The following is a 55,951-nucleotide window of genomic DNA, read 5'->3' as shown; positions in this document are numbered from 1 at the left end:
ACGGCAGAGGTCGGCACGGTGAGCACGGCATCCGTGCTCTCGATCGCGACCGTGACCTGGGCGGAGGCCCCCGTCAGGATTGTGGCGTCCGTCGCGTCGACGGCGAGGGTGACCGCATATTTCGGCGTCGACGACGTCGAGACGTTCAGGATGCCGATGGAGCTGACGACCCCGGTCAGTTCCGTTCCCGTCGTGGCGAGTTCGATCTTCGCGGTCTGGCCGACCTCGAGGCTCGCGACGCTCGCGAGGGACACGGTCGAGTCGATGACGTAGCCGTCATTGCCGAGGATCGTGATGACGGCGGTGGTCGACGCCGCCGAGACGGTGTCGCCGGCAAGGATCGCCACCGCGGCGACGGTTCCGGCGTACGGGGTCGTGAGGGTGGCGAGGGTGGCCTGCTTCTGGGCGATGGCGAGCTGAGCCCCTGCCGCGGCGATGTCGGCCCGGTCGGCGACGATCGTCTCGGCCGAGGCGACCGTCGTCGTCGCCGTCGAGCCCGTGCCGGCTCCGGAGATGGTTCCGGTCGTCCCGGTGGTTCCGGTGGCGGTGGACGTGGTGCCCGCGGTTGCTGCTGTACCCGTTGTCGTGCCGGTCGCACCCGTTGTCGTGCCGGTGCCGGTGGCTCCCGTGGTCCCGGTTGAGCTTCCGGTCGTCGCGGTCGTCGTGGCGGCATTCGCCGCCGTGACGGCGTCGGTGAGGCCGGTGACGGCGGAGTTCAGCGCGGTCACGAGCGTCAGCACGTCCTGCTGGGCCGTGTCGACGGTCTTCTGGCCGGCGAGGACCGCGGTGATGGCGGTCTGGCAGGCGGCCAGGTCGGCCTTCGCGGCGGCGAGTCGCTCGGCGGCGGTCGCAGGGTCAGCGGTCGCCGTCGGGGTCGCCGTCGGGGTCGGGGTCGGGGTGGCGGTGGGCGAGGCATCCGTCGTGGCGGTGATCGTGTCGGTCGCGCTCGTGTCGGTCGTCGCGGCGTCGTCGAGTGCCGCGTCGATGAACGGCTTGCAGGTCTCGTCGGTCGAGGCCATGGTCGCGTCGCTCGCGGCGAGCGCCGTCTGGGCATCGGTGTATTTCGCGAGGAGCGCCGCCTGGGCTGCGGTGACCGCGGTCACGGCCGCCGTCACGGCCGCGTTCGAAACGGTCGGGGTCGAGCCGGTCGACGCTCCCGTCGTTCCCGAGCTCGTGTCCGTGGTGCCCCCGGACACTGAAGCCGCCGACGAGGACCCGGTCGCGACGGCCGTAGACGACGTCGACGACGTCGCGGTGGTCGCGGTTGTCGCGGTGGCGGTCTGGGAGTCGAGGTCGTCGGTGAGGGTCTGCTCGGCTGCGGTGACGGTCTCCTCCGCCTTCGTGACCGCGGCGGCCAGATCCGTGGCGTCGAGGGTCGCGAGGGTCTGACCGGCGGTCACGATGGCCCCGACCGCGACGTCGACCGTCGCGACGGTCCCGCCGACGGAGAAGGCGGCATCCTTCCTGGTGGTCGGTGCGACGGTCCCGGTGACGGCGAGCGACTGGCTCACCGTTCCCGTTGCGGCGACGACGGTGCGGAAGTTGCCGCTGTCCGTGCGGTTCATCGCGTAGACGACCCCGCCGCCCGAGGCGCAGAGCACGGCGGTGACCGCGCCGAGGGCAATCAGGCGCCGGCGGCGCTTCACGACGGCCTTCGCCGATCGGGCCGTCCTGACGGATTTCGCGGTCGCAGGCGAAGCCCCGGCTGCGGCCGCTGCGGCTGCGGCTGCGGCTGCCGCAGCCTCCGCGCGGGCCGCCTTGCGGGAGGCGCCGAAGGGAGTCCTACTCATTGGAGGTGCTCCCGCTCGGACGGGTTCCGCCGCCGAAGCCCGACCGCGAGACGCAGCCGTCCGCGGTGGCGGTCGAGATCTTCAGGGCGGTCGCGGCGAAGCCGCCGCTCGTGTCCGAGGCGCCGGTCGCCACGGCGCACGCGCCGACGACGAGGGCGCTCGAGTCGGAGGCGACCGTATTGAGGTACGTGGTCGTGGACGCGACGGTGACCGCGGTCGAGGTCGTGTCCGTGCCTCCCATGCCAACGGCGTCGATGGTGATCGAGTCGGCGGTGACCGCGGTCACGAGTCCGCTGACCGGGAAACCTCCTGTCATCCCGCCCGGGGCGCCGGTGGCGCCGTCGGTCGGCATGTCCGTCGGCATGTCAGTCGGCATATCGGTCGGTGCGGTCCCATCGGGGGCACCGCTCGGCATGGTGCCGTCGGCCCCGCCCGTTCCGCCCGCGCCGACACCGCGGTTGCCCGTCGTGCAGGCTCCATCCACCGCGTCGGTCACGGTCACGCTCGTCGCGGCGGTGGCCACCGTCGTACCGCTCGCCGCGGTGAAGCCGGAGACGGAGACGCAACGGCCGACGGAGACATCCGTCAGGGCGCCCGTCACGGTCGCAGTGATCGTCGTCGCGGCCGTGTACGACACGGCGGTCTGGGTGCTGGAATCCTGAACCTGCAGGATGCCGGCGGCAACGGAGGCGATGGTGCCGGTGATGCCCCCGTCTCCCTGCCCCCCAGCCGAGGCCGCCGGGGCTGACGAGGCGGCCGGGACCGCGGCCGTGCTCGCCCCCGCGGCGCAGCCGGTCAGGAGGAGCACTCCGCCGAGGGCGAGAAGAACTCCGAAGTTGGTGGCGAAACGGGTGGTCGGTCGAGTGCGGGTCATGAGGTCTCCAATGGACGTGGAACGGTGGCTGAAGCGGATGCCCGGGGCCGGTTCTGCCTGCCGGGCGAGTCGTGCGGGGCGTGGGTTCGGTTGACGCGCATGGCTACTCGCTCCTGAGCGCATCGATCGGCGCGAGCTTGGCCGCCCGGGTGGCGGGGTAGACCCCGAAGACGATGCCGATGGCGATCGCCACGCCGATGGACAGCCCGACCGCGAGCGGGGACACCACGATCGAGCTTCCGATCACCGCGGGCAGGGTCAGGGCGGCAACGACGCCGATCACGGCACCGAGGATTCCGCCGGACAGCCCGAGGATGGCGGCCTCGATCAGGAACTGGCGCCGGATCGCCCACGGTGGGGCGCCGAGCGCCTTGCGGAGGCCGATCTCCCTGGTGCGCTCGGAAACCGAGACGAGCATGATGTTCATCACGCCGATGCCGCCGACGAGGAGCGACAGCCCGGCGACGCCGGTGAGGAGGATCGTCAGGGTCTGATAGACCGCTGTCGCGGTGCTGACCAGGGCGTCCTGGCTGCTGATGGTGAAGTCGGCGTCGTCCGTCGAGGAGATCGAGTGCAGGTTGAGCAGGAGCGCGTCGGCCTCCTGGTACGCGGCGGACAGTTGCGTGTCCGAGGCGGCCTGCAGGTAGATCGTCGACACCGCATTGCTCGAGGTGCCGCCGACGAGGGCGGTGGCCGCCGTGCTGAACGGCACGATGGCCACGTCGTCGAGGTTGCTCGAGGAATCCGAGCCCGCCGTGGCGAGCACGCCGACCACCTGGAAGGTCTTGTCGCTGATCACGACGGACTGGCCGACCACGTTCTGGGTGCCGAAGAGTTCGTCGGCGGTCTCCGAGCCGAGCACGACGACCGCTGCGGAGGCATCCGCCTGGGCCTGGGTGAAGAAGGAGCCGCGGGCGAGGGTGCGCTGCCGCACCGAGGTCCACGCGGTCGTGGTTCCCGTGACCGTCGTCGTCCAGTTGGTGTCATTGGCCGTCAGCGAGAGCGAGGTGGTGCTCTCCGGGGCGACCCCGGAGATGTCGGGGGCGTTCACGGTGGAGCTGAGGGCCTCGGCGTCCTTGATCGTGAGTGTCGCGCTCGTGCCGAAGCCGCCGCGGGTTCCCGTTGTGCTCGTGCTGCTGCCGGGGGCGACGATGAGCAGGTTGCTGCCGAGGGAGCTGATCTGGGCGCTGACGTCGAGCTGGGTGCCGAGGCCGAGGCCGACGGTCAGGATGACCGCGGCGATGCCGATCAGGATCCCGAGGATCGTGAGCATCGAACGCAGGGCGTGGGAGTAGACGGCGCTCCAGCTGGTGCGGAAACTCTCCATCCAGGTCATGCCGCATTCACCTCGTCCCTGATGATGGCGCCGTCCTTGACCCAAACGATGCGGCGGGCGCGCTGGGCGACCTCGAGTTCATGGGTGATCAGGACGATCGTGCGGCCGAGGGCGTTGAGTTCGTCGAACAGGGTGAGCACGTCGCGGGTCGACACCGAGTCGAGGTTTCCGGTCGGTTCGTCGGCGAGGATCATGGTCGGTTCCCCGACGAGGGCCCTGGCGACGGCGACGCGCTGCTGCTGGCCGCCGCTCATCTCTCCAGGCTTGTTGTCGAGGCGGTCGCCGAGGCCGACGCGTTCGAGGGCGCGGCTCGCGCGCTTCCTGCGTTCCTCGCGCGGGACGTGCCCGTAGACGAGCGGAAGTTCGACGTTGCGCCAGGCCGGGAGCGAGGACAGCAGGTTGAAGCCCTGGAAGACGAAGCCGATCTGCTGGTTGCGCACGCTCGCGAGTTCGATCTCGTCGAGCTCCTCGACGTCGGTGCCGCCGAGGCGGTACTGGCCGCGGGTGAGGGTGTCGAGGCAGCCGAGGATGTTCATGATGGTGGATTTCCCGGAGCCGGACGGCCCCATGATGGCGACGTACTCGCCCTCGTGGATGGCGAGGTTGATCCCTTTCAGTGCTTCGAATTCGATGGTGCCGGACCTGTAGGTCTTTCCGGCGTCGATGAGCTCGATGACGGGGCCTGCGGCATCCGCTTCGAGCACCCACGGGTGGGCGGGCAGGGCTGCGGACGGTACCGCCGCCTGGGGCGCGGGCAGGGGGGCGAACGGGTTCGCGAGCGGCTCAACCACCGTTCGACCCGTTTCCCTGGGTCATTCCGCCGGAGGGCGGGCCGCCGGACGGGAATCCGCCGCTGCCGCCGCTCTGCCGGTCGGTCGTCGAGCCGCTGTTGCCGGAGCCAGGGGTGAATGTCACGACCACGACTTCGTCGCCCTCCGCGATCCCGGTGAGGATCTCGGTGACGTTGCCGACGGTCTCGCCGACGGTGACGGTCGTCGCAACCGCGGTGCCGGAGGCGTCGAGGGTCTTCACCGTGGAGACGCCGTCCGCGGTCGTGACCGCGGCGCTCGGGACGGTGAGCACGTTGGTGCGACGCTCGTAGACGATTTTGGCCGTGACGGCGACGCCGTCGTAGAGGCCGTCGGGGTCGCCGGTGACGGCGACGACGACGGGGTAGGTGACCGCTCCGGAGGTCGTCGACGGCAGGATGCCGACGGACTGCACGGTTCCGAAGAACGCGGTGCCGTCGTCGAGGGAGAGTTCGACCTGGTCGTTGACCGCGACGTTCGCGATGTCCGACTCGCCGATGGCGAGGGAGAGCGACCACGAGTCTGTTCCGACGATACTGAAGTCGGCCGTGCTCGTCGAGGTCGAGGCAGTCGAGGCGGTCGTGGCTCCCCCTGCCCCAGAACTGCCCGAGCTGCCCGAGGAGATCACGTCGCCGACGGCGACGTTGACCGCGGTGACGAGGCCGGCGGCGGGGGCGGTGAGGGTCGCACCGGCGACTGCGGCCTGCGCGGTCACGACGGCGGCCTCGTCGACGGCGACGGATGCCGTCTGGGCCGCGATCTGAGCGACGGCAGCGGCGGTTCCGTCGCTGTCGCTCACGCTCGTGGCGAGTTTCGCCTTCGCGGTCGCGAGCGTCGCCTGCGCTTCGAGCACGGCGGCGTCGAGGCTGAGCGTGTCGACGGTTGCGAGCACCTGGCCAGCGGTCACGGTGGTCCCCGCGACGACCGGCACGGCCGTGACGGTACCGGACACGGCGAAGCTGACCGAGTCGTTCACGGTCGGGGTCGCGGTGCCGTCGCTGTCGACGGTCTTCTGCATGGTCGTCAGGCTCGCTGCGGTGGTGATGGGAGCGGCGACCGTGGACTTGGTGTTCGCCGGAACGGCGAATCCGAACCAGTAGATGCTGCCGCCCGCGAGGGCGAGCACGATGACGCCGGCAACCACCCAGGTTCGTGGGCGGATGTGCGTGAGAAACTGTGGCCGTTTCATGGTCTCCTCGATAGCTCGTGCGCGGCTTCTGACTGCCGCGTCGGCAACGGTACGCAGCAGGGCTATGGCCGCGGCCTCCAGCGGCTATCAGTTCCCGATGAGCCCGGCATGCCCGGTGCGTGAGCCGGTGTGCGGATGCCGGGCGAAGCATCCGCCGATAACATTGCTGTCATGGCAGACTCAACGTTCGACATCGTCAGCAAGGTCGACCCGATGGAGGTCGACAACGCCCTCAACCAGGCCCACAAGGAAGTCGCGCAGCGCTACGACTTCAAGAACGTCGGCGCCTCGATCGAGATGAGCGGCGAGAAGGTGCTCATGAAGGCGAACTCGGAGGAGCGTGTCAAGGCGATCCTCGAAGTCTTCGAGTCCAAGCTCATCAAGCGCGGCATCTCGCTGCGCAGCCTCGACGCGGGCGACCCGTACGCCTCCGGCAAGGAATTCCGGATCGAGGCCTCGATGAAGGCCGGCATCGACCAGGAGAACGCGAAGAAGATCGGCAAGATCATTCGCGACGAGGGCCCCAAGGGCGTCAAGAGCCAGATCCAGGGCGATGAGCTGCGCGTGAGCTCGAAGAGCCGCGACGACCTGCAGGCCACGATGGCGCTGCTCAAGGGCAAGGACCTCGACGTCGCCCTGCAGTTCGTCAACTTCCGGTAGGCATCGGGGCATCCTTGTGACGCCGTTCCACAATATGGCGCTGATGAGCCCGGACACCACCGCAGCGGACGTCGACGCCCACCTCGCCGTGTTCGGCGAGGTGGGCAGCGAACTGCTCGGATTCTAGGCCGAGGCGGTCACTGCTGCTGGCGCGACGGCGCGGGAGATGGCGACCATCTCGTCGCGCGGCACGACCTTGATCCGCACCCGACCCTCGGCCGCGCCGAGCGCCTGCTCGTGCTGGTCGAGGCGGTGCCAGCCGTCGAGGTTCGTGTAGTCGACACCGCGTTCCTCGAGGAGCGCGACGACGCTCTCCTCCGACGGGGATTCGGGCCGCCACCAGTTGCCGAGATCGTTGATCAGGTGCCGCACGGTCTCCATCGCGTCGGACTTGGTGTGCCCGATCAGGCCGACAGGCCCGCGCTTGATCCACCCGGTCGCGTACACGCCGTAGAGCTGCTGGTTGGCGCTCCCCGCACCGGACGACGGGTCGCCCTTGGAGAGCACCTGCCCCTCGCGGTTCGGGATCACGCCGTGCTTCTTGTCGAACGGCACCCCGGGCAGCGGCGAGCCGAAGTACCCGACCGCGCGGTACACGGCCTGCACCGGCAGCTCGCGGATCTCCCCCGTGCCCACGACGCCGCCCTGGCCGTCCGGCGCTGTGCGTTCGTAGCGGATGCCGCCGACCCGGCCTGTGCCGTCGTCGATGAGTTCTAGGGGCTTGGCGAAGAAGTGCAGGTGCAGCCGGCGGCTCGCGCCCGCCTGCGGGTCCTCGGCGAGCTTGTGGGCGCGTTCGCGCCATTTGCCGAGCACCTTGTCGATCACGAACACCTGCTTGTTGCTCGCAACGGCGGCGCGCGCGGCGTCGTCGTAGTCGAAGTCCTCGTCGTAGACGACGATGTCGACGTCGGGCAGTTCGCCGAGCTCACGCAGTTCGAGGGGCGTGAACTTCACGGATGTCGGTCCGCGACGCCCGAAGATGTGCACGTCGGTCACGGGTGAGGCCTTGAGCCCGTCGTAGACGTTCGCCGGGATCTCGGTGGGCAGCAGGTCGTCCGCGTGCTTCGCGAGGATCCGAGCCACGTCGAGGGCCACGTTTCCGTTGCCGATCACGGCGACCTGCTTCGCTTCGAGCGGCCAGGTGCGCGGGTAGTCGGGGTGGCCGTCGAACCAGCTCACGAACTTGGCGGCGCCGTAGGAGCCGACGAGGTCGATGCCGGGGATCCTGAGGTCGGCGTCGCGCACGGCGCCGGTCGCGAAGATGACCGCGTTGTAGTGCTTCCTGAGGTCGTCGAGCGTGATGTCGACCCCGAAGCGCACGTTTCCGAAGATGCGGATGTCGCCGCGGTCGAGCACGTCGCGCAGGGCGGTGATGATGCCCTTGATGCGGGGGTGGTCCGGCGCGACCCCGTAGCGTACGAGCCCGTACGGCGCGGGGAGGTGGTCGAACAGGTCGATCGAGACCTCGAAGTTGCGTTCCGCCTTGAGCAGGATATCCGCGGCGTAGATGCCGGCCGGCCCTGCCCCGACGATCGCCAGGCGCAGCTTCGCGGGTTGCTGGTCGGTGGGGCGCTTCTCGGTCATGACGACCTTTCTAACTTGAACGCTCGACGATCGTGTCGGCGAATCGGGTCAGCGCCTTCTTGACGGACCCGTCGGGCAGGGGAGCGAGGGAAGCAACGGCGTCGTGTGCCCAGCCGTGGGCCTCTGAGAGGGTCTGCGCGGTCACCTCGTGGTCGCGCAGCGCGGCAATCGCGGAGTCGGCCGCCTCTGAGCGGGTGCCCTGGCTGCTCATGACGTCCCGCTCGAGCCGCTCGAGCAGGGCCGCGGATGCCGGCTCGTCGGCGGCGCGCTCGCGGAGCCTGAGCAGGGGCAGGGTGGCGACCCCGGCACGCAGGTCGGTGCCTGGCACCTTCCCGGTCGCCTCGGGCTGCGGGGACAGGTCGAGCACGTCGTCGATGAGCTGGAACGCGACGCCGATCTTCTCGCCGAAGCTCACGAGGGGCTGTTCGAATTCGTCGGGCGCATCCGAGAAGATGATGCCGGCCTGGGCCGCTGCCGCGATGAGCGAACCGGTCTTGTCCGCGAGTACCGAGATGTAGTGCTCGATCGGGTCGTCGCCCGCGTGCGGGCCGACGGTCTCGTGCAGCTGCCCCATGACGAGGCGTTCGAAGGTGTCGGCCTGCAGGCGGATGGCCCGCTCGCCGAGCTTGGCCATCAGCTGGCTCGCCCTGGCGAACAGCAGGTCGCCGGTGAGGATCGCGACCGAGTTTCCCCAGACCGTCTGGGCGCTCGGGACGCCGCGGCGCTGGACGGAGTCGTCCATGACGTCGTCGTGGTAGAGCGAGGCGAGGTGGGTGATCTCGATCGCCGTCGACGCGGTCACGACGTCGGTGATCCCACCGCTGCCGAGGTGGGCGGTGAGGAGGGCAAGCATCGGGCGAACCCGCTTGCCGCCGGCTTCGAGGAGGTACCGGGTGGTGACGCTTGCGATCTCGTCTGCGAAGACGATCTCGGCGAAGAGGCTCGCCTCGACCCGCTCGAGACCGGCGTCGATTCCGGCGGCAAGGCCCCGGTCATCCGCTGTCGAGAAGATTCGATCGCTGAGGCCGATCTGGCTCGTCACGGAGGAGCCGCGCCGGAACAGGGGAAGACTCGGTTTCACTCTGACAGCCTATCCATTGGGTGGGGAGTTTCAGTCGGCGGGGACTGCCGCGGGGGCGGCCTTGACGCCGCGGTGCAGCGCCACGATTCCGAGGGTGAGGTTCTTGTAGGCGACGGACTCGTACCCGGCTTCGCGGAGCCATCCGCTCAGCACGGGCTGGGTCGGCCAGGCGGCGATCGATTCGCCGAGATAGTCGTACGCCTCGGCGTTCGAGGAGGCGAGCTTGACGACCCGGGGCATCACCTGGTTGAGGTAGGCGAAATAGGCGCTGCGGATGACCGGGTTCGGCGGGGTGGAGAACTCGCAGATGACGACCCTGCCGCCGGGCTTGGTGACGCGGAAGAACTCGGCGAGCGCCTTGCGCGGTTCCACGACGTTGCGGAGGCCGAAGGAGATCGTGACGGCGTCGAATTCGTTGTCGGCGAAGGGAAGCGCCGTGGCGTCGGCCTGGACGAACTCGACGAGCGGGTTGCCCGCTTGGCGTTCGCGGCCGACCGCGATCATGCCGGCGGAGAAATCGGCGGCGACGACGTGGGCGCCGGTGTGGGTCAGCGCGACGCTCGAGGTGCCGGTGCCCGCGGCGATGTCGAGGATGCGCTCGCCGGCCTGGGGGTTGACGGCGCGGGTCGCCTGGAGCCGCCACAGGGCGGCGTTTCCGACCGAGAGCACCGCGTTCGTGCGGTCGTAATGCGTCGACACCTGATCGAACATGGCAGCGACCTGCTCCGGCTGCTTACTGAGGTCTGCTCTGTTCACTCCAACAGTCTAGGTTGCCGTTCCCCGGTGATCCTGCGAAGCCGGTGATAGGGGCAGTCTGGAGTCCGGGAAGCCGGTCGTCGTGGCGGCTGGCATAGGCTGGGCAAGTGAATGTGCAGGCCCTAACGGTTGAAACCACTCCCATTGCCGACATTCGACAACTGGTCCTTCTCCTCGACGCCCAGAAGCCGCTGCTCTGGATGCGCCGCAACCAGGGCCTCGCCGGCCTCGGCTCAGCGCTGCGGCTCGAATTCTCGGGCCCGACCCGCATGACGGATGCCGCGAGTGCGTGGCGGGACGTCGTCGCCGCTGCGACGGTGACCGATCCCCTCGCGCGAACGGGCACCGGCCTGCTGGCGTTCGGAACGTTCGCCTTCGACGACGAATCCGCCGAGACGAGCGTGCTGCTCGTTCCGGAGGTCATCGTCGGACGTGAGGACGGTCTCTGCTGGGTCACCCGGATCTGGCCGACCGGAGGCACCCCTCCGGAAATTCCGGTGGCGCTGCATCCGCTGGGCACGGAGTACCGGATCTCGCTGCTCTCGGGCACGCTGCGGCCCGAGGCATACAAGGCAGCCGTCGATGAGGCGGTCGTGCGTCTCTCGGCCGGCGAGGTGAACAAGGTCGTGCTCGCCCGCGACCTCCGCGGCCACCTTCCGGCGAAGTCGGACCTCCGCCGCACGATCAGCGAACTCGCCCTCGGCTACCCGGACTGCTGGACCTACGCCGTCGACGGACTCGTCGGGTCGAGCCCCGAAACCCTGATCCGCGCCGACCACGGCGAGGTCAACGCCCGGGTGCTCGCCGGGACCGTCTCGCGCGGCGCCGACGCCGCGGCGGACCTCGAGGCCGCCGCCGCGCTCGCGACGAGCGCGAAGGACGGCGACGAACACGCCTTCGCGGTGCAGAGCGTGCTCGCCTCGCTGCGCCCGCATACCTCGCACCTGCTCACGAGCGAGCTGCCGTTCACGGTCAAGCTCCCGAACCTCTGGCACCTCGCGACGGATGTCGAGGGAACCCTCTCCGACGGATCGACCTCCCTCGACCTCATCGCCGCCATGCACCCGACGGCCGCGGTCGCGGGAACGCCGACGCAGGCAGCGCTTGCGCTCATCCGCGAACTCGAGCCCTTCGACCGCGGCCGGTATGCCGGGCCGGTCGGCTGGGTCGGAGCCGACGGCGACGGCGAATGGGCGATCGCGCTGCGCTGCGCCCAGGTCACTCCCGGCGGCGACGTCACGGCATACGCCGGCTGCGGCATCGTGCTCGGTTCAGAGCCCGACCGCGAGCTCGCCGAGACCCGGATGAAGTTCCGCCCCATCGTCGAGGCCTTCGGCTAACTCCCCCTCCTCCTCCGCTGCGCTCTGCGCTCAGCGCTCAGCGCCGTGAACCGCGAGAGCACACTTATGGCCCTAAAGACGGACCCATAAGGGCCGATTTCGTACTCTCGCGGGATGAACGGGAGGAGTGGGCGGATGGGGCGGGTCAGGTGGCTGCGAGGCGCGCCTTTTCGGCGTCGACGTCGAAGGCGGCGGGCGGCCAGTCGAGGTCCAGACGCTCGAGGGCATCGATCAGCAGGTGCTGCACGGCGAGGCGCGCGTACCACTTCTTGCCCGCGGGAACGACGAACCACGGCGCGTCGGGGGTCGAGGTGCGTTCGAGGGCGAGCTGGTATGCCGTCTGGTAGTCGGCCCAGCGCATCCGCTCGTCGACGTCGCCCGGGTTGTACTTCCAGTGCTTGTCCGGGCGTTCGAGGCGCTCGAGCAGCCGCTCTTTCTGGTCTGCCGAGCTGATCTGCAGCATGACCTTGACGATCGTGGTTCCGTCGTCGACGAGATCCTGCTCGAACTGGCGGATCTGCCCGTACCTGGCCTCGATCTCTTCGGCGGGGGCGAGCTCGTGGACGCGGGCGATCAGCACATCCTCGTAGTGCGAGCGGTCGAAGACCCCGATCAGGCCGGGCCCAGGCACGCGGCTCCGCACCCGCCAGAGGAAGTCGTGCGCGCGTTCTTCCGCTGTCGGTGCCTTGAACGCGGTGAGGCGCACACCCTGCGGGTCGACGGACCCGACGACGTGCCGCACGATGCCGCCCTTCCCTGCGGTGTCCATGGCCTGCAGCACGAGGAGCACCTTGCGGCCACCGCCGTCGTCTGCGGAAGCCCGGCTATTGGCGTAGAGCTTCTCCTGAAGCGAATCGAGCAGACCCACGCCCGAGGCGAGCGCCTTGTCGGCGTTCTTCTTCACGACCCCGTCGAAGCCGGGCGTCGCGTCGGGGTCGACGGAGGCGAGCCGGAATCCGGGGCCGACGCGGAGCGTCTCGATCGGGTCTGAATCCCAAAACTTTTGGTTGAGTCCGCTCATGATGATGCACCCTTCGTCGAAAACCGCAGGAAGACTGAGACTGTGCAGCCGGGCCCGCGTAAGGCTATGGAGAAAACCTAGCGCGTAAGCGGCACCTCGAGCAGGCTCGGTCCGAGCGGCGGCGCGGTGAGCGCCCGCTCGAGCTCGCTGCGGGTCGCCGCCCGGTCGTATTCCCAGCCGTATGCTGCGGCGAGCGCGGAGAGGTCGACGCCCTGCGGCGTGTAGAGCACCCTGCTGATCAAGTCGTCGGGGGCGGATGCCGCGACCTCGAGCCCGTCGAAAATGGTTCCGCCACCGTCGTTGCCGACGATGACCTGCAGCCGCGCCCGCGCCTCGCCCGGGACCAGGAGCATCGATCCCGCGTCGTGCAACAGGGCGAGGTCGCCGAGGAGCAGCCGGGTCGTGCCGGTCGAGCGCGGTTCGCTGCCGTGCTGGAACGCCTGGCTCGCGAGCGCGATACCCGTCGCGGTCGAGATGGTGCCGTCGATGCCCGCGAGGCCCCGGTTCGAGTGCACGGAGATCTTCTTGCCCGGCACCCGCCGGTCCGCCTCGCGGATCAACCGGGACGCGCCGAGCACCAGCCGGTCGTGCGGCCAGGAGGCCCGCCAGACGGCGTCGACGAGCATGCTCCGGGTGACGGGAGCGCGGAGGGCTGCGAATTCGGCGCGCGTCATCCCGTGGGCGCCGAAGGGGACATCCGCGTCTTCGGTCGCCGCGTCGAGAACGCGCCGGCTCGACATCACCCAGCTGCCGAGCCAGGCCCGGCCGTCGCGGGTTTCCGCCTCGGACGAAGCGGATGCGCCGACACGCGCCGTGCGGGCGAACGTGCGCACCCGGTGCCCAGGGTTGTACCACTCGGCGCCGGTCGGGGCCACGACGATCGTCTCGACGTCGTCCCGCTGGATGAGGGCCGGGACTTCCCGGCTCAGCGACGGATGTCCGAACACGATCACGCGCTCGACCCTGCCGCCGAAGTCCTCGGCCTGCAGCAGCTCACGGTATGCGGCCACGAGATTCGGCCCGAAGCGGGCGTTGCTCGACACCTCCGCGAGCAGTGGCCAGCCTCCGGCCCGGGCGAACTCCTCTGCAGCACTCCCCGCGCCTGTGCCGGCGACCACGACGGTGCGCAGCCCCCCGTCGACGACGAGAGCGGCCTGGTCACCCGTCACCATGTCACCGCTCACCGCGAAAGCGGGTGAGCCGTCGGTCTGGCCGTGGCTCAGCGGCGGCTCAGTCGTCGTCGCGGCCGGGTCGGCGGAGCGCTCGAGGGTCACGGGGGCGGAGAGGGGCTCCCGGAAGGCGAGGTTGAGCTGCACGGGACCGGGGTCGAGCGAGCGGCCTCCGGTGGCGGCATCCATCGACCGGGCGGCGAGTTCGGCAGCGCGGACAGCGTCGGAGGAACGGCCACCGGCGGCACGGGACTCGGTGGCATCGGCGGCATGGCCGGCCGGGGCACCGGCAGCAGCAATCGCAGCAGCACCGGGGGCCGGTACGTCGAGGCAGAGCCGGGTCGCGACGCCGAAGAGCCCGGTCTGCACGGTCGTCTGGTTCGAGCGGATGCCGCGGAGTTCGACGGGGCGATCGGCCGTCAGCACGATGAGGGGCACCCCGGAGTGATGGGCCTCGAGCACCGCAGGGTGCAGGTTGGCGACGGCGGTGCCGGACGTGCAGATCACGAGGGCGGGCACGCCGGTCTCGACCGCGAGGCCGAGCGCGAGGAAACCGGCGCCGCGTTCGTCGATGCGCACGTGCAGGCGGACCAGGCCGAGGCGCTCGAGTTCCGCGGCGACCAGGGCGAGCGCCTGCGAGCGGGAACCGGGGCTCACGACGATGTCGCGGATGCCGAGGCTCACGAACGCGCCGAGGAGGGCGACGCTGAAATCGGTCGCGGGGCTGCCGGAGGCCGCCGGACTGGTGAAGGGCAGGCCTCCACCCACGGCCGCGGTGTCGGTCAGGATCGGGTCAGGCATCCCGGCGGCCAGGCAGTTCGCCCTCGCCAGGGTCGGTCGTCTTCTTGGGTTCGGCTGCGGCGGGACCCTTCGCCGGGCCGGTGGACTGGCCCGTCGATGGCCCGGCATTGCCGGCGGCCTGCCCCTTGCCGGGGCCGGAGTTCTGGCCCTTGCCCGGTCGGTCGGGCTTGTCGGTCGCGTCCGGCTTGTCGAGGTCGGCGAGCTCCTGCTCCATCTGGCGGATGCGCTCCTCCTGGAGCCGGTCACGGCCGAGGCTCTTCAGGAAATCGGGATCGTCATCGGGGGCCAGCTGCCGCGATGGGCCGCGACCGGGCGCGGAACTCTGGTTGCTGCCACGGCCGATGAACAGCCAGAGGAGGGCGCCGACGACGGGGACCAGGACGATCACAAAGACCCAGACCCAGCGCGGCAATCCGCGGATCCGACCGCGGTCGAAGGTGACACACTCGACGAGCGCATAGACGGTCACGAGAATGACCGCAATTCCTACGACAAGCCACACCTTTACCATCCGCTCATTCTACGTATATCACCCGAGAGATCGGTGAGTACGCAGAGGTCCGCAAATCTAACGATCGGAACCACAATCTATGCTGAAAGCATGAAAGCTGTCCCGTCCTGGCTGAGCTACTCGGTCTACCGCATCCTCATGTTCGCAGTACCCCTCGCGGTACTGCTGATGCTCTCGATCGTCTGGTGGGTCTCCGCCATCGTCGCGGCCCTGATCGGGCTCTGCCTGTCGTACATCTTCCTGCGGAAGCCCAGGGAGCAGGTCGCCCTCGACCTGTACACGGCCCGGCACCCCACCGCTGAGGTCGTACATCCCGACGCGGAGTCGGAGGACGCGGCGATCGACCGTGCCGCCGACGCCGCTGCTTCTGCCGCGGTCGCCTCTGCCGAGGCAGCGGATGCCGCCGGCCGGGCGACGACGCGGGCCGCGGCATCCGCTGCGCCCGTCACGACCGCTGGGTCAGCGGCGTCAGAACGCGAAGGCAGCGCCCAGTAGCAGGCCGTACAGGAGCGCGCTGAAGCTCGTGAGCTTGAGCGCCAGGATGAGCTCGGCCGCGGTCTTCGCTGTGACGGTGATCAGGCACGCCGGAAGGGCGAGCAGGAGCACGAAGAGCACGAACCAGGCGAGCGGGTAGAAGAGCGCGAAGAAGGCCGCGATCGCGAACGGCACGAGCAGCAGCACGCAGAAGACGATGCGGCCGGGCAGGTTGCCGATCAGCACCGCGAGGGTGCGCTTGCCGGACGCCTTGTCCGGGACGATGTCACGCAGGTTGTTGACCATCAGCACGGCGCAGGCGATGAGCCCGATCGCGACCCCGCCGAGCCAGCTCTCAAGGTTCACCGTTCCGACCTGCACGAAGGTCGTGCCCGCGGTTGCGACGAGTCCGAAGAACACGAACACGAACAGCTCGCCGAGGCCGAAGTAGCCGTAGGGACGCTTGCCGCCGGTGTAGAACCAGGCTGCGACGATCGCGGCGGCGCCGACGAGCAGCAGCCACCACTGGCCGCTCAGGATCACGAGCACGAGACCCGCGAACGCGGCGAGCCCGAAGAACGCGAGCGCGACGGTGAGCACGGACCGCGGCCTCGCCGCTCCTCCGCCGGTCAGCCTGGCCGGGCCGACGCGGTAGGCGTCGGTGCCGCGGATGCCGTCGGAGTAATCGTTCGCGTAGTTCACGCCGATCTGCAGGCAGAGTGCCACGATGAGCGCGAGCAGGGCGCGGACCGGGTGGAAGACGCCCGGGTCGCTCGCGACGATGGCCGCGCCGGTGCCGAGGGCGACCGGGGCGATCGCGAGGGGAAGGGTGCGAAGGCGCGCGCCGGAGATCCAGTCGCCGGCCGTCGCCGGGCCGGAGCGGCCGTGCGCCTCTGCGCCGTTCCGCTTCGCCGGGTTTCCGGATCGACCGGAGTTGGCGGGCTTGCCCGCTGCCTTCCCGGCTGGCTTACCCGCCTGCTTTCCGGACGGCTGTCCGGCGGACGCCGGTGCCCCGAGGGTCTCCGAAGGATTCAATCGCTGCATTTTGGGCCTGACCGGCCGCGCTCCCTGTGCCACGTTTTCATGTTACCGGGCACTTGATAAGAGGATGCCGCGAGTCGGCACCCTCGCGCGACGCGCGCAGATCAACGCCCGTGGCCAGCGCATGCGCCCGCGGCTCAGCCCACGGCCAGTGACCGCGGCTAGGCCCGCACGGGGCCGGCGTCGGCGATGCGCTGCAGGGCGAGCCGGTCGGGCTTGCCTGAGACGAGCAGGGGGATCTCGGCGACCACAAGCAGGCGATCGGGCCGGGCCGCCTTGCCCAGGGCGGATGCGACGGCGTCCTTCACGACTGCGAGTCGGGCCGTCGCCGTGTCTGCCTCCGTCTCCGGCGAGCTGAACGGCGTTGCGGTCGGCGACGTGCGCGAGGCCTCGCCCCGCGACCGGGCCGGCACCGCGGAGTGCGACCCCGGGACCGCGACGACGGGCACCTGGCCCCACCGGGCATCCGCCACCCCCACGATCACCGCGTCGGCGAAACCGGGCAGCGCGCGCACCACGCGTTCGACGGCGTCGAGGGAGACCTTCTCTCCGCCCGAGATGATCACGTTGTCCGCGCGGCCGAGCACGCGCACGAGGCCGGTCACGGCGTCGACCTCGCCGAGGTCGCCGGTGCGGTACCAGCGCACGCCGTGGTCTTCGGTGAAGCGGTCGTGGGTGCGGAGCGGGTCGTCGAGGTACCCGTCGGCGAGCACGGAGCCGGACATCTCGAGCTCGCCGTCGACGACGCGCACAACCGTGTCGCCGATCGGGCGACCGTTGTAACAGCATCCGCCGGCCGTTTCAGAGGAGCCGTATGTGCGCACGACCGCGATGCCGAGCGAGGCGGCGCGCTCGATCAGGGCAGGGGGCATGGCCTGGCCGCCGACCAGGATCGCCGTGAAGCGGCGCAGGAGTGCGAGCATTTCCGCGGCCCCGCCCTGGTCGTCAGCGTCGACCGCGTCGAGGAGGCGGGCGAGCTGCACCGGCACAAGGGAGGTGTAGCGCAGCGGCGCGGTCAGCCGGGTCGCCGCTTCGAAGAAGGCGGCCGGGTCGAAGTGACCGGGTGCCAGCGCGATCGGCGTGGTCCCCGCCTCGAGCGAGCGGACGAGCACCTGGACGCCCGCGACGTAGTGGGCGGGCAGGGCGAGCAGCCACTGGCCGGGCCCGCCGAGCGCCGCACTCGACGCCGCGGCGCTCGCCAGGAGGGCTGGCGCGCCGAGCAGCACCCGCTTGGGCACGCCTGTCGAACCGCTCGTCTCGATGACGACGGCCGTGCCGTCCGGAACGGTCACGGTCACGGGCACGGGCACGGGCACGGGCACGGGCACGGGCACGGGCACGGGCAGCAGGGCGTCCCCGCGCCCGGAGAGGGCCTCGCGGAGCAGGTCGAGGAGGTCGAGCGGCCGGTCGACGGAGACGACCCGGAGCATCCGTGTCACGGCGGGACTAGAACTGCCAGTCGTACGGACCCCAGTCGGGGTCGCGTTTCTCGAGGAACGCGTCGCGGCCCTCGACGGCCTCGTCCGTGCCGTAGGCGAGCCGCGTCGCTTCGCCCGCGAAGACCTGCTGGCCGACGAGTCCGTCATCGACGGCGTTGAAGGCGAACTTGAGCATGCGGATGGCGGTGGGCGACTTGGTCAGGATCGTGCGAGCCCAGTCGATGGCTTCGTTTTCGAGATCGGCGTGCGGGACGACCGCGTTGATCGCGCCCATCTCGAGGGCGCGCTGGGCGGAGTACTCGCGGGCGAGGAAGAAGACCTCGCGCGCGGCTTTCTGCCCGACCTGGCGGGCGAAGTATGCGCTGCCGTAACCGGCGTCGAAGGAGCCGACGTTGGCATCCGTCTGCTTGAACTTGGCGTGCTCTGCGCTCGCGATGCTGAGGTCGCAGACCACGTGCAGGGAGTGCCCGCCCCCGGCCGCCCAGCCGGGGATGACGGCGATGACGACCTTCGGCATGAAGCGGATCAGGCGCTGGATCTCGAGGATGTGCAGTCGGCCGCTGCGGGCCTTGTCGATGCCGCTGGCAGTCTCGCCTTCCGCGTACTTGTAGCCGTCGCGGCCACGGATGCGCTGGTCCCCGCCCGAGCAGAACGCCCAGCCGCCGTCCCTCGGGCTCGGGCCGTTTCCGGTGAGGAGGACGACGCCGATGCGCGGGTTCATCCGGGCGTCTTCGAGGGTGGCCTGCAGCTCGTCGACGGTGTGCGGCCGGAACGCGTTGCGCACCTCCGGGCGGTTGAACGCGACGCGCGCGATCTGCCCGGTGAGGTCGTGGTGGTACGTCACGTCGGTGAGGGACTCGAAGCCCGGGACGACTTTCCACTGGCTCGGGTCGAAGATTTCAGACACCTGTTCGATCATGCTGCAAGCCTACGCGGCGGACCCCGCGCGCGGACCCGAGGGGTGCCGGCTGGACAGCGCGCGGATGGGCGCGCTCTCACACATACTCAGGCCTGAAAAACCAAACGACACGCCGGTGAAAATGAGAAATACCCCTTTTGTGGTGGCAAAGTCAACCCCCTTGAGCGCCTCATTTTCACCATGTGTACTTGTGGTCTCAGTGAGACCCGGAGGTAGTCATGAACGACCTAGACACACAGTCAAAAGCCCCGATCGACCTGCCACTCCACAACGACGTGGCAACCCGAACCCACAGCACCATCAGCGCCGTCAGCATCCGCATGACCCCGGCAGAAAACACCAGAAAACACCAGAACGCCATCGGAACGGCGGTGCGACCGTGACCGTCACGATGAACACGTCGGCACCGGCCCACGACCACTTCGATTCTCCCGACTCCTACCGCGCCCCGCTCCCCTCGATCAACCCGGCCGGCTCATCCCAGCGTTCGGCCGGCAGTACGGCAGCGTCCCGCTACAGCAGGGCATCCACGGATGCCTTCGGCGACTACCTGCGCCGCATCGGCAAGGGCCCCCTCCTGAGCGCCGAGGACGAGGTCAACCTCGCCCGGCGGATCGAGGTCGGCCTGTTCGCCGCAGAGAAGCTCGCGCACGGGGTCGACGACCACGAGCTTTCCCGGGAACTCGCCTGGCTCGCCCACGACGGCGGCCGGGCGAAGAACCACTTCATCGAAGCCAACCTCCGCCTCGTCGTCAGCATCGCCAAGCACTACTCCGGCCGCGGGGTGCCGATCATGGACCTCGTCCAGGACGGCAACATCGGCCTCGTCCGAGCGGTCGAGAAGTACGACTTCATGACCGGATACAAGTTCTCCACCTACGCGACCTGGTGGATCCGCCAGGCGATTCACCGCGGAATGGCCGACAAGTCCCGGATGATCCGCATCCCCGTGCACACCGCGGAGAAGCTCAACAAGATCAAGCGCATCCGCCGCGACCTCACGAGCACCCTCGACCGCGACCCCTCGCTCAAGGAGCTCTCCGAGGCGGCGCAGATCCCCATCCGCGACGTCTCGCGGCTGCTGCAGTACGACAATGAGCCGATTTCCCTGCATTCCCCGGTCGGTGACGGCGTCGGAGACATCTCGGAGCTCATCATCGACGACGACCTGCCGCAGCCGGACGAGTATGCGACGGTCACGTTGCGTGCCGCGGACATCTGCTTCTACCTCGACGCGCTGCCGCCGCGGGAGCGGTCGATCCTGAAGGCCCGATTCGGGCTCGACGGCGACGAACCGCGCACCCTCGACCAGATCGCCGTCATCCAGGGCGTCACCCGGGAGCGGGTCCGCCAGATCGAGAAGCGCGCGCTGGCCCTCCTGCACGTGCCCCGGCTCGAACGGTACCTGCGCGACTAGATGCCCGCAGGCCTGGTCCGTCGATGACCGGTTGTGCGGGTGCGTGAGCACCCGCACAACCCGGTTCCGGCGTGACCGAACTTTTCCACGGCACTGAACTTTTCCACGGCTCTCCGGGGGACCCCCCGAACTGAGCATTGGCAACGTCTCGATTTTGTAGCAATAATTCCTTATGACGCGCCAACGAGGGAATCATGGGAAAGCTCACCTATAACTCGACGGTGACGGCCGACTTTGATGATCGCATCCTGGCGCACATCCAGGTGGTCATCGGAGCCAAGCTGCGCCGGGGAGAGTGCTTCTACTTCACGTGGAGGGACGACCCGTCCGGAGGCGACGGTCGCAGCACGATCTGGCTGCATCCGGCCATCCCGCTCGCCTTCAAATACTTCGGCGGTCGCTCGCCGAGCCTCAATCGCGACTGGGTGGAGGCGCTCATGCTGACCGCCAACTCCTCTGGCGGTTTGCAGCTCGTCCCCGAACCGCACCGGCCGGCATCCGTGCTCGCGACGAAGGATGAACCATGATTCGCATCGACATCGTCTATGGCGGTCAGCAGTACTCCCTGGGCGGCCGGTCCGCAGAGTCGCTCCGGAATGAGATCAACGCGGCCGTCACGTCCGGCCAGCCGTACTGGCTTCCGGTCAACAGCGGCGGCGGCCGCTTCGAGGACGCCTATCTCCTGATCGCGCCCGGCATCGCGTTCGCGGTTATCGACGTCAAACCCACCAACGGGGACGACCTCGACCTCGAGGTCGACGGCGCCTTCAACCACGACTCCCTCTAGCCTCCCGCACGGTCCGCTCCGCCGCGCGCCCACTGCGCCGTTCCGCGCCCGGCAGGCCTGGCGCGGAACGGCGCTTCTGGCGCGCACGCCCCGACGCGTGCGGCGGCACGGTCGCCCGCACCCGCGCCCGGCTGGCAGACTGGAAGCATGCTTCCCCCACTCGCAGAGTTGCTCGGAACGGCCCGCATTGTCGCGTTGCCGCTCATCACCCGATTCCGCGGAATCGACACCCGCGAGGCACTCCTCCTCGAAGGACCGGAGGGCTGGACGGAGTTCGCGCCGTTCGCCGAGTACGACGACGCAGAGTCCGTCGCCTGGCTGCGCGCCGCGATCGACTTCGGCTGGACCCCGACGCCCGCCCTCCTGCGCGAGAGCATCCCGGTCAATGCGACCGTCCCTGCAATCGACGCGGAACTCGTGGCGGATGTCCTCGCCCGCTTTCCGGGGTGCCGCACGGCCAAGGTGAAGGTGGCCGCCCCCGGGCAGACCCTCGCAGAAGACGTCGCCCGCGTGCGCGCCGTGCGCCGGGTGCTGGGACCGGAGGGGCGCATCCGTGTGGACGCGAACGGCCTCTGGAACCTCGACGAAGCCGAACACGCCCTGAACGCCCTCGGCGAGTTCGACCTCGAGTACGTCGAACAGCCGTGCGCGAGCATCGAGGAACTCGCCGAGATCCGCCGTCGCTCCGCCGACTACCTCGGCATCCCCGTCGCCGCCGACGAGAGCGTGCGCCGCGCCGAGGACCCGCTGCTCGTGGCGACCACGGGCTCTGCCGACATCCTCGTGATCAAGGCGGCACCGCTCGGCGGGATTCACGTCGCACTCGACCTCGTTGCGCTGGCCGGCCTGCCCGTCGTGGTCTCGAGTGCCCTCGACACCTCGGTCGGCATCGCGATGGGCGCGCACCTCGCCGCCGCGATCCCCGGCCTCGAGTTCGACTGCGGCCTCGGCACCGCCTCGCTGCTCGCCGCCGATGTCACCCACGACCCGCTGCTGCCGGTCGACGGCCGGATCCCGGTTCGCCGCGTCGTGCCCGACGCCGACCTGCTCGACCGCTACGCGGCATCCGCCGAGCGCAGCGCCTGGTGGCTCGCCCGCCTCAGCCGCTGCTACGCCCTGCTCGCCGCCGAACCCGCCATCACGGACGCCATCACGGACTGACCCGCCCTGGCGGATGCCGGGTTAGAGGCCCGAGTATGCGTGCAGTCCCTTGAAGAAGACGTTCACGACGCCGAAGTTGAACATCACGGCGCTGAAACCGACGATCGCGAGCCACGCGGAGCGGGAACCGCGCCAGCCCCTGGTTGCACGGGCGTGGATGTAGCCGGCGTAGATGGTCCAGATGATGAAGGTCCAGACCTCCTTGGTGTCCCAGCCCCAATAACGGCCCCAGGCCTTCTCCGCCCAGATCGAACCGGCCATCAGGGTGAACGTCCAGAGGATGAAGCCGATGATGTGAACCCGGTACGCCAGGTTCTCGAGCGTCGCTGCCGAGGGCAGCGTCGCGAGGAAGCGGAGGCGCACCCGGCCGGCGGTCGTGACGAGCGCCTCCCGCCGGAACTGCAGCAGTTGCACCACGGAGAGCGCGAAGCCGAGCGCGAAGAACCCGGTTCCGAGCGAGGCGACGAAGACGTGGATCACGAGCCATGCCGACTGGAGCGCCGGCGGCAGCGGGGCGACCTCGACATAGAAGCGCAGCGCCGCGATGCCGAGCAGCACGAGCACCATGCCGGTCACGAAGGTGCCGAGGAAGCGCAGGTCCGCGCGGGTGAGCACGATCAGGAACACGGTCACGATGAGCAGGGTGCCCGTCATCGCGAACTCGTACATGTTGGCCCACGGCACCCGCCCGGCGGCGAAGCCGCGCAGCACGTCGGCCATCAAGTGGATCGCCCAGGCCAGCACGGTGAGCGAGACGCCGATCCGCAGGCTCTTCGAGCGGCCGTACGGGGTGGCGGCGTCGTTGGCGATGCGGGCGCTGATCCGGTTGACGATCGTTCCGGCGGATGCCGCGGCACCGGCCTTGCCCGCAGGCTTCCCCGGATCGAGGGTCGCGTCCCTGACCGCCGGTTGCGCCCCATTGGCCGCGCCGACGCCGACCGGTACGGCGGCGAGCGCCGCGAGGCCCGTCGCCTCGTCCGCCGTCTTGACGGCCGCGGAGCGCTTGGCGAGGTCGAAGGCGAAGGAAATGAAGGCGAGCGCATAGACGGCCATCGCCGAGTACAGGCTCAGGATCGAGAGCTCGTTGAGATTCACGTGGTCAGCCTAATTCTGTTCGGTTGCCGGGACGGCTGATGTGGAGGATACCAGCAGTCGCCCGTGGCGGTCTGCGATGTCGGTCACGGCCGCTTCGAGGGCCGGGTCCTCGCCGCGGGCGAGTCCCGCGTACTCGAGGGTCAGCGATCCGTCTTCGCTCTCGATCGCCTTGACCCAGACTCGCCGCCGCGGCACGAACAGGCTCGTGAGCAGCCCGAGCAGGGCGAGGATCGCGAAGGACAGCACCCAGACCTGCGTCGGGTCGTGGTGGATGTCGAAGGACGCGAACCGCAGCACCGAGCCGGAGAAATCGTTCGCGGCGGCGCCGGGGTGCGCGTCGTTGAACGTGACGGAGCCGAGTCCGTTCGGCAGCTGCTGGGTCTCCCCCGGCTTGAGTTCGAGCGACTTCACGCCGGTCTTGCCACCGGTGAGCCGCGTCATCTTGTCGGTGTTGAGCGAGTAGACGGATGTCGGCACTCCCGCGTTCAACCCGAGGTCGCCAGAGTAGATGTTCAGGGTGAGCATCGGGTATTCGAGGTCCGGGTACGACGAGTAGAAGGCGCCCGTCGAACTGGCGGCCTGCGTCGGGTAGAAGAAGCCGATCATGCCGAGCTGTTCGCTGAGGCCGTCCGGCACCTTGATCACGCCGAGCGAGGTGAGGTTCGCGTCCTGCGGCAGGAACGGCACCGCGTCGGTGAAGACGACGACCCCGTTGGGGTCCTTGACGGTGATCGAGGGCGCGTAGCCGTTGCCGAGCAGGTACACATCGGTGCCGCCGGTGCGCATCGGGGCGTTCACCTTGACGACGCCGGTCTGGAGGGCCTCGCCGCGGCGGGTGACGCTGACGGCAGCGGAGTAGTCGATCGCCTGGCCGTACGCCTTGAGGTTCTGGGTCTCGTAGGTGACGCTGAAGTCGTCGAGGGTGAGCTTGTACGGCTCGAGGCTCGAGTCGCTGAAGAACCGCCCCGGGCTGAACGAGTCGTAGGCGAGCAGGGTGTTCACGAAGGTCTGGCCCTCGACGAGCACCCGTTGGCCGCTGAACCCGAAGCCGCTGCCGAAGCCGACCGTGATCAGGATGCCGACGAGCGCGAAGTGGAACACGAGGTTTCCGGTCTCGCGCAGGTAGCCGCGCTCGGCCGACGCCGAGAATTCCCGCCCGCCGCGTGCCGGCGCGCTGTCGAACAGGGCGACGCGGTAGCCGCTCTTCTTCAGGAGCGAGCGGGCGGAGTCGACCGCCGCCGCGGCATCCGTGCCGGCAGGAGCCGTGCGTTCGGTGAAGCCGGCGAGCCGCATGAGCCGCGCTGGCGTGCGCGGCGGCTGGGCCCGGAGCGCCTGGAAGTGGTGCTTCGTGCGCGGGATCACGCAGCCGATCAGCGAGATGAACAGGAGGAGGTAGATCGCCGAGAACCAGGCGGAGGAGTAGACGTCGAAGGCCTGGATCTTGTCGAGCACGGGAGCCAGGTCGGGGTTGTCCGCGAAGTACTGGGTGACACCGTTCGGGTCTGAGCTGCGCTGCGGAACGAGCGAACCGGGCACGGCGGCGATCGCCAGCAGGAGCAGCAGGAACAGGGCGGTGCGCATGTTGGTGAGCTGGCGCCAGAACCAGCGCAGCCAGCCGACGAGGCCGAGCCTGGGCTGGATGACATCGTCGGACGCCGGGGCCGGCGCTGGGGAATCGTAGTGGTCAGATGGCCGGGACATAACTGCCGATCACTCCTTGCAGGTCGAGGAGCCAGGCATTCCAGACGCCGGTCACCATGAGGACGCCGATGACGACGAGGAGCACGCCCCCGAACAGATTGATCGCGCGGACGTGCCGTTTCAGGAACGACACTGCCCCTGTCGCCCAGTTGAGGCCGAGCGCGATGAGAAGGAACGGGATGCCGAGTCCGAGCGCATAGAACAGCGCGAGCAGGCCGCCCTGCCACGGGGAGCCCGTGGTGAGGCTGAGCGAGTTGATCGCCGTGAGCGTCGGACCGGTGCACGGGGTCCAGCCGACGGCGAAGACCGCGCCGAGCACGGGGGCGCCCGCAAGTCCCGCGCGCGGGCGCCAGCTCGTCTTGACCGTGCGCTGCAGGGCCGCGAACTGGCCGACGAAGACGAGCCCCAGCAGGATCACGACAACGCCGGCGATCCGGGTGACGAGGTCACGGTACTGGTTGAGCCAGAAGCCTGCCGCGCCGAAGACGACCCCGGTCAGCACGAAGACGAGGGTGAAGCCGAGCACGAAGAGCCCGACGCCGGCCAGGAGCCGGTTCCGGCCCCGCCGGTCGCCGCGACCGGCGGTCGACCGGCCGTCGGTGAATCCGCCGATGTATGCGAGGTAGCCGGGCACGAGCGGCAGGATGCACGGGGACGCGAACGAGACGAGCCCCGCGAGCACCGCGATGGGAATCGCAAACAGGAGCTGGCCGCTGAAGACGATTTCGCCGAAGGGATTGTTCACGCCGCGGGGACCTCGGCGATCGCGTCGCGCACAATGGTCTCGAGGATCGAGGGCGTCGACAGGGCGCCGAGGATGCGCGCGGCGACCCGGCCGCTCTTGTCGAGCACGAGGGTGGTCGGCACCGCGTTCGGCGGGATGCTGCCGCTGAAGGCGAGCTGCATGGCCCCGCCGTCGACATCCATGATCGAGGGATAGGTGATGCCGTAGCTCTGGTTGAACGCGATCGCGTTCGCGGCCTGGTCGCGCACGTTCACGCCGAGCCACTCGGCTCCCTTGCCGGAGAACTCGGCGTTGAGCTTCTGGAGGGCGGGGGCCTCGACCCGGCACGGCGCACAACTCGCGTACCAGAAGTTGACCACGAGCACTTTTCCGGCGAAGTCGGTGTTCGACACGGTGGCGCCGGTCTCGTCGACGCCGCTCCAGGCCACGGCGGCCCCGCGGTCGGCGACCGGGATCTCCGTGACGCTGCCGTCGCCGGCGATGAAACCCTTGTTGCTTCCGGCGCGGTACTGGTCGGCGAGGGGGTCTGTCGAACAGCCGGTGAGGACGAGCGCGAGCGCGAGCAGCCCCGTCAGGCCGGCCAGGCCGGCGGCACGGCGCCGACGCGGGTGCGTTCCGTTCGCGGGACCGGCCTTCACACCGCTCCTACATCCGTGGCCCCGGCCTGCAGCGCGGCCGCCGGGTTCGCGTAGCTGATCTCCACGAGTCCCTCGCCCCGCCACGACAGCGTGGTGATGCTCGACAGGGCGCAGCGTCGGCCGCGCGGGTCGTGCGGGAGCCGCTCGCCGGCGAGGGCGCGGTGCACCATCCAGATCGGCAGCTGGTGGCTGACAAGCACGACGTCGCCGTCGGTCACGGAGTTGTATGCCTCGTCGATGGCCGCGAGCATCCGTGCCGAGATCACCCGGTACGGTTCGCCCCAGCTCGGTCGCAGCGGGTTGAGCATGGCCGGCCAGTTGCGCGGGTCGCGCAGGGCGCCGTGCTCGCCCGACATCCGCTTGCCCTCGAATCTGTTGGTCGGCTCGATGATGCGCTCGTCGATCTCGACGGGCAGGCCGAAGGCCGCGGCGATGGGCGCCGCGGACTCGCGGGTGCGCTGCAGGGGGGAGGCGATGACGCGGCGCACCGGCCGGCCGCGTTCGACGAGGTCGACGGCAGCGGCGGTCGCCATGGCGGCGCCGAGGTCGGAAAGCCGGAATTCGGGCAGCCTGCCGTACAGCACGCGCTCAGGATTGAACACTTCACCGTGACGGACGAGATGGATCTGGCTGGCTACCACCCGCTCATTCTACGGAGGAGGTGCCCATGAATTAGCCGAGAGCCGGTGCCGCTAAACTTATCCGGTGACTTCGCGCGTATTGATCAAGAACCTGGCCGCCCTCTCTAACGGAACCGTGACGGTCTCGGGGTGGGTCGACACGGTCCGCGACCAGAAGAAGGTGCAGTTCGTCGTGCTGCGCGACGAGTCGGGTGCCGTGCAGCTCGTGAACCCCCGCACGACGGATGCCGACGGTGCCGTCGTCGCCGACGAGCCGGCCTCCACGATCTCCACGCTCGCCCAGGGCAGCTTCATCACCGTGACCGGTGAGCTCAAGCACGACGAACGGGTCAAGCTCGGCGGGATCGAGATCAAGCTCGCGACGCTTACGGTCGTCACCGCCGCCATCCCCGAGACGCCGATCGCCGCAGACTCAAGCCTGGACAAGCGCCTCGACTGGCGCTTCCTCGACCTGCGCCAGCCGAAGCAGAACCTGATCTTCCGCATCCAGACCACGTTCGAGCACGCACTCCGCACGTACTGGATCGAACACGACTTCATCGAGTTGCACACCCCGAAGCTGATGGCGAGCGCGAGCGAGTCCCGCGCCGAACTCTTCGAGGTCGAGTACTTCGACACCAAGGCCTACCTCGCGCAGAGCCCGCAGTTCTTCAAGCAGATGGCCCAGTCGGCCGGCTTCGGCAAGGTCTTCGAGGTCGGACCGGCGTTCCGCGCCGACCCGTCGTTCACGAGCCGTCACGCGACGGAGTTCACGAGCGTCGACGCGGAGATCAGCTGGATCGACAGCCACGAAGACGTCATGCAGCTGCACGAGGAGCTCCTCGTCGCCGGCTTCACGGCCGTCAAGGCCAAGCACGGCGAAGAAGTCCTGGCTTTGTTCGGCGTCGAGGTGACGGTTCCCACCCAGCCCTTCCCGCGCATCCCCCTCGCCGAGGCCAAGGAGATCGTCAAGGGTCGCGGCTACGAGGTGCCGCGCGACGACGACGACATGGACCCGGAGGGCGAGCGCCAGATCGCCGCGTACGTGCTGGAGACCTACGGCCACGAGTTCGTGTTCCTGACCGACTACGCCGCGAGCATCCGCCCGTTCTACCACATGCGTCCGGAGAACGACCAGACCATCACCAACAGCTACGACCTGATCTTCAACGGCACCGAGATCTCGACCGGCGCGCAGCGTGAGCACCGCATCGACGTGCTCACCGCCCAGGCGATCGAGAAGGGCCTCGACCCGGAAGAGCTCGGCGGTTACCTCGACTTCTTCCGTTACGGCGTTCCCAGCCACGGCGGCTTCGGCATGGGCCTCGCCCGGGTGCTGATGCTGATGCTGCACCAGGCCAGCATCCGCGAGGTCACCTACCTGTTCCGCGGCCCGACCCGTCTCGAGCCGTAGGCCGCCGGGGTCCAAGCGGCACAACGAAACGCAGGAGCTCCGGCGCCCTGAGGCTCACACCGCCTCAGCAGCCCGGAGCTCCTGCGTTTCGGCGTTTCCGGCCGGCTCAGAACCGCACGGGTCAGAACTGGACGTCGACGGCTGCCTTCTCGGCGGCGACGGAGCGGATGAACGCCGCGGCGGCCTCGTGGGCCGGGTGCACCTGGTAGCGGGCGAGCGCGTCGAGGTCCTCGTAGTCCGCGATCAGCACGACGTCCCAGTTGGGGTTCCCGACGACATCCGTGCCGACCTGCAGGGTGCGGATCTCTGGGACGACGCCGACGAGGGCCTCGAGGCGCTCGACGATGGCGGCCGCATCGGCCGCACGTGCGGCGGGCTCGGTCGCGGCGAGCCGCCACGACACCACGTGCCGGATCATTTCACGGCCAGAAGGGCGGTGCGGAGGCGGTCGGGATCGATCCGCCAGTAGTTGTGCACCGTGCCGTTGATCATCAGCACGGGGATGTCCTCCAGATACAGGTCGCTCAGGGCCGCGTCGTCGAGGATCGAACGCTCTTCGATGGCCATCTCGGGCGCTCCCGGCGTGCCGTCCAGGGTCCTGACGACACCCGTGACGAGCTCACGCGCATCGTCGCACAGGTGACATCCGGGTTTCCCGATCAGGGTGAGCAGTGCAGTAGCCATGCACCCAGCCTAAGCCGGGGACGGCATGGTGACCCAACTAGACTCCAAGGGAGATGTTCCAAGCCACTCCCCCGCGCGCCATCGCGTTCTTCGATGTCGACAACACCCTGATGCGAGGGGCCAGCCTCTATCATCTGGGCGTCGCCGCGTGGCGGGGCGGGATCATCACCCGCAGGGACATCACCTCCTTCGGCTGGAAGCAGGCCCGGTTCCTCGCGGTCGGCGAGAACCGCGATCACCTCTCCACGGTGCTGCTGCGTGCCCTCGAGGTCGCCGTGGGATTCGAACAGGCCGAGCTCATCCGCTTGAGCGAGGAGATCTTCGACACGAAGCTCACCCGCCGGCTCTGGCCGGAGACGGTCGCGGTGGCCAGACGGCACCTCGAGAACAGCCACGAGGTCTGGCTGCTCACCGCGAGCGTTCAGGAGGTCGCCGACGTCATCGCCGAGCGCCTCGGCTTCACGGGCGCGCTCGGAACCGTGCTCGAGGCGGACGACGGCATCTTTACGGGTCGGCTGACCGCCGGGGTCTGTCACGGCGCCCTGAAGTCCGAGGCGGCACGGGCACGCGCCGCGGCGAGCGGCGTCGACCTCGCCGACTGCTGGGCGTACTCGGACTCCCACAACGACATTCCGCTGCTCGACCTCGTCGGCCACCCGGTGGTGGTCAACCCGGACGCTGCGCTCGCGCGGTATGCGGCGGCGCGCGACTGGCCCGTGATGCGGATGAAGCGCGCGAGCATCCGCCGGGCGGCGCGCGCGAACCGGGTCCGCACAAGCAAAAAGCGCTAGGCCCGGAAGGACCTAACGCTCACGCTTGGGGACGGGCTAAGCCGTCCTACTTCTTATTGCGACGCTGATGGCGGGTCTTACGAAGCAGCTTGCGGTGCTTCTTCTTCGCCATACGCTTGCGTCGCTTCTTAATTACAGAACCCACACGGACCTCACAAGATTTGATTTCGCCGCGAGATTCGCGACAGACACGAAAGTGCCAGTCTAGCGGATAAGCGCGACGCTCGACGCTCGGTCGGCGGTTGCCGGTCGAGTACTGCTGGTTGTTCTATTCGTTCTTCCGCCATTTGCGCGGTTTAACGTCTTTGACCGCATGCGCGACCTGGAATGAGGTATCGGCGAAGACCTTGCCGATCGCGGTCGCGAACGCCCGCTGCTCTTCCTTGAGGCCCTCGGCCTCTTCGGCTTCCCCCTCCGTTGCGGCATCGAAATCGACGCTCAGGAATGGGATCAGCCAGTCTTCGATCTCCTCCAGGGGGGCATAGTCGAGATGGTAATAACGGTGCTGCCCTGCTTCACGTACGCCGACGAGTCCCGCCTCGCGCAACACCTTGAGGTGCTTGGAGACCGTCGGCTGGCTGAGGCCGAGTTGCACGACGATGTCAGACACGCTGAGCTCGCCGCCGACCGCCCCGGACTGGTTGTATCGCTCGAGGAGAATGCGTAATATTTCGCGTCGAGTCGAGTCCGCCACCACGCCGAAGATGTCTGCCATACCTTTAGGCTAGTCATTCCCACGAAGGGATACTACGGAAGGGCCCGCAACGGCTGTCCGGGACAGGGTCAGTCGGTGGGGGCGGCGAGTTCGCGCGCCCGGGCGAGTGCGGCATCCGTCGCCCGGTCGAAGAGCTCCTTGAGGCCGCCCTTCTCGAGTTCCCAGACCGCGCGCTCGGTGGTGCCGTGCGGGCTCGTGACCTGGCGGCGCAGTTCGCCCGGCGACAGCGGGCTTGCTGCGAGGAGGGTGCTCGCACCGAGGAAGGTGCCGTTGACGAGGATCGCGGCCTCCTCCGCCGTGAACCCCTTGTCGATGGCGGTGCGGGTGAACTCCTCGATCAGGTAGAACACGTATGCCGGGCCGGAGCCGCTGATCGTGCTCAGGGCGTCGAGCTTGTCCTCCGGGACGACGAGCACCGAACCGACGGTGCCGAACAGGGCCCTGGCCAGGTCGAGGTCGGCCGCCGTGGAACGGCTGCCTGCGCTCAGGCCGGTCACGGCCTTGCCGACGAGGGCAGGGGTGTTGGGCATTGATCGGATCACGGCGACGGATGCCGGCAGCAGCGCCTCGAACGTGGCGATCGTCACGCCGGCCGCGACGCTCACCACGAGGGTGCCCGGCGCGAGGGAGGACGCGATCTCGCGGAGCAGGTCTGGCACCATCGCCGGCTTCACGGCGACGACGACGATGCGCGCCCCGGTGACCGCTGTGCGGTTGGCGTCCGGATCGAGCGCGGTCGCCCAGGCGGTGACCCCGGGCAGGTCGTGCAGCTCTGCCGCCTTCTCCGCGGTGCGGTTGGTGGCCCGGATGCCGCCCTCGACCGTCACGGCGGGGGTCAGCAGTCCGGTCAGGACGGCGCGCGCCATCGATCCGGCTCCGAGGAATGCGATGGCGGGCAGGACGGTGGGGGGCACCGCGGTGGCGGCAGTCTCGGTCATGCAGCCAGTCTACTTTTCGGGGCGTTTCGCAGCCTCGGGGGCCTCCTAGAATTGCTGCATGAGCGCATCTTCGGGGAACAAGGCCATCATCGCTGCACTCGGTGCGAACCTGGGCATCGCCGCGACAAAACTCATCGCCTGGGCGTTCTCCGGTTCGTCGTCGATGCTCGCGGAGGGCGTGCACTCCCTCGCCGACTCCGGCAACCAGCTCCTGTTGTTGCTCGGAGCCCGCAAGTCGCGGAAGGACGCCGACACGGAGCATCCGTTCGGCTACGGGCGCGAACGCTACGTCTACGCCTTCGTCGTCTCGATCATCCTGTTCTCCATCGGCGGCGTCTTCTCGCTCTATGAAGGGGTGCAGAAGCTGCAGGACCCGCACCACCTCGACGTGCCGTGGCTGCCGATCCTCGTGCTGCTCGTGGCGATGGGCCTCGAGTCGTTCTCCCTGCGCACCGCGATCAAGGAGTCGAACCACACCAGGGGCGGGGAGACCTGGGTGCAGTTCATCCGCCACGCCAAGGCCCCCGAGCTGCCCGTCGTACTGCTCGAAGACGTCGCGGCGCTCAGCGGCCTCGTGCTCGCATTCCTCGGCGTCGGCCTGACCATCGTCACCGGCGACCCGATCTGGGATGCGATCGGGACCATCTGCATCGGTGTGCTCCTCGTGCTCGTCGCGATCGTGCTCGGCATCGAGACGAAGAGCCTCCTCGTCGGCGAGGGCGCCCGACCCACCGACACGGCGACGATCCAGCGCGCGATCCTGAACGGCCCGGAGACACAGCGCATCATCCACATGAAGACGCTCTACCTCGGGCCGGACGAACTGCTCGTGGCCGCGAAGCTCGCGTTCGACGCCGAGCTGCGCTTCTCGGATGTCGCGGCGTCGATCGACGTGATCGAGGAACGCGTGCGGGCGGCGATGCCGAGCGCCCGCGCGATCTATCTCGAGCCCGACGTGTTCCACGACCCGAACCAGCACGGCCCGCTCACCGACACCATCATCATCCGGGGCCGGGAATGAGCGCAGTGCCTGCCGCGCCGGCGACGGATGCCGCACCGGTCGCTGGGACGCGGACGGCACTCGTGCTGCGCCACGACGCCACCATCCATCTCGGCAACCTCGAGCCCGTGCTCCACGAGCACGGCTATTCCGTGACCTACGTCGAGATCCTCAGCGACGACCTCAGCACGATCGACCCCACCTCCGCCGACCTCGTCGTCGTGCTCGGCGGGGAGATGGGCGCGTATGAGATCGACCGGTTCCCGGCGCTCGCCCGGGAGATCACGATCCTGCAGGACCGGCTCGCCGCCGAGCGCCCGGTGTTCGGCGTGTGCCTCGGCGCGCAGCTGATGGCCAACGCGCTCGGCGCCAGGGTCTACCCCGGGCCGACCAACGAAATCGGCTTCCGCACGGTCGAACCGACGAGCCTCGGCGCCACAGGGCCGCTCCGCCACGTGGCCGGCGTCCCGGTGTTGCAGTGGCACAGCGACACCTTCGACCTTCCGGAGGGCGTGACACGCCTGGCCGGTTCGCCGCAGTACGGCAACGAGGCGTTCGGTATCGGCGACTGGGCGCTCGCGGTGCAGTTCCACCCCGAAGTGACACCGGCCATGCACGAGGTCTGGCTGCGCGCTTCCGCCGCGGAGGTCACCGCGGCCGGCCTCGACCCGGAAACGCTGCGCGCCGAGCGCGACCTCTACGCCGGGACGATGCAGGATGCGTCCCGCGCGCTGTTCAGCGAATGGCTCGACGGGCTGGATCGCTGAAGAACTCCCGGAGGAGGGCGCCGCACTCCTCGGCGTCGACCTCCGCGTAGACCTCGGCACGATGGTTGAGCCTGCGGTCGCGCAGCACGTCGTACACGGAGCCCGCTGCTCCCGCCTTCTCGTCCCAGGCGCCGAAGACGACGACCGGGATCCGCGCGGCCAGGATCGCGCCGGCGCACATCACGCAGGGCTCGAGCGTGACCACCAGAGTGCAGCCGGTGAGGTGCCAGTCGCCGAGAGCGGCGGCCGCGGCCCGGATGGCGACGATCTCGGCGTGACCGGTCGGGTCCTGCCGTGCCTCCCTGTCATTGCGGCCGTGGCCGACGACGACACCGGAGGCATCGATCACGACCGCGCCGACCGGGACGTCACCCGTCTCGAGGGCCGCGCGGGCCTCCCGGAGGGCAAGCCGCATCCATTCGCGGTGCTCGCGAGCCTGCTCGCCCATCCGGATACCTCCCCCAGCTAGTAGATTGAGCCTATGCGAGTCCATGTAGCCGACCATCCGCTCATCACCCATAAACTGACGGTTCTGCGGGACAAACGCACCTCCTCACCGCTCTTCCGCTCCCTCGTGGAGGAGCTGATGACGCTCCTCGCCTACGAGGGAACCCGCGGGGTGCGGGTCGAAGACATTACCGTCGAAACCCCGGTCGGGCTGGCCCACGGGGTGCAGATCAGCGACCCGAAGCCGCTCGTCGTGCCGATCCTGCGCGCCGGCCTCGGCATGCTCGAGGGCATGGTCAAGCTGCTGCCGACCGCAGAGGTCGGCTTCCTCGGAATGGCCCGCAACGAGGAAACCCTCCAGCCGACCACGTACGCCGAGCGCCTGCCCGACGACCTCTCCGACCGCCAGTGCTTCGTGCTCGACCCGATGCTCGCCACCGGAGGCTCGCTGATCGCGGCCATCAAGTTCCTCTTCGACCGCGGCGCCGTCGACGTCACCGCCATCTGCATCCTGGCGGCGCCAGAGGGTCTCGCCGCCGTCGAGGCGGCGTTCCCCGGTCGTGAGGTGTCGATCATTCTCGGCGCCGTCGACGAACGCCTCAACGAGCTCGGCTACATCGTTCCCGGACTCGGCGACGCCGGCGACCGTCTGTACGGACTCGTCTAGGGCACAGTCCACCCGTTCCGCCGGTTGCGACCACGCCGGCGGAACACGCAGGTCCTGCGACACACGGGCGTCGCAGCGCAGTACTTTCACGAATCTTTGATGAAGTGCCTTTCCATCGAGGAACATGTGATGAAGTGCCCATCGAGCACGGATCCTCCCGTTCGACCCGACCGGGGCGAACGTGATGCAGCAGGTTTCCTGGCTTCCTGCGTCACAAAGTTGACACACGCCGTAACAGTGGGCTTTACTCACAGTTATGACAACCCCTCACCGCCCCCTGACCTCCCTCGAGGCCCTTGGGAATGCCGGCATGATGATGCCCGGCATGCGCGCCGAGTGTTGCCGAATGTGCCGCTGAATCGCGACGTCATCGCCGAGTTCCCCTCTCGCCTCCGAACCCCGCGCAGTAGCACCCCGTGCCTCTGCACTGAGCGGTTCTGAGTCAGTCGGTTGAACTCCCGGAGCCTTTCGTACGCTCCGCACCCGGTCGCAACGGCCATTGTCGAACCCACAACCGCGCAGAGCGCCGGGTTCACCCCAGCATCATCATTCCCAAGGACTCCTGCCATGTCGCTCGCACACATTGACACCGCCCGCTCCATCCACAACGCCCGCCCGGCACTCGCCCTGGCGCCTGCCCCCGCTGCTCCCCGCATCCGCGCCGTGCCGGAGGGCACAGAGGCCCGCGGCTTCGTCCTCTACGTCGGCATCGACGAGGCCAAGGCCGCCGCGGCCGGCACCTCGCTGCACCGCATCGTCGAGGCGCTCAAGGCCCTCACCGAGGAACTCGCCCCGAACGCGGAAACCCACGCCGCCGTGGCGCTCGCGCCGGCAGGTGCCGGCGGTCGCGACGTGGACGTCGTGCGCCTCGCCCTCCAGGACCCCGCCGCCCTGGCCCGCCACCGCACGGTGGCCGACCCGGACCGCGCCGCCGGCGGCGTCGTCGTGGACATCTCCCGCAAGCGCGTGGTGCTCGACAACGAGACCGCGGCGCTGACCTACAAGGAATTCGAACTCCTGCAGTACCTCGTGCTGCGTGAGGGCCGCACCATCGAGCGTGCCGAACTCATCGAAAAGCTCTGGGACGCCGCGGATGAGGACGACGCACCCAACGAGCGCACCATCGACGTGCACGTCCGCCGCCTGCGCGCCAAGCTCGGCCGTTACGAAGACATCGTGCGCACGGTGCGTGGCGTCGGCTACCGCTTCGACCGTCACGCGGATGTCTCCATCCGCCAGTCGACGACGCCGAGCCCCGACATCTTCTAGGCCTTCTCCCCGGCCGTGCGCGATGCGCGACGAGCGGCGGGTTCATGACGCGGACGGGCCGTTAACGTGATTGAGGGCCGGTCGTAGAGGCTTAACGACCGACCCTCTTCCCTTGCACCAAGAGTGTCCTGCAATCACATTTCGCGTCTTCCGCCACAGCAAACGGTTGACGCACAACGAATATATAACGAACCGGTAACGGAAAGCTAGCTGTGCGGCTGTATTCTTTCTGCGAATTCGCCAAGAGGCGTGCAGCGAGGGTTGGCGTAGATTCTCTAGTCTGGGAAGACACGACTGAGGAGGACCGGTGACGGATCGAGCGGCCGCAGTATCCGCCTGGGAGTCGCTCTTCCGCGCGCAGGTGGCGATCATGCGCAGCCTCGCGAGCGATTTCCCGTCCCGCGAGATCTCCTTCAACGAGTACGACGTGCTCTTCAACCTCTCGAGGGAGCCGGACCGGCGCATCCGCTTGCGTGACCTGAACCAGCACGTGCTGCTCACCCAGCCGAGCGTGAGTCGCCTGATCGATCGCCTGGCCTCGCGCGGGTATATCCGCAAACTCACCGACCCGAACGACGGGCGCGGCGCGATCGTCGAGCTGACGGATGCCGGGTACGCGTTGTTCCGCAGTGTCGCAGTCGACCACATGGGGTCGATCTCGGCCCGCTTCGGCGATGCCCTCTCCAACGAAGAGCTCGAGCAGCTCACATCCCTGTGCGACCGGCTCCGGATCGGGCCGGCGGGTTGCCCGCCGCCGGAGGACCTGCCCTGTTGAGAACCGCCGCCCCGGCGTAGCGTGAGCCGCAGGAGGTTCGTGACCATGCACGCAATCATCGGCGACAGGATCATCATTCGCGGCCGGACGGTCGAGACACCGGACAAGCACGGGGAGATCATCGAGGTCCGCGGGCCAGACGGCGAACCGCCGTACCTCGTCCGCTTCGGCGAGGGCCACCAGAGCGTCGTCTACCCGGGCACGGACTTCGTCGTCGAGCGCTCCGACACGGACTGAGACCGCTGAGAACCGTCGGCCGGCGCGCCTGCACCCATGCGGCATACGTTTCGTTTCGGTTTGGATACATACTTCGTCACATCCGTCTAGGGGGTACCACGGCCGGTTTCGAGAGCTACCGTTGAAGTACACGTTACAAACCGTGGCGGGTAAGAGGATTAGGGGACCCAACCATGCTGATCACGTGTCCGTTCTGTCATTCGCCGGCACAGCTCACGCCGAACGCCGCGCACGCGAAGCAGGTCACCCTGCCGCTCTACGTGCTCAAGTGCTCGGGCTGCGAACGCACGAGCATGCGGATCGAGCCGATTCGCAAGCAGCACCTCACGGTCGGGGCGCACTGACCCGGCACCCGGTGTTCGAAGGTTCAGGGTCCGGGGTTCGGAGCGCACCCGAAGCGCAGTGAGCCTCCGGGAACGCGCCTGTGTCGTACGCAGTCCCTAGGCTGTCAGGGTGGGCACAGCGACGGGACCTGACAACGCACCGGGGGCGGCGGACTGCTCGAGCCGGTGGAAGCCCGCCCATCCGACGGATGTCGGGCTCACTCTCTCCCGCTTGCGCCGGGGCCGGACAGACCCCACCTTCCAGGTGAGCCTGGACGGTGCCGTGTGGCGCACGACGCTCACCCGATCGGGACCCGCGACCCTGCGCCTGACCCAGTCCGGCCTGACCGAGCTTCGCTGCGAGGCGTGGGGCGAGGGCGCGAGGGAGGCCGTCGAGGACGCACCGGAACTTCTCGGGGAGCGCGACGATCCCTCGGGGTTCGAGGCGCAGCATCCGCTCGTGCGGGATGCGCACCGGCGCTGGCCCGGCCTGCGGATCCCCCGCACCGGGCGGGTCATCGAATCGCTCATTCCCGCGATCCTCGAACAGAAGGTCATCAGCCTGCAGGCGACGGCCTCGTTCCGCACCCTCGTCCGCGCGCACGGGACACCTGCTCCCGGCCCGGCACCTGCCGGAATGCGCGTGCCGCCTTCGGCACGGGCCTGGCAGCTCATTCCCTCGTGGGAGTGGCATCGGGCCGGTGTCGACCCGATGCGGTCCCGCACGGTGATGGTCTGCCTCGCCGTGACGCGGCAGCTGGAAGCGGCGAGCGACCTGTCGGCGGCCGAGGCGAGCGCGCGGCTGCGGGCGGTGCCGGGGATCGGCGAGTGGACGGCGGCGGAAGTCGCCCAGCGGGCGTTCGGCGACGCCGATGCGCTCTCGGTCGGGGACTACCACCTCGCCGGGGCGATCGGCCATACCCTGTTCGACGCGGACTTCGACGACGCGCTCATGGTCTCCGCGATGCGCATCTGGCAGCCGCATCGCTACCGGGTCGTCCGCCTGCTGGAGGCCTCGGGGAGCCTAGGCAAGCCCCGGCACGGGCCCCGGCTCGCCTTCGTCGACCACAGGCGTCACTGAGGCGGACCCGGGTTCTGCGGTCACTGCGGATGCTGGATTCGCTGCGGGCACTGGCGTCACTTCGGGCTCCGCGGGCGCCGTGGGCGTGGTCAGCGCGACCGCCTTCGCGCCTGCCGAGGGTGCTTTCCGCCTGCCGCAGACGAAGTAGGCGATCGGCCCGATGAAGTTCAGTCCGATGATGGCGGCCCACAGGAGCTTGGGTCCGTTGACGAGTGCGGCGGGCCGCTTCACAAGGTCTGCCCATGCTGTCGCGGCGAGTGCCAGCTGCACCGACCCGGCGACGAGGACCCCGGTCTGCTCCCGGGGGCTGAGGTCGCTCCAGGCCCGTTTCCGTGCCGATCGCTTCGCGATGTTCTTCCTGGCCTGTGTCATGAGATTCTCCCCGTTGGCACCCTCTGCGGCAGCCGACGAGCACAGCGTACGCCCGGTCCACCGGCCCCGCCCTCACGCGCTACCACGCCGTCTTTCCCCTGATCCGAAGGTTGCCTAGAAGCTCGCTTAATTGGTTGTAGTGACGAATTCTCACGCGTATAACTGGGCAATATGCTTCGAGGCGACATCGATGGCGCTGGGCCTCAGGCCGATCCGGAATGGCGCGCCATGGGATACCTGATGTACAAGGGGATGATCGTCGATTTCGACGATCGGATTCTCGCTCACCTGCAGATCGTGATCGTGCAGAAGCTCCGCAGGGGCGAGAGCTTCCTGCTCTCCTGGCCCGATGTCGGGAAATCCGGCGGTCACAGTTCGGCGTGGTTGAACCCGTCGATTCCGCTCTACTTCCGGTTCTCCGGCGGCCACGCCCCGAGCATCAACGAGAGATGGCTGCACTGCCTGAGCGAATCGGCGAACAGTTCTGCCGGTCTGGTCGTGACCGGGGAGGAGGACTCCCTTGTCGCCGCAGATCCGCGGCAGGCTTCCCTTCCCCGCCGACGCGGGGAGGGATACCTCGTGCACGCGGCCCCGCTGGTGCAGGAGACCACCGCCCGCGGAGACTGAGCGCGGACGCCCCGGCCGGTGGGCGCCGGCATCCGCCGCCCGGGCCGAAGCGTAGCCTTGGTCCATGAGCTTGCCGCAGCTCCACCCTGCCGATTCTGCTGACCCCGCCGCGTCGATCTATCGGGAAACGGCTGATGAGGTGCTCAGCGCATTCGGGAGCTCCCGCTCCGGCCTCACGACCGGCGCCGCGGACGAGCGGCGGATCCGCGCAGGCAGCAATGCGATCGTCACCCTCAAGAAGGAATCCACGCTGAGGCGCTACCTGCGCCAGTTCGCCGACTGGATGATCGTGTTGCTCCTCGCGAGCGCCGCCATCACGGGGTTCCTCGGCGACCTGGGCACCGCCGGCGTCCTCGTCGCACTCGTCGGATTCAACACCCTGATCGGTTTCGTGCAGGAGAACCGCGCGGAGAAGACCATGGAGGCGCTCGAAAGGCTCGTCGACCCGACCACCCAGGTCTATCGGGACGGCGCCCTGACCGAGATCGAATCCCGGGCGCTCGTGCCCGGGGACGTGGTGCGCCTGACCGAAGGCGCCTCAGTACCCGCCGACGTGAGACTGGTCGACACCACCGCCTTCTCCACCAACGACTTCGCCCTGACCGGGGAGAGCGACCCGACCCGGAAGTACGCGCGGCCGATCCCGCACGAGGTGCCGCTCGCGGACCGGCACAACCTGGCTTTCGCGGGCACGAGCGTCGCCACCGGTGAGGCGCTCGGACTCGTCACCGCGACCGGGATGCACACCGAGCTCGGCCGAATCGCCCGGCTCAGCCAGTCGGCCCCGCAGACCCGCAGCCCACTTCAGGTGGAGACGGGCAAGATCGCGAAGTACGTCAGCTATGGCGTCGCCGTGGTGTCTCTCGTCGTGCTGGTCATCGCCGTGCAGTCCGAGCTTCCGCTCCGCGAGGCGATGCTCTTCGCCGTCGGATTCGCCTGCGCCCTCATCCCGCAGGGGCTGCCCGCCGAAGTCAACACTGCGCTCGCCGCCGCGGCCGGTACCCTCGCCCGGCAGAACGCCCTGGTCAAGAAGCTCAGCTCCGTCGAGACGCTCGGGGCGACGCACGTGATCTGCACCGACAAGACCGGCACGCTCACCAAGAACGAGATGACGGTCAGCGAACTCGTCGTCGGCGGCGCCGACTACCGGGTCACCGGGATCGGCTACGCGCCCGTCGGCGTCTTCGAGCCGGAATCCCGGAGCGACACGGCAACGGCCCGGCTGCGCGCGTTCCTCACCGTCGGGGTGTTCGCGAACAACGCCCGCCTGGTCGCCCCTGCCGGGGACGACGACTGGCGCATCCTCGGCGACCCGACGGAAGGCGCGCTCCTCGTCGTGGCCGGCAAGGCCGGAGTCGACCTCGAGGCCCTGCGCGCCCGCTGCCCCGAGATCGACGAACTGCCGTTCGATTCCACCCGGAAACTGATGACCAGCATCCGCCGGGACCCGGACGGAGTGCTCACCGCATACTCGAAGGGCGCCCCGGAAAGCCTGCTCGCCCGGGCCACCCTGATCGACGACGGCACCGCCGTGCGTTCGCTCACGGACGCCGACCGGGCGGCCCTGCTCGCCCGGCACACCGAGAAGGCGGGCCGCGCACTCCGCAACCTCGTCTTCGCGACGCGGGTGCTCACCGAAGCGGATGCCGCCAGCAGGGACATCCATGTCATCGAACGCGACCTGACCATCCTGGGACTCGTCTCGATGCAGGACCCGATCCGCGCTGCCGTCCCCGCCGCCATGACGACCGTGCTCGCAGCCGGGGTGAAGGTCAACATCGTGACAGGCGACTTCTCCCTCACGGCCGAGGCCATCGCACACCAGGCCGGGCTCTCTGGCGACGACGGGCTGAGCATCGTCACCGGCGCGGAGCTTGCGGCGATGTCCGACGCCGAGGTTCTCCGTCACGCACTCGGCGGCGGCACGGTGTTCAGCAGGGTCGCGCCGGAGGACAAGGTGCGTATCGTCGACCTCGTCAAGGCCTCCGGGCACATCGTCGCCGTCACCGGCGACGGCATCAACGATGCGCCAGCATTGCGGCATGCGAACATCGGGGTCGCGATGGGCGCCTCCGGGACGGATGTGGCCAAGCAGGCCGCCGAGATCGTGCTGCTCGACGACAGCTTCGCAACCCTCGTGAACGCGATCGCCGAGGGACGGACGATCTACCGCAACATCACCAAGGGCGTTCTCAGCTGCCTGACCTCGAACATCGCCGAGTTCGTGGTCAACACCGCGAGCCTGGCCCTGGCCTCCCTGTTCGGCGTACCCCTCGCCCTGAACGTGTTGCAGATCCTCGCGATCGACCTGCTCGGGGAGATCTTCCCGATCGCGGCGCTCGGCAAGGACCCCGCCGAAGGCGAGACGATGAAGGACCCGCCCCGGGATTCCCGCGCCCGGATCCTGAACGGACGGTCGATCGTCGACGTGCTCTGGTGCGGTGCCCTGATGGGCATCTTCGCCATCACGAACTACCTGCTGTTCTACGACCGGAACGGCATCGACCCGTTCAGCCAGACCGTGCCCGCTCTGCCGCTCGCCCAGGCGATGTCGATCACCTACGTCACGATCATGGTCTGCCAGCTCGTCAGCATCATCCAGCGCCGCAGCGTGCACGGGTTCTTCACGAGGTACCAGTTCAGCAACCCCTCGTTCTGGTATGCAGTCGCCCTCGCTATCACGATCATGCTCGTCATCGTCTACGTGCCGGTGGTCGCGGGCTTCTTCGGCACGAGCGGGCTCGGCGTCCTGGACTGGGCGTTCGTGCTCGGTGCCGCGATCGTGTTCCTCGGGATCCGGGAGGGGGCTGCTGCCCTTCGGCGCCGCGGTGCGAGCGCGGACGCCGGCCGCGCCTGAGACATCCGCTTCTCACCGCGACCGGCACCGCGCCCGCGCCGGTTTCGGCACACCGCGCCCGCCGTTTCGGGCGCGGACGGAAGAAACCGGCGGGGTGTTCGGCGCGACCGCAATCTGGCACGCTGGAGGGGTACACCGCTACACCAGCACCAGGAGCCCCATGCCCTTCGCCGACCAACTCATCGGAGTGCCGACCGCGGTCGCCCTCACCGCGGCGATCCAGGCCGTCACACCGCACGCGCCGCTCACCGCGCTGCGCGCAGCCACGGAAGCGCTCGACCCGCTCTCACTGCGGGAGCGGAGCGACCTGTTGCGTGACGCCCTGCTGGCAGACCTGCCGGGCGGCTACGACTCATTCGCCGCGACCATCCGCGCAGCCGCGTCGGGAACCGCGCCGTTCACCGGCTGGCTGATCTGGCCGGTGTCGACCGCGATCGCGGTCAAGGGCATCGAGGCGGGCACGGATGCCGCCTTCGACGACGCCCTGGGCATGCTCGCCGAGCTCACCGGCCGGCTCAGTTCCGAGTTCGCGATCCGGCTACTCCTCGACCACGACCTCGAGCGGGCGCTCCCGGTCGTGCTGGGCTGGACCGCCTCGACCGACGTCGACGTGCGCAGGCTCGCGACCGAGGGCACCCGGCCGTTCCTGCCCTGGGCTCGGCGGGTCCCGGGGATCCTCGCCGAGCCGACCGCGACCCTGCCGATCCTGCACGCGCTCTACCGCGACGATGACGAGGCCGTGCGCCGGTCGGTCGCCAACCATCTCAACGACCTGAGCAGGCAGCAGCCGGAGCTCGCGGTCGCCACGACGGCCGAGTGGCTCGCCGAGCCGGACGGGCACACCGCCCGGCTCGTGCGGCACGCGCTGCGCACCCTCGTGAAGCGAGGCAATCCTGCCGCCCTCGCCCAGCTCGGCTTCCATGCGGCCGATGTGACGGTGGCCGGCCCGGTGCTGGCCGAGACGAAGGTGGCGTTCGGCGGAACGGTCGACTTCACCGCAAGCATCCGCAACAACGCCCGTGTGGCCACCCGGCTGGCCGTCGACTATGTCCTGCACCACCAGAAGGCGAACGGCACCCTCACCGGCAAGACGTTCAAGCTCACGACCCTGACCCTGGAGCCAGGCGAGGTCGTGCTGCTGACCAAGGGGCACTCGCTCCGCGCGATCACCACCCGTCGCTACTACCCCGGAGAGCACGCCGTCGAGTTGCAGGTGAACGGTGTGACCCACGGCCGGACGCCGTTCATCCTGCTGCCGGAGGCCTGACCGGCCGGGTCGCCCTGACCACCACGTCGCGCACGGGGGTCGCGCCGTCGCGGGCGGCGGGCGCCTCCCGCTCACGCGATTCGGCGACCTCGACCTCGAGTTCCGCGCCGTCGATCGCGGCGAGCACGTCGTCGACCCCGAACATCAGCTCGCGGAAGTGCGCCCGGTGCTCGCCTGCATCAGCGTCGGAGACGTCGTGACCGACGATGAGCAGCGTGCCGCCCGGCGCGACGGCCGCCGCGAGGGCCCGGAAGAGCACGCTTCGGGCGCTCTCGGGCAGGTGCATGAACTGCGAAGTGACGAGGTCGAATGAGCGGGGCTCTGGCGACCAGGACGTCAGGTCGTGCTGCTCCCAGCGGATGCGCGCCGCGGCGGGTCCGTCGACGGACTCCGCCCGGGCACGTGCCTTGTCGAGCGCGTTCGTGGAGATGTCGACACCGGTGACGTGCCACCCGCTCATCGCCAGCCAGAGTGCGTCGCCGCCTTCCCCGCTGCCGATGTCGAGGGCGCGGCCCGGCGCGAGCGGTGTCACTTCGGCGACGAGCACGGGGTTCGGGTCGCCGCTCCACGCCAGCCCTGGGGCGGCGTAACGCTCCTCCCAGTAGTCGCGGCCGAACGGGTGTTCCTCGTGTGTCATGGCAGACCTCCTGCTTCGATGCTCGGACAGGATCGACGGAATCGCCAAGCCCGTTTGCCGAAGTGGCAAGATCGACCCATGGACGACACTTCCGCCACGACGGAGACGATGCTCGCCGCCGTCGGCCCGCTCCTTCGGGCGCGGCGCAGCGAGCACGGTATGACACTCGCCGAACTGTCGCGCGCCACGGGCATCTCGGTCAGCACGCTGTCCCGGCTCGAATCCGGGCAACGGCGTCCCGCACTCGAGCTGCTGCTGCCACTGGCGCGGGCCTATGGCGTTCCGCTGGACGAACTGGTCGGGGCGCCGGAGACGGGTGACCCGCGCATCCACCTCCGGCCGACGCGGCACCGCGACCAGACGATCGTGCCGCTGTCCCGCGGCGCGAGCGGCGGGCCGCAGGCGTTCAAACACCTGATCCCCGCAACGGTAGCGGAGCGTGAGCCGGATCCGAGGGTGCACGAGGGATACGAGTGGATCTACGTGCTCCGGGGCCGCCTCCGGCTCGTGCTCGGCACGCACGACCTGGTGCTCCCGGCCGGGGAGGCCGCCGAGTTCGACACCCGCACGCCGCACTGGTTCGGCCGGGTCGGTCCGGGCGACGTCGAGTTCCTCACCCTCTTCGGCCGCCAGGGCGAGCGGATGCACGTGCGCGCAGCTCCACCCGGGCGCCTGGGCGAGTGAGACGCGGCTGGGGGGCTCGGCCGCGGATCCCGCGGACAGCCACAAAAAAGCCCCGCATCTCAGTGAGTGCGGGGCTTTTGTCCTGTGCGCCCGAAGGGATTCGAACCCCCAACCTTCTGATCCGTAGTCAGATGCTCTATCCGTTGAGCTACGAGCGCATGTGTCAGGCGAAATCCTTCGCGAAGACAACTTAGAAACTATAACAGATTTCCCGGCCCCTCCCGTTCGAGGGCAGGTGGGAGAGGCGCGGATGCCGCGCTCAGGCGGGTTCCCCTGCCGCTGGCGCTGCGGAATCCGCCCCGCTCTTCGGGGTGCGGATGCCGAGCCACGACACGAGTGCGCCGGCGAACATGAGCGTGGCGGTGACCAGCAGGACCCGCTGGAACCCGGCGACGCCGAGCTGTTCGCCGGCGATCGTGCCGGCGAAGGCGATCATGATGAGTCCGGCGACCCGGGAGACGGCGTTGTTGATCGCCGAGCCGATTCCGGCCTGCTCAGGATGGATGGAGCCGAGCACGGCGCCCGTCAGGGGTGCCACCGTGATCGAGAGCCCGAGGCCCACGACGGCGATGCCGGGGATCACGGTGCGCCAGACATCCACCGGGGGAACGGCCAGGGTCAGGATCAGGAAGCCGATGCCCGCCACGATCGGGCCCAGGGTCATGAAGAGTCGCGGGCCGAACCGGCCGGCGAGCCCGCCGAACAATGTCGAGAAGAACAGCATCATCAGGGTCGCCGGGATGCCCGCGAGCCCCGCGCTCGTCGCCGAGAGGCCGCCGACCTGTTGCAGGTAGACGGCGAAGATGAAGAAGCCGAGGCTCAGCGCGCCGTAGATGCCGACGGTCGCGAGGTTGCCTGCCCAGAAATTGCGCACCCGGAAGAGGCCGAGGGGCATCATCGGGTGCGGAGCGCGCGCCTCCCACCAGAGAAACGCGGCGAGGGAGAGCAGCCCGATGACGAGCGGCAGGTACACGATGGGGCTGCCCCAGCCGAGCCGACCCTGCTCGATGAGCGCGAAAACGGGACCGCCGAGGCCGACGACGGCGAGGCAGGCCCCGGCGACGTCGATCCGGGCGGCCGGTGCGGTGCGCGCCGGTTCCCGGACTCCGGCGAGCACGATGAGGGTCGCCACGATCGGGAGCACGTTGATCGCGAACACGAGCCGCCAGCTGCTCGTGTCGACCAGGACGCCGCCGAGGATGGGCCCGGCGATGCCCGCGATGCCGGTCCAGCCTGTCCAGACGCCGATCGCCCGGCCCTGGGCAGGACCGGTGAACGTCGAGGTGATGAGCGCGAGGGAGCTCGGGACGAGAAGGGCGGCAGCAGCGCCCTGCAGGATCCGCGCGACGACGAGGGCGGCGCCCCACGGTGCGACGGCGCACGCGAGAGAAGTGATCCCGAACCAGATCAGGCCGACCCGCAGAACGCGCACCCGGCCGAAGGTATCCGAGAGCGAGCCGGCCACGAGGATGAGGGCGCCGAGGGAGAGCAGGTAGCCGTCGACGACCCACTGCTGCAGGGTGAGGCCGCCGCCGAGCTCGCGGGAGATCGCGGGGAGTGCGACGTTGACGATCGAACCGTCGAGGAACGCGACGAAGGAGGAGAGGACGGCGACGATCAGGATGCGGCGTTCGCGAGGAGTCACCCGGCAATCTAACCCCGGATCCCGGACGAAGTGAACCCGCGCCCCGGGGTAGCCGGTGCGCGGAGCGGGTGCAACACTGGCGCCATGACCCCGAGCCGTAATACCCAGGCCTCCTACGACTATTCCGGGCTGCGTGCCCTGTTCATCAATTGCACGCTCAAGCGGAGCCCCGAAGCCAGCAATACCCAGGCGATCATCGCCCTGAGCATGAACCTGATGCACGAGCAGGGCGTCTACGCCGAAACGATCCGGGCGATCGACCACGACATCGCGACCGGCGTCTATCCCGACATGACGGAGCACGGCTGGAAGACGGATGCCTGGCCGGCGCTCTTCGACAAGGTGCAGACGGCGGACATCCTCGTGATCGGCGGCCCGATCTGGCTCGGCGACAACAGTTCGGTGACGAAACGCGTGATCGAGCGGCTCTACGCGATGAGTGGAGAGTTCAACGACAAGGGCCAGTACGTCTATTACGGCAAGGTCGGCGGCGCCATCATCACCGGCAACGAGGATGGCGTGAAGCACTGCTCGTCGAACATCCTCTACAGCCTGCAGCACATCGGCTACACGATCCCGCCGGCCGCGGACGCCGGTTGGATCGGCGAGATCGGGCCGGGTCCGAGCTACCTGGACGCCGGGTCCGGCGGCCCCCTGAACGACTTCACCAACCGCAACACGACCTTCATGACCTGGAACCTGATGCACCTCGCGGCGATCCTGAAGGCCAACGGCGGCTTCCCCGCCTACGGGAACCTCCGCAAGGACTGGGACTCCGGCGAGCGCTTCGGCTTCGAGCCCAACCCCGAGTACCGCTGAACCGAACCCGGTACCCACCAGAACCCACCAGAACCCCGACCCAGACCCAGACCCAGACCCACCACCCACACGAAGGACCAAGACAACTCCAGAAGATTCCCACGAGGAGGAGCGCATGTCCACAGCAGTGACCCTCGACGATGAACCGCATCCAGGCCCCGGCCCCGGTTTGGGAGCCCCCCTTCGCTCCGTCTCGCTCCCCCGGGGCCGGCTCGACGTCCGCGTCAGCGGCGGGATCGTGCGCGGAGTGCACGAGGACGGGATACTGGCCTGGCGCGGCATCCCGTATGCGGCGCCACCGGTCGGCGACGGGCGTTTCCGGGCGCCGCGTCCTGTGGAATCGTGGGCAGGCATCCGTGACGCCTCGAGGTTCGGGAAGATCGCCTCACAACCGCACCGCGGGCAGTTTCGGGCGCACGGGCCGCGCAGCGCCTCAGGGGAAGATTGCCTGACGATCAATGTCATGCGCCCGGCCGCGGGGCACCCGCGCCGGCTCGGCCTGCCGGTGATGGTGTTCATCCACGGCGGAGGGTACAGCGTGGGGTCCTCCCAGGACTTCACCGGCCGCGGCGAGCGCTTCGTGCGCAGCGGCCGCGTCGTCTACGTGAGCTTCAACTACCGCCTGGGGGCGCTCGGCTACATCGACTTCACCCGATACTCGACGCCGGACCACCCCATTGAGAGCAACCTCGGGTTGCGCGACCAGGTCGCCGCCCTGCGCTGGGTGCGGGACAACATCCGCGCCTTCGGCGGGAACCCGAACAACGTCACCGTGTTCGGGGAATCGGCGGGAGGGAACGCCGTCATCACACTGATGGCGACACCGGCGGCCGAGGGGCTCTTCGCGCGCGCGATCGCCCAGAGCTCGCCGTCCAACGCCGCGTTCTCGCGGGAACTCACGGATGCCTGGGCCGCGGAGGTCGTCGAGGAGTTGCGGACGCTCACGGAAGCCGACGCCGGAGCGGTCGGCCTGGCCCCGGACGAGCTGCTCGCCATGGCACCCGCCGACGTGATCTCCCAGGCTGTCATCGCGGTGCAGACCCGGACCCCGGACTCGAACCCGGGCACCTTCTGCCTCGTGCCCGTCGTCGACGGCGACTTCCTGCCGGAACGCCCGGTCGATGCCTTCCGCGCCGGCCGCGAACACCGGGTCCCGCTCATCATCGGCTCCAACGAGCGGGAAGGCACCCTCTTCCGCGGCAGGGTCGACATCCTGCCGCATTCGGCTCCCCGGATCAGCGCCATCTTCGACCAGGCACCGGAGAGCTCACACGAGGCGATGCGCGCGGTGTACGCGGGGTTGTCACCGCTGCGCGGCTCGGTCGATTTCGGCAGCGACTTCGTGTTCTGGTACCCGAGCCTGCAGCTCGGGGAGCTGCACTCCAGGGTCGCGCCGGTGTACGTCTACCGCTTCGACCTCGCGCCGCGCCTGATGCACATGCTCGGATTCGGCGCGACCCACGGAATCGAGCTTTTCGCCCTGTTCGACCAGACCGACCTGCCGGTCGCCCGGATCATGAGCGTGCTCGGCGGTCGCGAGCTCTTCATCAACGCGGGCGAGCGGATGCGCCGGAACTGGCTGCACTTCGCGCTCACCGGCCGTCCCGACGCCGACTGGCCCCGCTTCACCGAGGAGGACCGCCTGACCCTGATCATCGATGCGGAGGACCGCGTCGAGTCGGATCCCCGCGGGGACCGTCGGGCGGTGTGGCAGGAATTCCTGCCCGACTGGTGATCGCGGGTCCCTCCCTCGGCCCAGAAACATGCGAAACCGGAACATTGGGCAGGTGCGGGCCGCGGGAAACAGGGGTAGAACGGTGTCAATCACGATCGCTCACCGCTGAGGGACCGCGTTCGTCCTGTTCCGCCCTGTTGCCGACCCCGGTCGGCCCTCACGTGGGGAGTACCGATGACCGATAGCGCTTCGTCCCAAGCCGGCGAGAAACGTTCCGACCAGGTCGACAGCAAGGGGCTGAAAGGCGGGGCGCTCGGCCTGCTGTCGAGCGTCGTCGTCGGAATGGCGTCAACGGCCCCCGCGTACAGCCTCGCCGCGAGCCTCGGCTTCATCGTCGCGAGCGGCGGAGCCCTTCTCGCCGGCGTCAAGGCGCCGGGTATCGTGCTGCTCGCCTTCATCCCGATGTACCTCATCGCGGTCGCATACCAGGAACTCAACAAGGCGGAGCCGGACTGCGGAACGACCTTCACCTGGGCCACCCGTGCGTTCGGCCCGATCACCGGCTGGCTCGGTGGCTGGGGCATCATCGCCGCAGACGTCATCGTGATGGCCAACCTCGCACAGGTGGCCGGTTCCTACTCATTCACCTTCATGGGCGACCTCGGACTGACGGGTGTCGCCGACCTCGCGAACGACCAGTTCTGGTCGACGGTCGCCGGTGTGCTCTGGATCGTGATCATGACCTGGATCTGCTACCGCGGTATCGAACTCTCCGCCCGCATCCAGTACGTGCTCCTGGGCATCGAGGTTGTCGTGCTGATCATGTTCGCCGTCTTCGCGCTCATCCGCGTGTACACGGGGAGCGCGGAAAGCTACTCGCTGACCCCGACGCTCGACTGGTTCAACCCGTTCACGCTCGACTTCGGCAGCGTGATCGCCCCGGCCGTGCTGACCGCCGTGTTCATCTACTGGGGCTGGGACACAGCCGTCTCCGTCAACGAGGAGACGGCCGACCCGAGCAAGACCCCTGGCCGGGCCGCCATCATCAGTACCCTGCTCCTGCTCGGCACCTATGCCCTCGTGACCGTCGCGGCGGTCGCCTTCGCGGGCGTCGGCACCGACGGTGTGGGACTCGGCAACGACGCGAACTCGGCGGACGTCTTCGCCGCGATCGGGCCGGCGCTGTTCGGTGACAGCACCCTCGGCAACCTCGCGATGCTCCTCCTCTCGGCCTCGATCCTCACCTCGGCCTCCGCGTCGACGCAGACCACGATCCTGCCCACCGCCCGCACGGCCCTGTCGATGGGTGTCTATCGCGCCCTGCCCGCACGCTTCGCAAAGATCCACCCGCGGTACCTCACCCCGACCTGGGCCACCCTCGCCATGGGCGGCATTTCGATCGGGTTCTACCTGCTCTTCACCCTGATCAGTGTCCAGCTGCTCGGGGCGCTGATCGGTTCCGTCGGCCTGATGATCGCCTTCTACTACGGGCTCACCGGTTTCGCGTGCGTCTGGTATTACCGCAGGTCGATGTGGTCGTCGTTCCGGAACGTGATCATGCGGGGCCTCTTCCCACTGCTCGGCGGCCTGATGCTGACCGCGGCCTTCGTCTACGGGCTGCAGCAGTACGCCACGGTCGACTGGCTCACCGACGATAACGGGGACAACGTCACGATCTTCGGCATCGGCGCCGTCGCCGTCGTCGGGATCGGCGCACTGGTGCTCGGTGTGGTCGTGATGCTGGTCTGGTGGGCGGTCAACCCGAATTTCTTCCGCGGCCGCACCCTGCCGCGCCAGTCCGACGACCTCGTGCTCGCCACAACCGAAGCGGAGTCGATTCCTCGATTCGGACTGCCGGACTCCAAGCTGATGCCGACGATGATCGCGCCGGACCTGTCGAACCTTCCGCCCGGCCAGACCGCCGTCAACGCCGAGACCGGCGAGGAAGTCAGCACGCCCGGCGACCTCCCCCCTGCCGACGCGAAACGGCATCCGCGCGCCGAGGCCGACGACGAGTAGCCGGCGGGTGATCGAGCGACCCTGTCCTCACCAGATACCTGATCAGAGTTAGTTTCCACAGACCTGAGCCATGCTCAGAGAGTGTCGGTGGTTGGTCGTAGCGTGGGGGCATGATCAACCTTCCCGAGTCACCCGCTTCACCCGATCAGCCGCATGGCGAACGGGTGCAGGGCGGTGTTCTCGGCGGGTTGCGGTCGATGGCGGATGTCGTCACCGGGCTGGGTGGTTCGTCCGCCGCTGTCGACACTCTCAGCGACGAGGCGGTGCTCGAGGGGCACGTGTTGATCGCGGGAGCCCGGCGGGCCTTGGACACCCAGGCGGCGTGGTTCGCGGCGACCCTGGCCCGGCGGTCCCGTCCGGAACTCGGCGGGAAGGGCCTCGCGGCCCGGCAAGGCTTCCGGACTCCGGAAGACCTGCTGCAGAGCATCTCCGGATCGAGCAGAGGGGACGCTGCCAAGCTCTTCGCGGTCGGCCGGTTGCTCTCTGAGACCGACGCCGCCGAGAAAGCCGCCCGCGAAGCCGCCGACGCGAAGAAGCTGCTCGACGAGACTCCGCCCCTCGATGGGGCCGCTCTGGACCTGCCGCCGGTCGACCCGCCAGTACCTGCGGCCGCAGTGCCGCCGTGGCACGCGCCGATCGGCCGGGCCCTGCGCGAGGGCTGGCTGAGCGTCGAGAAGGCGGACTCGCTCCGGAAGGGCCTGGGCGACCTGGACCGGGCGATCACCCCGGAGAAACTCGCCACGGCCCTGGCCCGGCTCCTCACCGAAGCGCGCACGGTGAACGCGGACCAGCTGTTCAAGCGCGCCCGGCGGGTGCGGGACGTGCTCGATGAAGCCGGCATCGCCGCCCGCGAGAAAGCCGTCTACGACGACCGGTCCCTGCGGTTCTGGCGACTCCACACGGGGCAGGTGCGTATGGTCGGCCTGTTCGCCCCGGAAGACGGCGAGTACCTGATGAGTACCTACGACGCCATCACCAGTCCCCGCCGGGGCGGGGTGCGCTTCGTGGACAAGGAGCAGGCCGCGTGGGCGAAGCGGGTGCAGGACGACCCGCGCACCACCGAANGTCACCCACAGCCGACGCTGCGGCGAACCCCGAAACCGCGGCACCCGCGCTCCAACCCGGCGTCATCGAGGGGACTGCGGTGACGGTCGCGGCCGAGACCTTGGAACGGAACCGGTGCGACAGCGGACTCCTCGACGTCACCTTCGACGACCACGGCCACGGCGTCGACCTCGGCCGCGAACAACGCACCTTCAGCCCCTCCCAAAGGGTGGCCCTCTCCCTCCGCGACGGCGGCTGCCGGTGGCCCGGCTGCGACCGGCCACCCTCCTGGACCGAAACCCACCACATCCACCACTGGAAAGACGACACCGGACAGACCAACCTCGACCACGGCATCCTGCTCTGCCGGGCCGACCACCTCAGGCTCCACAACGAACACTGGCACATCACCCGCGACGACACCGGCCAGTACTGGCTCACCCCACCACCCGGACTCGACCCCGACCAGAAACCCGTACTGCTCACCAGCAAAAACACGATCCTCCGCGACGATGGCCGGGTCTGATCCCAATGGGGCTCGCGTGAGGTCGCGATGCTCGCACCAGGAATGGTGCAGCGCGGGTGCTTCATGACGGGGAACGGGCCGGCCCGCGACTCATCGGGTCATTCGTTGACGAGGACCGGGACCCCGATCGACACGGCCACGGCCCGGCCGGACACATCCCCGGGTACCGCGATTGTGAACTCCTGACGTTCTATCGGCGGCTCGGTGTGGATGGTGTCCTCGCTCAGGTGGTGGACGAAACGACCACTGCCGACCAGGACACCATCGGCGTCATAGAACCCGGCCAGCACCTCGAGGTCGAGCACGTCGCTCACGTCGCTCGTCACACGTACGGCACCCGATACCGCACCCCCGTCGAAGGTGAGGTCCTCGAGCACGAACCGGTCGTCGAAGGGACCGGCCGCCGCAACGATCGTCCCCGGGCTCGGGTGCACCAGATTCAAGCTCTCAAGCTCAGGATTCCCGGTCGACGGTGTCAGTCCTGCAAAGGTCGCCTGAGGAGTGAACTGCGTCGCGGCGGCCGTTTGCGCGTCACTGTGGGCGCCGGTCGCCGCCGCATACACGGCAACGCCGACGACCGCACAGATGGCGACGACACTCAGCGCCGCGGCAATTCCGGATCTGGTCTTCATGCGAGGTCCGACTACACCACTCGGAGCGCGCGCCCGACTATCCCGAAGAGCGCCGTGTTATCGATCGTGCCCTGGAGCTGATCCGACCCAGGCCCCGTGGCGAACACCGGGACATCCGCCCCGGTGTGATTGCCGGAGAGATAGGTCAACCAGAGTCCGGCGTCCGGGGAGCCGTCGACGACACCCGCCGCATCCGTCGGGGTCCGGAAGGTCGCCGGCCCGAAGTTCTTCGGGTCTGCGGCGCCGGCACCGTTCACGATGCCCGTTGAGCGGGCGGCATCCTTGGAATTGGAGGGCCGGGTCGGGGTGGAGTTGTTCGCGGAGTTCCCGCTGTCGACGTTGGCCGGCGGAGTCCCGGCCTCGGCGTTCGTGAAGGTGCCCTTCTCGATGATGTTGAATCCGGCGCACTCGTGGTCCGCGGTCACGATGACGAGGGTGTTTCCGTCTCGCTTGGCAAAGTCCTTGACGATGGCGACCGCGTCATCAAATGCCTTCATTTCGCCGAGGGTCTGCGCGGCGTCGTTGGCGTGTGAGCGCTTGTCGATCAGGGCGCCTTCAATCTGAAGGTAGAACCCCTGGCCTCCCTTTCCGCTCCGGTCGTTCTTGTCCGCATTGTTCTTGCCCTTCTGCAGCAAGTCAATCGCCTTGCTCGTCATCTCCGACAGGGTCGGTTCCTGCGCCTGGACCGAAGACGGGTTGTCCTGCTTGGTCTTCTCAACGGTCAGGTTGCCCTTGTTGAAGAGTCCGAAGACCTTGGCACCGGAGGCGGCGGCCAGGTCGGCTTTCGTGGCGATCGACTGGCCGGTGATGGAGCCGAGGACCGAGTAGCCCTGCCCCTTGAGCGCCGTCTCGTCAGCGGCATCGAAACGGCTGAGCCCGCCACCCAGGATGACGTCGGCCGTGCCGTTGCGGGCGATCTGGTCGGCGATGGGGGTGACCCGTACGTCGCTCGTCGGGAGGGCTGCCCCCGTGATGGACAGGTCCTGGCAGGCCGCATCGGAGTACACCGGACCCTGGCATCCCCTGGCGAGGGCGTGGCTCATCTGGCCGGCGGGAGTGGCATCCGTGATCTCAGCGGTCGAGACGTTTCCGGTGCGGTAGCCGGCCTTCTTGGCCAGTTCCATCATCGTGGGAACGACCGTACCCTTGGCATCGACGCCGAGGGCCGCGTTGTAAGTCTTGACACCGGACGACCATGCCGTCGCCGCAGAGGCCGAATCGGTCACCGGATTGGGCTTGAAGTCGGTGGCACCCGGCTGGCCGGAGAGCTTCTCGACGGCGTACGTACTGACAAAGCCCTGGGCAGGCAGCGTTTCCATGGCGAGCTTGCCTGCGGCGCCGTAGTAGCGTTCGCGGGCGGCGGTGACGTGGGTGCGACCCATGCCATCGCCCAGGAGGTAGATGACGTTGGTGGCGCGGGCCCTGTCGTTTCCGTCATCGGCTGAGGCCGCTAGAGCGGCACCGCCGAATCCAGTGAGGATGACGCTCGCGACCAGTGCGGTCACAAGGGTGGTCGAGGTGAAAACGGAGGTCTGTCTCTTCATGAGGATTCTCCCAAAACTGTGCGATGGAGCACTCGGAGCGGCAGCTCATGTTGCCACTGCTCACACGGTATGGCGTGCCGGTAACAGTGACGGGTACCCCCGGTGAACAGACTCTGACCGTTGCCCGGTCGACGGTTGATGCTGCCCGGCGAGCAGGGTCACCTCGCGTCGAGCGTGGCCGCGAGGTGGGGAGTGAGCACCGCCGTCACCTCGGCGATGACTGCCTCCAGCCTGGCCAGGTGATCCTCCGTGACCGGTCCACCATGGTTGGCGGATGCTTCGATCTCCCCGCATACGGCGGCGAGCCCGCTTGCCCCGATCGTGGCGCTGCTCCCGCGCAACCGGTGGGCGATGAACGCGGCCTGCACCAGGTTGCCGCGGTCGAGCTCCGCCCGAAGGGCCGCCAGGTGGCCGCCGCTTTCGTCGAGGACGTGTTGCAGCAGAACTGCCTTGGTCTCGGCGCCCATCTCGTCGAGGTAGCCGAACAACTCGGGATCGAGCACCGGTGCTTTCTCGGCCACCGGCGTCGTGGAGAGGCCTGCCGCGAGGTCCGGCTCCGGACTCGGCACCGGAGTCGGCACTGGCACTGGCACTGGCACTGGCACCGGCACTGGCACCCTACTGGTGAGGGCAAGGGCCTCCGCGAGTTCCTCGACCCGGATCGGTTTGCTGAGGTACTGGTCCATGCCCGCGTCGGCACAGGCCCGGCGCGCTTCCGCCGTGACACTCGCCGTCAGCGCGATGATCATGGGCTGGCGGATACTGTCGCCCAGTACCCGGATCAACCGCGTGGCCTCGAGCCCGTCCACGATCGGCATGTGCACGTCCATCAGGACGACGTCGAAGTCGCCGAGTTGGACCGCCTGAACGGCTTCCAGACCGTTACTGACGGTGTCGACGCGGTGACCGCCCTTGGCGAGCATCAATTGCGCGACCTTCTGGTTGACGAGGTTGTCCTCCGCGAGGAGGATTCGCAATCCGGAAGCTGCGTCAGCACGCGCGGGCACCTCGGAGCCCGCGGCGACCTGGCCGGAAAGCACTTCGATGACGACGCGTTGCAGTTGGGCGCTGCGCACCGGCTTCGTCAGGACCGCCGCGAAAGGCGCCTTGCGCGCTTTGCTCAGTGTCGCGCTCATGCTCGTGAGCAGGATCATCGGGGTGTCCTGCCATCCCGGCAGGTCCTGCAGCACCCGGGCGACTGCAGCGCCGTCCATCCCCGGCAGTTGCATGTCGAGGATCGCGATATCGGGAACAGGGCTGTTCCTGGCGTCCGCGATCATCTCATCGGACGTCGCGGTCACGGTACATTTCATCCCCCACCGGGAGAGCTGACCGGACAGGATCCGACGGTTGGCCTCGTTGTCGTCCACCATCAGCGCGCGGAGTCCCGCAAGTGAGATCGTTTCGGTCACGCGGCGCTCCGGCGACGGGCTTTCCCGCCAGGCGATGGTGAATGCGAAGGTGGAGCCGACCCCGACGGTACTCGTCACCTCGATCCGGCCCCCCATGATCTCGACCAGGGCCTGACTGATCGCCA

Annotated in this window: 56 protein-coding genes and 1 tRNA gene (1 of these 57 cut by a window edge); 25 read left to right on the top strand and 32 right to left on the bottom strand. The window is 68.8% G+C overall.

Annotated elements, in window-relative coordinates; translation table 11 throughout:
- The 5 genes from E3O39_RS15240 to E3O39_RS15220 all read right to left on the bottom strand — a co-directional run.
- A protein-coding gene (locus E3O39_RS15240) for an HlyD family efflux transporter periplasmic adaptor subunit (RefSeq protein WP_134448798.1) crosses the window boundary here: on the bottom strand, positions 1-1,790 show its 5' portion. The gene continues 298 nt to the left of window position 1, outside the view; 1,790 of the gene's 2,088 nt are visible here — the first part of the coding sequence; the start codon lies at positions 1,788-1,790; its stop codon lies beyond the left edge, outside the window.
- Positions 1,783-2,664: a hypothetical protein gene (locus E3O39_RS15235; protein WP_134448797.1), complete on the bottom strand. Its 882-nt coding sequence runs from the start codon at positions 2,662-2,664 to the stop codon at positions 1,783-1,785. Before E3O39_RS15235 ends, E3O39_RS15240 begins: the two co-directional genes overlap by 8 nt.
- A 103-nt stretch (positions 2,665-2,767) precedes the next feature.
- Positions 2,768-4,000 (bottom strand): ABC transporter permease, encoded by a 1,233-nt coding sequence (locus E3O39_RS15230; RefSeq protein WP_134448796.1) that lies wholly within the window; start codon positions 3,998-4,000, stop codon positions 2,768-2,770.
- Complete coding sequence (locus E3O39_RS15225; protein WP_304989794.1) at positions 3,997-4,791, bottom strand: ABC transporter ATP-binding protein; 795 nt, start codon at positions 4,789-4,791, stop codon at positions 3,997-3,999. The genes E3O39_RS15230 and E3O39_RS15225 overlap by 4 nt, the downstream gene beginning before the upstream one ends.
- Positions 4,784-5,998, bottom strand: a complete 1,215-nt coding sequence (locus tag E3O39_RS15220; protein ID WP_134448795.1) for an efflux RND transporter periplasmic adaptor subunit — start codon at positions 5,996-5,998, stop codon at positions 4,784-4,786. Before E3O39_RS15220 ends, E3O39_RS15225 begins: the two co-directional genes overlap by 8 nt.
- Before the next feature lie 171 nt (positions 5,999-6,169).
- Here E3O39_RS15220 and E3O39_RS15215 point away from each other — a divergent pair, with 171 nt between their 5' ends.
- Positions 6,170-6,658, top strand: a complete 489-nt coding sequence (locus E3O39_RS15215) for a YajQ family cyclic di-GMP-binding protein (protein WP_134448794.1) — start codon at positions 6,170-6,172, stop codon at positions 6,656-6,658.
- A 123-nt stretch (positions 6,659-6,781) separates the two neighbouring features.
- Here E3O39_RS15215 and E3O39_RS15210 read toward each other — a convergent pair whose 3' ends face one another.
- The 3 genes from E3O39_RS15210 to ubiE are packed head-to-tail and all read right to left on the bottom strand — an operon-like array spanning position 6,782 to position 10,079.
- Positions 6,782-8,242, bottom strand: a complete 1,461-nt coding sequence (locus tag E3O39_RS15210) for an FAD-dependent oxidoreductase (RefSeq protein ID WP_134448793.1) — start codon at positions 8,240-8,242, stop codon at positions 6,782-6,784.
- Positions 8,243-8,252: 10 nt separating this feature from the next.
- Positions 8,253-9,323: a polyprenyl synthetase family protein gene (locus E3O39_RS15205; RefSeq protein ID WP_134448792.1), complete on the bottom strand. Its 1,071-nt coding sequence runs from the start codon at positions 9,321-9,323 to the stop codon at positions 8,253-8,255.
- 30 nt (positions 9,324-9,353) lie between these two features.
- The gene (ubiE, locus tag E3O39_RS15200) at positions 9,354-10,079 is read right to left on the bottom strand and encodes a bifunctional demethylmenaquinone methyltransferase/2-methoxy-6-polyprenyl-1,4-benzoquinol methylase UbiE (protein WP_166787350.1); all 726 of its coding nucleotides are present in this window, start codon (positions 10,077-10,079) and stop codon (positions 9,354-9,356) included.
- A gap of 113 nt (positions 10,080-10,192) precedes the next feature.
- On the opposite strand from ubiE, the gene E3O39_RS15195 reads away from it, so the two are divergent.
- On the top strand, positions 10,193-11,419 hold the full coding sequence (locus tag E3O39_RS15195; protein WP_322136988.1) for an isochorismate synthase: 1,227 nt from the start codon (positions 10,193-10,195) through the stop codon (positions 11,417-11,419).
- A gap of 145 nt (positions 11,420-11,564) precedes the next feature.
- On the opposite strand, the gene E3O39_RS15190 is transcribed toward E3O39_RS15195, so the two are convergent.
- The 3 genes from E3O39_RS15190 to E3O39_RS19235 form a co-directional block, all read right to left on the bottom strand.
- Complete coding sequence (locus tag E3O39_RS15190) at positions 11,565-12,440, bottom strand: polyphosphate kinase 2 family protein (protein WP_134448791.1); 876 nt, start codon at positions 12,438-12,440, stop codon at positions 11,565-11,567.
- A 77-nt stretch (positions 12,441-12,517) separates the two neighbouring features.
- Positions 12,518-14,410 carry a thiamine pyrophosphate-binding protein gene (locus tag E3O39_RS15185; protein ID WP_134448790.1) on the bottom strand — a complete coding sequence of 631 codons (1,893 nt, stop codon included), beginning with the start codon at positions 14,408-14,410 and terminating at the stop codon, positions 12,518-12,520.
- Entirely contained in the window at positions 14,403-14,921 is a 519-nt protein-coding gene (locus E3O39_RS19235) for a PLDc N-terminal domain-containing protein (protein ID WP_134448789.1), read from the bottom strand. Before E3O39_RS19235 ends, E3O39_RS15185 begins: the two co-directional genes overlap by 8 nt.
- 90 nt (positions 14,922-15,011) lie before the next feature.
- Here E3O39_RS19235 and E3O39_RS15175 point away from each other — a divergent pair, with 90 nt between their 5' ends.
- On the top strand, positions 15,012-15,416 hold the full coding sequence (locus tag E3O39_RS15175) for a DUF4229 domain-containing protein (RefSeq protein ID WP_134448788.1): 405 nt from the start codon (positions 15,012-15,014) through the stop codon (positions 15,414-15,416).
- On the opposite strand, the gene E3O39_RS15170 is transcribed toward E3O39_RS15175, so the two are convergent.
- The 3 genes from E3O39_RS15170 to E3O39_RS15160 all read right to left on the bottom strand — a co-directional run bounded on the left by E3O39_RS15170 (position 15,390) and on the right by E3O39_RS15160 (position 18,794).
- The gene (locus E3O39_RS15170) at positions 15,390-16,439 is read right to left on the bottom strand and encodes a 1,4-dihydroxy-2-naphthoate polyprenyltransferase (protein ID WP_134448821.1); all 1,050 of its coding nucleotides are present in this window, start codon (positions 16,437-16,439) and stop codon (positions 15,390-15,392) included. The genes E3O39_RS15175 and E3O39_RS15170 overlap by 27 nt on opposite strands.
- Positions 16,440-16,597: 158 nt before the next feature.
- The gene (locus E3O39_RS15165; RefSeq protein WP_134448820.1) at positions 16,598-17,866 is read right to left on the bottom strand and encodes an AMP-binding protein; all 1,269 of its coding nucleotides are present in this window, start codon (positions 17,864-17,866) and stop codon (positions 16,598-16,600) included.
- A gap of 16 nt (positions 17,867-17,882) precedes the next feature.
- Positions 17,883-18,794, bottom strand: a complete 912-nt coding sequence (locus E3O39_RS15160) for a 1,4-dihydroxy-2-naphthoyl-CoA synthase (protein WP_134448787.1) — start codon at positions 18,792-18,794, stop codon at positions 17,883-17,885.
- A gap of 379 nt (positions 18,795-19,173) precedes the next feature.
- Between E3O39_RS15160 and E3O39_RS15155 the strand changes: the two genes are divergently transcribed.
- The 4 genes from E3O39_RS15155 (at position 19,174) to E3O39_RS15140 (ending at position 22,159) form a co-directional block, all read left to right on the top strand.
- A complete protein-coding gene (locus E3O39_RS15155) occupies positions 19,174-20,211 on the top strand; it encodes an RNA polymerase sigma factor RpoD/SigA (RefSeq protein ID WP_241975296.1) in 1,038 nt (345 codons plus the stop codon).
- Between the two features lie 194 nt (positions 20,212-20,405).
- A complete protein-coding gene (locus tag E3O39_RS15150) occupies positions 20,406-20,738 on the top strand; it encodes an ATP-dependent DNA ligase (protein WP_134448786.1) in 333 nt (110 codons plus the stop codon).
- Positions 20,735-20,998: a hypothetical protein gene (locus E3O39_RS15145; protein WP_134448785.1), complete on the top strand. Its 264-nt coding sequence runs from the start codon at positions 20,735-20,737 to the stop codon at positions 20,996-20,998. The genes E3O39_RS15150 and E3O39_RS15145 overlap by 4 nt, the downstream gene beginning before the upstream one ends.
- 147 nt (positions 20,999-21,145) lie before the next feature.
- The gene (locus E3O39_RS15140) at positions 21,146-22,159 is read left to right on the top strand and encodes an o-succinylbenzoate synthase (protein ID WP_134448784.1); all 1,014 of its coding nucleotides are present in this window, start codon (positions 21,146-21,148) and stop codon (positions 22,157-22,159) included.
- A 21-nt stretch (positions 22,160-22,180) separates the two neighbouring features.
- On the opposite strand, the gene ccsB is transcribed toward E3O39_RS15140, so the two are convergent.
- The 5 genes from ccsB to E3O39_RS15115 are packed head-to-tail and all read right to left on the bottom strand — an operon-like array spanning position 22,181 to position 26,979.
- Complete coding sequence (gene ccsB, locus E3O39_RS15135) at positions 22,181-23,212, bottom strand: c-type cytochrome biogenesis protein CcsB (protein WP_134448818.1); 1,032 nt, start codon at positions 23,210-23,212, stop codon at positions 22,181-22,183.
- A 51-nt stretch (positions 23,213-23,263) separates the two neighbouring features.
- The gene (locus tag E3O39_RS15130; RefSeq protein WP_134448783.1) at positions 23,264-24,955 is read right to left on the bottom strand and encodes a cytochrome c biogenesis protein ResB; all 1,692 of its coding nucleotides are present in this window, start codon (positions 24,953-24,955) and stop codon (positions 23,264-23,266) included.
- Complete coding sequence (locus E3O39_RS15125) at positions 24,939-25,700, bottom strand: cytochrome c biogenesis CcdA family protein (protein ID WP_134448782.1); 762 nt, start codon at positions 25,698-25,700, stop codon at positions 24,939-24,941. The genes E3O39_RS15130 and E3O39_RS15125 overlap by 17 nt, the downstream gene beginning before the upstream one ends.
- Entirely contained in the window at positions 25,697-26,338 is a 642-nt protein-coding gene (locus tag E3O39_RS15120; protein WP_241985105.1) for a TlpA disulfide reductase family protein, read from the bottom strand. Before E3O39_RS15120 ends, E3O39_RS15125 begins: the two co-directional genes overlap by 4 nt.
- Positions 26,335-26,979: a histidine phosphatase family protein gene (locus E3O39_RS15115; RefSeq protein WP_134448781.1), complete on the bottom strand. Its 645-nt coding sequence runs from the start codon at positions 26,977-26,979 to the stop codon at positions 26,335-26,337. The genes E3O39_RS15120 and E3O39_RS15115 overlap by 4 nt, the downstream gene beginning before the upstream one ends.
- A 64-nt stretch (positions 26,980-27,043) precedes the next feature.
- Between E3O39_RS15115 and aspS the strand changes: the two genes are divergently transcribed.
- Positions 27,044-28,372 carry an aspartate--tRNA(Asn) ligase gene (gene aspS / locus E3O39_RS15110; protein ID WP_198413453.1) on the top strand — a complete coding sequence of 443 codons (1,329 nt, stop codon included), beginning with the start codon at positions 27,044-27,046 and terminating at the stop codon, positions 28,370-28,372.
- 121 nt (positions 28,373-28,493) lie between these two features.
- On the opposite strand, the gene E3O39_RS15105 is transcribed toward aspS, so the two are convergent.
- Positions 28,494-28,778 (bottom strand): Dabb family protein, encoded by a 285-nt coding sequence (locus E3O39_RS15105; protein ID WP_241985104.1) that lies wholly within the window; start codon positions 28,776-28,778, stop codon positions 28,494-28,496.
- Positions 28,779-28,786: 8 nt separating this feature from the next.
- Positions 28,787-29,056: a glutaredoxin family protein gene (locus E3O39_RS15100; RefSeq protein ID WP_134448779.1), complete on the bottom strand. Its 270-nt coding sequence runs from the start codon at positions 29,054-29,056 to the stop codon at positions 28,787-28,789.
- A 53-nt stretch (positions 29,057-29,109) separates the two neighbouring features.
- Between E3O39_RS15100 and E3O39_RS15095 the strand changes: the two genes are divergently transcribed.
- Positions 29,110-29,847 carry an HAD family phosphatase gene (locus tag E3O39_RS15095; protein WP_134448778.1) on the top strand — a complete coding sequence of 246 codons (738 nt, stop codon included), beginning with the start codon at positions 29,110-29,112 and terminating at the stop codon, positions 29,845-29,847.
- 46 nt (positions 29,848-29,893) lie between these two features.
- On the opposite strand, the gene E3O39_RS15090 is transcribed toward E3O39_RS15095, so the two are convergent.
- The 3 genes from E3O39_RS15090 to proC form a co-directional block, all read right to left on the bottom strand.
- Positions 29,894-29,992, bottom strand: a complete 99-nt coding sequence (locus tag E3O39_RS15090) for a 30S ribosomal protein bS22 (protein ID WP_003792170.1) — start codon at positions 29,990-29,992, stop codon at positions 29,894-29,896.
- A 123-nt stretch (positions 29,993-30,115) separates the two neighbouring features.
- Positions 30,116-30,562, bottom strand: coding sequence for a helix-turn-helix transcriptional regulator (locus E3O39_RS15085; protein ID WP_134448777.1), 447 nt, complete (start codon positions 30,560-30,562; stop codon positions 30,116-30,118).
- A gap of 68 nt (positions 30,563-30,630) precedes the next feature.
- Complete coding sequence (proC, locus tag E3O39_RS15080) at positions 30,631-31,500, bottom strand: pyrroline-5-carboxylate reductase (RefSeq protein ID WP_134448776.1); 870 nt, start codon at positions 31,498-31,500, stop codon at positions 30,631-30,633.
- 58 nt (positions 31,501-31,558) lie between these two features.
- On the opposite strand from proC, the gene E3O39_RS15075 reads away from it, so the two are divergent.
- Positions 31,559-32,521, top strand: a complete 963-nt coding sequence (locus E3O39_RS15075; RefSeq protein WP_134448775.1) for a cation diffusion facilitator family transporter — start codon at positions 31,559-31,561, stop codon at positions 32,519-32,521.
- Entirely contained in the window at positions 32,518-33,267 is a 750-nt protein-coding gene (locus E3O39_RS15070; protein WP_134448774.1) for a glutamine amidotransferase, read from the top strand. Before E3O39_RS15075 ends, E3O39_RS15070 begins: the two co-directional genes overlap by 4 nt.
- Here the strand turns inward: E3O39_RS15070 and tadA are convergent.
- Positions 33,236-33,715 (bottom strand): tRNA adenosine(34) deaminase TadA, encoded by a 480-nt coding sequence (gene tadA / locus E3O39_RS15065; RefSeq protein ID WP_206750881.1) that lies wholly within the window; start codon positions 33,713-33,715, stop codon positions 33,236-33,238. The two genes, E3O39_RS15070 and tadA, sit on opposite strands and share 32 nt — an antisense overlap.
- Before the next feature lie 33 nt (positions 33,716-33,748).
- Between tadA and upp the strand changes: the two genes are divergently transcribed.
- The 6 genes from upp (at position 33,749) to E3O39_RS15040 (ending at position 38,066) form a co-directional block, all read left to right on the top strand.
- Complete coding sequence (gene upp, locus E3O39_RS15060) at positions 33,749-34,381, top strand: uracil phosphoribosyltransferase (protein WP_134448773.1); 633 nt, start codon at positions 33,749-33,751, stop codon at positions 34,379-34,381.
- 567 nt (positions 34,382-34,948) lie between these two features.
- Positions 34,949-35,650, top strand: coding sequence for a winged helix-turn-helix domain-containing protein (locus E3O39_RS15055; protein ID WP_134448772.1), 702 nt, complete (start codon positions 34,949-34,951; stop codon positions 35,648-35,650).
- A 307-nt stretch (positions 35,651-35,957) separates the two neighbouring features.
- Positions 35,958-36,425: a MarR family winged helix-turn-helix transcriptional regulator gene (locus E3O39_RS15050; protein ID WP_241975294.1), complete on the top strand. Its 468-nt coding sequence runs from the start codon at positions 35,958-35,960 to the stop codon at positions 36,423-36,425.
- Positions 36,426-36,470: 45 nt separating this feature from the next.
- On the top strand, positions 36,471-36,662 hold the full coding sequence (locus tag E3O39_RS15045) for a DUF1918 domain-containing protein (protein WP_134448813.1): 192 nt from the start codon (positions 36,471-36,473) through the stop codon (positions 36,660-36,662).
- Between the two features lie 173 nt (positions 36,663-36,835).
- Positions 36,836-37,006 carry a hypothetical protein gene (locus E3O39_RS19080; protein ID WP_166787349.1) on the top strand — a complete coding sequence of 57 codons (171 nt, stop codon included), beginning with the start codon at positions 36,836-36,838 and terminating at the stop codon, positions 37,004-37,006.
- A gap of 109 nt (positions 37,007-37,115) precedes the next feature.
- Positions 37,116-38,066 carry a DNA-3-methyladenine glycosylase gene (locus E3O39_RS15040; protein WP_134448771.1) on the top strand — a complete coding sequence of 317 codons (951 nt, stop codon included), beginning with the start codon at positions 37,116-37,118 and terminating at the stop codon, positions 38,064-38,066.
- Here E3O39_RS15040 and E3O39_RS15035 read toward each other — a convergent pair.
- Positions 38,010-38,438, bottom strand: coding sequence for a PLD nuclease N-terminal domain-containing protein (locus tag E3O39_RS15035; protein WP_134448770.1), 429 nt, complete (start codon positions 38,436-38,438; stop codon positions 38,010-38,012). The two genes, E3O39_RS15040 and E3O39_RS15035, sit on opposite strands and share 57 nt — an antisense overlap.
- Positions 38,439-38,666: 228 nt before the next feature.
- Here E3O39_RS15035 and E3O39_RS15030 point away from each other — a divergent pair, with 228 nt between their 5' ends.
- From E3O39_RS15030 to E3O39_RS15020, 3 genes are all read left to right on the top strand, one after another.
- On the top strand, positions 38,667-39,065 hold the full coding sequence (locus E3O39_RS15030) for an ATP-dependent DNA ligase (RefSeq protein WP_241975293.1): 399 nt from the start codon (positions 38,667-38,669) through the stop codon (positions 39,063-39,065).
- A gap of 64 nt (positions 39,066-39,129) precedes the next feature.
- On the top strand, positions 39,130-41,922 hold the full coding sequence (locus E3O39_RS15025; protein ID WP_134448769.1) for a cation-transporting P-type ATPase: 2,793 nt from the start codon (positions 39,130-39,132) through the stop codon (positions 41,920-41,922).
- Between the two features lie 160 nt (positions 41,923-42,082).
- Positions 42,083-43,189, top strand: coding sequence for a DNA alkylation repair protein (locus tag E3O39_RS15020; RefSeq protein WP_134448768.1), 1,107 nt, complete (start codon positions 42,083-42,085; stop codon positions 43,187-43,189).
- On the opposite strand, the gene E3O39_RS15015 is transcribed toward E3O39_RS15020, so the two are convergent.
- Positions 43,167-43,826 (bottom strand): bifunctional 2-polyprenyl-6-hydroxyphenol methylase/3-demethylubiquinol 3-O-methyltransferase UbiG, encoded by a 660-nt coding sequence (locus tag E3O39_RS15015; protein WP_134448767.1) that lies wholly within the window; start codon positions 43,824-43,826, stop codon positions 43,167-43,169. The two genes, E3O39_RS15020 and E3O39_RS15015, sit on opposite strands and share 23 nt — an antisense overlap.
- A 78-nt stretch (positions 43,827-43,904) precedes the next feature.
- On the opposite strand from E3O39_RS15015, the gene E3O39_RS15010 reads away from it, so the two are divergent.
- Entirely contained in the window at positions 43,905-44,510 is a 606-nt protein-coding gene (locus E3O39_RS15010; RefSeq protein WP_241985103.1) for a helix-turn-helix domain-containing protein, read from the top strand.
- Positions 44,511-44,595: 85 nt separating this feature from the next.
- On the opposite strand, the gene E3O39_RS15005 is transcribed toward E3O39_RS15010, so the two are convergent.
- Both E3O39_RS15005 and E3O39_RS15000 read right to left on the bottom strand, forming a co-directional pair.
- A tRNA-Arg gene (locus tag E3O39_RS15005) sits at positions 44,596-44,668 on the bottom strand.
- A gap of 101 nt (positions 44,669-44,769) precedes the next feature.
- A complete protein-coding gene (locus E3O39_RS15000) occupies positions 44,770-46,155 on the bottom strand; it encodes an MFS transporter (RefSeq protein WP_134448765.1) in 1,386 nt (461 codons plus the stop codon).
- A gap of 84 nt (positions 46,156-46,239) precedes the next feature.
- On the opposite strand from E3O39_RS15000, the gene E3O39_RS14995 reads away from it, so the two are divergent.
- From E3O39_RS14995 to E3O39_RS14975, 4 genes are all read left to right on the top strand, one after another.
- Positions 46,240-46,974: a flavodoxin family protein gene (locus tag E3O39_RS14995; protein ID WP_134448764.1), complete on the top strand. Its 735-nt coding sequence runs from the start codon at positions 46,240-46,242 to the stop codon at positions 46,972-46,974.
- Between the two features lie 115 nt (positions 46,975-47,089).
- Entirely contained in the window at positions 47,090-48,709 is a 1,620-nt protein-coding gene (locus E3O39_RS14990; protein WP_134448763.1) for a carboxylesterase/lipase family protein, read from the top strand.
- Between the two features lie 174 nt (positions 48,710-48,883).
- Entirely contained in the window at positions 48,884-50,668 is a 1,785-nt protein-coding gene (locus tag E3O39_RS14985) for an APC family permease (protein ID WP_134448762.1), read from the top strand.
- 1,144 nt (positions 50,669-51,812) lie between these two features.
- A complete protein-coding gene (locus E3O39_RS14975) occupies positions 51,813-52,238 on the top strand; it encodes an HNH endonuclease signature motif containing protein (protein WP_166789569.1) in 426 nt (141 codons plus the stop codon).
- A gap of 98 nt (positions 52,239-52,336) precedes the next feature.
- Here E3O39_RS14975 and E3O39_RS14970 read toward each other — a convergent pair whose 3' ends face one another.
- From E3O39_RS14970 to E3O39_RS14960, 3 genes are all read right to left on the bottom strand, one after another.
- Complete coding sequence (locus E3O39_RS14970) at positions 52,337-52,870, bottom strand: hypothetical protein (RefSeq protein ID WP_134446412.1); 534 nt, start codon at positions 52,868-52,870, stop codon at positions 52,337-52,339.
- Positions 52,871-52,881: 11 nt separating this feature from the next.
- Complete coding sequence (locus tag E3O39_RS14965; protein WP_134446411.1) at positions 52,882-54,414, bottom strand: alkaline phosphatase; 1,533 nt, start codon at positions 54,412-54,414, stop codon at positions 52,882-52,884.
- Positions 54,415-54,572: 158 nt separating this feature from the next.
- The coding region (locus E3O39_RS14960) for a response regulator (protein WP_134446410.1) at positions 54,573-55,951 on the bottom strand (1,379 nt) is incomplete at its 5' end.

This window comes from Cryobacterium sp. MDB2-A-1, from assembly GCF_004402675.1.
GTDB lineage: Bacteria > Actinomycetota > Actinomycetes > Actinomycetales > Microbacteriaceae > Cryobacterium > Cryobacterium glucosi.
The sequence above is the reverse complement of the archived record's forward strand: the minus strand, read 5'-3'. Positions and strand labels throughout refer to the sequence as shown.

Bases quoted from the DNA above. Each gene is read 5' to 3' on its own strand.
- E3O39_RS15235 (WP_134448797.1), bottom strand. From the start codon at position 2,664: ATGACCCGCACTCGACCGACCACCCGTTTCGCCACCAACTTCGGAGTT.
- E3O39_RS15230 (WP_134448796.1), bottom strand. From the start codon at position 4,000: ATGACCTGGATGGAGAGTTTCCGCACCAGCTGGAGCGCCGTCTACTCC.
- E3O39_RS15220 (WP_134448795.1), bottom strand. From the start codon at position 5,998: ATGAAACGGCCACAGTTTCTCACGCACATCCGCCCACGAACCTGGGTG.
- E3O39_RS15215 (WP_134448794.1), top strand. From the start codon at position 6,170: ATGGCAGACTCAACGTTCGACATCGTCAGCAAGGTCGACCCGATGGAG.
- E3O39_RS15210 (WP_134448793.1), bottom strand. From the start codon at position 8,242: ATGACCGAGAAGCGCCCCACCGACCAGCAACCCGCGAAGCTGCGCCTG.
- E3O39_RS15190 (WP_134448791.1), bottom strand. From the start codon at position 12,440: ATGAGCGGACTCAACCAAAAGTTTTGGGATTCAGACCCGATCGAGACG.
- E3O39_RS15185 (WP_134448790.1), bottom strand. From the start codon at position 14,410: ATGCCTGACCCGATCCTGACCGACACCGCGGCCGTGGGTGGAGGCCTG.
- E3O39_RS19235 (WP_134448789.1), bottom strand. From the start codon at position 14,921: ATGGTAAAGGTGTGGCTTGTCGTAGGAATTGCGGTCATTCTCGTGACC.
- E3O39_RS15175 (WP_134448788.1), top strand. From the start codon at position 15,012: ATGAAAGCTGTCCCGTCCTGGCTGAGCTACTCGGTCTACCGCATCCTC.
- E3O39_RS15170 (WP_134448821.1), bottom strand. From the start codon at position 16,439: ATGCAGCGATTGAATCCTTCGGAGACCCTCGGGGCACCGGCGTCCGCC.
- E3O39_RS15165 (WP_134448820.1), bottom strand. From the start codon at position 17,866: ATGCTCCGGGTCGTCTCCGTCGACCGGCCGCTCGACCTCCTCGACCTG.
- E3O39_RS15160 (WP_134448787.1), bottom strand. From the start codon at position 18,794: ATGATCGAACAGGTGTCTGAAATCTTCGACCCGAGCCAGTGGAAAGTC.
- E3O39_RS15150 (WP_134448786.1), top strand. From the start codon at position 20,406: ATGGGAAAGCTCACCTATAACTCGACGGTGACGGCCGACTTTGATGAT.
- E3O39_RS15145 (WP_134448785.1), top strand. From the start codon at position 20,735: ATGATTCGCATCGACATCGTCTATGGCGGTCAGCAGTACTCCCTGGGC.
- E3O39_RS15140 (WP_134448784.1), top strand. From the start codon at position 21,146: ATGCTTCCCCCACTCGCAGAGTTGCTCGGAACGGCCCGCATTGTCGCG.
- ccsB (WP_134448818.1), bottom strand. From the start codon at position 23,212: ATGGCCGTCTATGCGCTCGCCTTCATTTCCTTCGCCTTCGACCTCGCC.
- E3O39_RS15130 (WP_134448783.1), bottom strand. From the start codon at position 24,955: ATGTCCCGGCCATCTGACCACTACGATTCCCCAGCGCCGGCCCCGGCG.
- E3O39_RS15100 (WP_134448779.1), bottom strand. From the start codon at position 29,056: ATGGCTACTGCACTGCTCACCCTGATCGGGAAACCCGGATGTCACCTG.
- E3O39_RS15095 (WP_134448778.1), top strand. From the start codon at position 29,110: ATGTTCCAAGCCACTCCCCCGCGCGCCATCGCGTTCTTCGATGTCGAC.
- E3O39_RS15085 (WP_134448777.1), bottom strand. From the start codon at position 30,562: ATGGCAGACATCTTCGGCGTGGTGGCGGACTCGACTCGACGCGAAATA.
- proC (WP_134448776.1), bottom strand. From the start codon at position 31,500: ATGACCGAGACTGCCGCCACCGCGGTGCCCCCCACCGTCCTGCCCGCC.
- E3O39_RS15075 (WP_134448775.1), top strand. From the start codon at position 31,559: ATGAGCGCATCTTCGGGGAACAAGGCCATCATCGCTGCACTCGGTGCG.
- E3O39_RS15070 (WP_134448774.1), top strand. From the start codon at position 32,518: ATGAGCGCAGTGCCTGCCGCGCCGGCGACGGATGCCGCACCGGTCGCT.
- tadA (WP_206750881.1), bottom strand. From the start codon at position 33,715: ATGGGCGAGCAGGCTCGCGAGCACCGCGAATGGATGCGGCTTGCCCTC.
- upp (WP_134448773.1), top strand. From the start codon at position 33,749: ATGCGAGTCCATGTAGCCGACCATCCGCTCATCACCCATAAACTGACG.
- E3O39_RS15055 (WP_134448772.1), top strand. From the start codon at position 34,949: ATGTCGCTCGCACACATTGACACCGCCCGCTCCATCCACAACGCCCGC.
- E3O39_RS15045 (WP_134448813.1), top strand. From the start codon at position 36,471: ATGCACGCAATCATCGGCGACAGGATCATCATTCGCGGCCGGACGGTC.
- E3O39_RS19080 (WP_166787349.1), top strand. From the start codon at position 36,836: ATGCTGATCACGTGTCCGTTCTGTCATTCGCCGGCACAGCTCACGCCG.
- E3O39_RS15035 (WP_134448770.1), bottom strand. From the start codon at position 38,438: ATGACACAGGCCAGGAAGAACATCGCGAAGCGATCGGCACGGAAACGG.
- E3O39_RS15030 (WP_241975293.1), top strand. From the start codon at position 38,667: ATGGGATACCTGATGTACAAGGGGATGATCGTCGATTTCGACGATCGG.
- E3O39_RS15025 (WP_134448769.1), top strand. From the start codon at position 39,130: ATGAGCTTGCCGCAGCTCCACCCTGCCGATTCTGCTGACCCCGCCGCG.
- E3O39_RS15020 (WP_134448768.1), top strand. From the start codon at position 42,083: ATGCCCTTCGCCGACCAACTCATCGGAGTGCCGACCGCGGTCGCCCTC.
- E3O39_RS15015 (WP_134448767.1), bottom strand. From the start codon at position 43,826: ATGACACACGAGGAACACCCGTTCGGCCGCGACTACTGGGAGGAGCGT.
- E3O39_RS15010 (WP_241985103.1), top strand. From the start codon at position 43,905: ATGGACGACACTTCCGCCACGACGGAGACGATGCTCGCCGCCGTCGGC.
- E3O39_RS14995 (WP_134448764.1), top strand. From the start codon at position 46,240: ATGACCCCGAGCCGTAATACCCAGGCCTCCTACGACTATTCCGGGCTG.
- E3O39_RS14990 (WP_134448763.1), top strand. From the start codon at position 47,090: ATGTCCACAGCAGTGACCCTCGACGATGAACCGCATCCAGGCCCCGGC.
- E3O39_RS14985 (WP_134448762.1), top strand. From the start codon at position 48,884: ATGACCGATAGCGCTTCGTCCCAAGCCGGCGAGAAACGTTCCGACCAG.
- E3O39_RS14970 (WP_134446412.1), bottom strand. From the start codon at position 52,870: ATGAAGACCAGATCCGGAATTGCCGCGGCGCTGAGTGTCGTCGCCATC.
- E3O39_RS14965 (WP_134446411.1), bottom strand. From the start codon at position 54,414: ATGAAGAGACAGACCTCCGTTTTCACCTCGACCACCCTTGTGACCGCA.